Genomic DNA, 55351 nt, shown 5'->3' with positions numbered 1-55351 from the left:
CCCAGCGCGCAGGCAGCCATGAACGCGACCGGCCATTCGGGCAGATTCCGCATCGCAAGCGCAACGCGGTCGCCCTTGCCAACCCCGCGCGCCGCCAGCGCGGCCATGAGCGCTGCGACGGCCCGGTGGAACGCGTCGAAGCTCACGCGCTCCTCACCATAGACAAGGAAATCGGCACCGCTGTGCGTGCGCGCGGCCGCCAGAACGCCGCGCAGATCGGGCAGGGCGTTCTTCCACACCCGCGTCGGCACGCCGCGGATCGTCACGGTCTCCATCTCGAACGGCATGCCCGGCGCGCAGAGTTCCTCGCGGATTTCCGGCAGCGTGTGCACAGGCCAGCCGGCGGGAATCGTTGGGAGCGCGCCTGTCGGTTCTGGGGTCGTTTGGGTCATGGCATCCTCATGGGCGCCACTCGTTCCGGCGGCACCTCCCTGACGGCGAGACTAGTGCCGAGCCCGGCTTGCAGCAAGGGCCGCGAAAGGTGCGGATGCCGTAGCGGAAGGCATGGAATCCGGCGGAATTGCTGCATTTTTTCGCCAGCGCGCCCCGCGCAAAGCGCTTTCCTGATCCCTTCCGATGACCTAATCCCCCCGCATAAGTAGATTCGTGGGAAGGACGCCGATTTGCCGCAAGCCGAGCACCCGGATACCGTTGGCACCATGCCCGCCGAAGCGGAAATGGGTCTCGGCGCGCTCGCAGAGCGGCTCGAGCCGCTGGGCAATGGGCGCTTCAGGCTCGATGGTGCGGCGGGCTGGATGCAGGGCCGCACGATGTACGGCGGAACGGCAGCCTTCATCGCCCATTCCGCTGCCAGGCTCGCCTTCCCTGATCTGCCCCCGCTGCGCGCCGCGCAAGTCGGCTTTGTCGCGCCGGTGGGCGAGCATCTCGAAGTCGAAGTCGTGATGCTCCGGCAGGGCAAGAGCGTCGCACAGGTTGAAACCTCGCTAATCTGCGACGGCGCGATCGCCCAGCGCACGCTGTGGCTGTTTGGTGCGGGCCGCGAAAGCAACGGCACCGTTGCTGCCGCCGTGCTGCCCGACCTGATCCCACCCGAGGACTCACCCCGCCTCACCGCCAGCGACTTTGCCCCCGCTTTCACCGCGCGGATGGACATGCGCCGCGCCGATCCGCCGGGCGGCTCCCCCCACGGCACGATCCGCCGCTGGGTGCGGCTGAAGGACCGGTCTGGCCTCGACCCCATCGCCGAGCTTGTCGGCATTGGCGATGCGCTGCCGCCCGGTTCGGCACGCGCGATGGAGCGGATGGGGCCGATCAGCTCGATCACCTGGGCGCTGACGATCCTTGGCGATGTGCCGCCCACCCGCGAAGGGTGGTGGCTGCTCGAAACGAGATCCAACCATATGAGCCACGGCTTCAGCAGCGAGACGCTGCGGCTGTGGAACAGCGAAGGGCTCGAAGTGATGCGCGGACTGCAATCGGTCGCGGTGTTCGGCTGATGGATATCGCCGATCCCGCCGCCCATGGCTTCGACGCGGCCCGCCTCGCCCGCATCGGCGCATTCCTTGAGGAGCGCTACCTCGCGCCCGGCCTGCTCCCCAATGCCGACCTCCTGATCGCGCGCGAGGGCCAGCCGATCCACCGCTTCACGCGCGGCAAGGCCCGCGCCGATGGCACGCCGCTGGCCGAAGACGCGATCTTCCGCATCGCCTCGATGACCAAGCCGCTCACCAGCGCGGCCTTCATGATGCTGCTGGAAGAAGGCAAGGTCGCGCTCGACGATCCCGTCACCAAGGTGATCCCGGAATTCGCCGGGCTCGGCATCTACAACGGCGGCGGCGGCGACGCGCCTTTTTTCCCGACGCGCGCGGCGGCCAATCCGATGCGCATGGTGGACCTGCTCACCCACATGTCGGGCCTCACCTACGGCATCCAGAACCGCACCAATGTCGATGCCGCCTATCGCAAGGGCCGGCTCGACGGGCATGCCTCACTCCCCAGCAACGACCACTTCATCGCCGAACTGGCCAAGCTGCCGCTCGAGTTCGATCCGGGCACGAGCTGGAACTACTCGGTGAGCACCGATGTGCTGGGCGTGATCGTGGCGCGCCTGTCCGGCATGAGCCTTGGGGACTTCTTCGCGACGCGCATCTTCGCGCCGCTCGGCATGGTCGATACCGGCTTCCATTGCCCGCCCGAGAAGGCGCACCGCCTCACCGACAGCTGGGCCTGGAACCCGCTGGGCGCGCCGACACTGATCGACCACGCGGAGAAGTCGAACACGCTGCGCGCGCCGCGCTTTGAAAGCGGCGGCGGCGGGCTGCTCTCGACGACCGCGGACTACCACCGCTTCTGCGCCGCGCTGGCGAAGGGCGGCGCTCCGCTGATTTCGCCCAAGACGCTGGCGCTGATGACCTCGAACCACCTCCCCGGCGGTGCGGACCTGACGACGCTCTCCAAGGCGCTGTTCAGCGAATCCGGCAATGCCGGCGTCGGTTTCGGCCTCGGCTTCGGCGTGGTCATCGATCCTGCCAAGACGCTGATCCTGGGCACCAAGGGTGAGTTCCACTGGGGCGGCATCCATTCCACCGCCTTCTTCATCGACCCGCATGAGAAGCTGCACATGGTCTTCATGACCCAGCTCTTCCCCTCGTCCAGCTATCCCATCCGCCGCCAGCTCAAGACGCTGGTCTATTCGGCGATGACGCACAGTCACGCTTGATCCCATCCAAGGAGACACCGCAATGTCCGATCCCATTTCCGGCGCCAAGGACCACATCGAAGCCGCCCGCAAGCTCGCCGCGACGATCGACGATATCCCCGCCGATACCGCGCTGCTCCCCGTGAACAAGGTCGGCGTGATCGGCGCAGGGACCATGGGCGGCGGCATCACGATGAACTTCCTGACCGCCGGCATCCCCGTCACCATCGTCGAGATGACGCAGGAAGCGCTCGATCGCGGCGTCGCCACGATGCGCAAGAATTACGAGAACACCGTAAAGCGCGGCAAGATGGACGCCGCCCTCGCCGAAGCCGCAATGGGCCGCCTCACCCCGACGCTCGATTTCAATGCGCTCGCCGATGCCGATCTCGTGATCGAGGCGGTCTATGAGAGCATGGAGGTGAAGAAAGAGGTCTTCGGCAAGCTCGATGCCATCGTGAAGCCGGGCGCGATCCTTGCTAGCAACACCAGCTACCTCGATGTGAATGAAATCGGCGCGTCCACCAAGCGCCCCGAAGCCGTGCTTGGCATGCACTTCTTCTCGCCCGCCAACGTGATGAAGCTGCTCGAAGTGGTGCGCGGCTCCGCCACCGCGAACGATGTGCTGGCGACGGTCATGGCGCTCGCGGTCAAGATCGGGAAGGTCCCCGTCGTCTCGGGCGTGTGCCACGGCTTTATCGGCAACCGCATGCTGGCCAAGCGGCAGGAACAGGCCAACGCGCTGATCATGGAAGGCGCGGACTTCGCGGACGTTGACAACGCGCTCCTCGAATTCGGCTTCCCGATGGGCCCGTTCCAGATGGCCGACCTTGCCGGGCTCGATATCGGCTGGCACCGCGACCCGAACCGCATCGAAACCCTGCGCGAGGCGCTTTGCGCTTTGGGCCGCTGGGGCCAGAAGAAGAGCGCGGGCTTCTACGACTACGACGCGAACCGCCAGCGCACGCCTTCCGAAGTGACGCGCGGCCTGATCGCCGAATGGGCCGCGAAAGAGGGCAAGCCCCAGCGCAGCATCGATGCGCAGGAAATCCTCGAGCGCCTGCTTTACCCGATGATCAGCGAAGGCGCACTGATCCTCGAGGAAGGCATTTCCCAGCGCGCTTCGGACATCGATACCGTGTGGCTCAACGGCTATGGCTGGCCCGCATGGACCGGCGGTCCGATGTTCTGGGCAAGCCACATCGGCCTCGCCACCGTCGTCGCGGGCCTTGAGAAGCATGGCCTTCCCGTCGCGCCGCTGTTGGCCCGCAAGGCGGCAGCCGGCGAAGCGTTCGACTGAAGGCGGCCAAGGCCATGCGCATCGAGGACATCATCGAGAGCCCGTTCATCCCGCTGAGCGTGATCCTGCGCGCGCATGCAGCGCGGCGGGGCGATGCCATTGCGATTGCGGACGAGACCTCCTGGATATCGTGGATCGATCTCGACACCATGCTCGACCGCGTGGCCGCCGCACTCCAGCGCGAAGGGGTTCAGGCGAACGAGCCTGTCGCCATCGCGGCGAGCAATGCGGTGAACACCGGCCTCGCCTTTCTCGGCGCGCTGCGGGCAGGCGCAGTGGCTGCGCCGCTGACCTCGACAGCCGCACCGCCGACGGTGCTCGCCATGCTGACGGACAGCAGCAGCCGCGTGCTGCTGCTCGACAAGGCGATGGCCGAAGGGTTGGCGGGCCTGCCCTTCCCGGAGAACGTCAAGCGTATCGCGCTTGATGACAGCGATGCCGGCATTCCCTTCTCGGAATGGATCGCGACCGAAGGCACCAAGCCCGCAGAACGGTTGCCGCGCCCCGAAGACCCGTTCAACATCATCTATTCCTCAGGCACCACCGGCAGCCCCAAGGGCATCGTGCAAAGCCACCAGATGCGCCACGAGTATGTCAGGCGCGGGCTCGGTTCCGGGTTTGACGACAACAGCGCGACGATCTGTTCGACACCGCTCTATTCGAACACCACCCTGGTAAGCTTCCTTCCCACGCTCACCGCGGCGGGCAAGGTCGTGCTGATGAAGAAGTTCGATGCGCGCGGCTTTCTAGAACTCTCGCAGCGCGAGCGCGTCACCCACGCCATGCTGGTCCCGGTGCAATACCGGCGCATCATGGAACATCCTGATTTCGACAGCTTCGATCTCTCGTCCTACCGGCTCAAGACCTGCACTTCCGCGCCCTTTCCGGCATGGCTGAAAGCAGACGTGCTGAAGCGCTGGCCCGGCGGCCTGGTCGAAGGCTATGGCCTCACCGAAGGCGGCGCGACAACCAATCTCGTCGCCCACGAGTTCCCGGACAAGCTCCACACCGTCGGTCGCCCCTCGCCGGGCCATGTCATCAAGATCATCGATGAGGACGGCAACGAGCTGCCACAGGGCGAAGTCGGCGAGATCGTTGGTCGCTCTCCCATCATGATGAACGGCTACCACGGCCAGCCCGCCAAGACGCGCGAGATGGAATGGTACGACAAGGATGGTAACCGCTACCTGCGCCATGGAGACGTTGGCAAGTTCGACGAAGACGGCTTCCTCATCCTGATGGACCGCGCCAAGGACATGATCATCTCCGGCGGGTTCAACATCTTCCCGACCGACCTTGAAGCCGAACTCACCCGCCAACCCGCCGTGAAGGAGGCCGCTGTCGTCGGCATTCCGTCTGACCAGTGGGGCGAAACCCCGCTTGCTGTTGTCGTGCTGGCCGACCCTTCCGCCGATCCCGAAGCAATCCGGCTTGAAGCCAACCGCGCACTCGGCAAGACGCAGCGCATTGCCCGTATCGAAGTGGTGGACGAATTGCCGCGCAGCCCCATCGGCAAAGTGCTGAAGCGCGAGCTGCGTGATCACTTCGGCGGTAACCCGATTGCCCAGAACCCCGTACTCACACCGGATGCCTAAGGAGACCAATCATGCGTGATGCCGTTATCGTTGCTGCCGCCCGCACCCCCATCGGCCGTGCCTACAAGGGCGCGTTCAACGCCACCGCCGGCGCCACGCTCGGCGCACTTTCGCTCGAGGCCGCCGTCGCGCGCGCCGGGATCGAAGGCGGCGAAGTCGACGACGTGCTGTGGGGCTCGGCGCTCCAGCAGGGTGCGCAGGCCGGCAATATCGCCCGCCAGGTCGCGCTGCGTGCGGGCCTGCCCGTCACCGTCTCGGGCATGAGCATGGACCGCCAGTGCTCCTCGGGCCTGATGACTATCGCCACCGCGGCCAAGCAGATCATCGTCGACCGCATGGATGTGGTCGCCGCGGGCGGGCAGGAGTCCATCAGCCTCGTCCAGACCAAGGACATGCGCGTCGCCCCTGATCGCAGCCTCGTTGCCATGCACAACGCGGTCTACATGCCGATGCTGCAGACCGCCGAAACGGTCGGCAAGCGCTATGGCATCAGCCGCGAGGCCTGCGACGAATACGCACTCCAGTCGCAGCAGCGCACCGCCGCCGCGCAGGAAGCGGGCAAGTTCGATGACGAGATCGTGCCCGCCAGCGCCTCGATGGGCGTGCAGAACAAGGAAACCGGCGAGATCACGATGCACGACGTGACGCTCACCAAGGACGAAGGCAACCGCCCCTCGACCACGATCGAGAACCTGCAGGCGCTCAAGCCCGTGATCGAGGGCGGCATCGTGACCGCTGGCAATGCCAGCCAGCTTTCGGATGGTTCGGCCGCAGTCATCCTGATGGAAGCCGGGGTTGCCGCGCAGAAGGGGCTTACCCCGCTCGGCCGCTATGTCGGCATGGCAGCGGCGGGCACCGAGCCTGACGAGATGGGCATCGGCCCGGTTTTTGCGATCCCCGCGCTGCTGAAGCGCTTCGGCCTCAAGATGGACGACATCGGCCTGTGGGAGCTCAACGAAGCCTTCGCGGTGCAGGTGCTCTATTGCCGTGACAAGCTCGGCATTCCGAACGAGCTCCTCAACGTCAACGGCGGCTCGATCTCGATCGGCCACCCCTATGGCATGACCGGCGCGCGCTGCACCGCGCATGCCCTGATCGAAGGCAAGCGCCGGGGTGCGAAGTACGTCGTCGTGACGATGTGCGTCGGCGGCGGCATGGGCGCGGCGGGGCTGTTCGAAGTCCTCTGACAGATGGGCGCGGCGCTTGCCCAGTGGGAGCGCCGCGCCTACCCTTCCGCGCATGACCGAAGATACCCGCCCCTGGCCGCAGGATGGCCGCGAACGCCTGATCTACCCTTCCCCCGTCGGCTGGAAGGGCACCGATTTCATCGACAATGAGGCCGAGCTGCTGAAGCGCCTGAACCCGAAGACGGTGTTCATGATGGGCGACAACCCGGCCCTGCCGCGCATGCCCGAACGCCCGCGCCTGATGGATTTCTTCCGCTGCCGCTTCGGCGATATCACCGTGCGGCACTTGCTCGTCAGCGCCAAGCGCGCGCTTGATGATGGGCTGCCGGAAAAGGTCGTGATGGCCTGTCTGCTCCACGACATTTCCAACGGCTGCCTGATCCGCTGCGACCACGGCTACTGGAGCGCACAACTGGTCGAGCCCTATGTCGATCCCGAAGTCGCCTTCGCGGTGAAGTACCACCAGGCGCTGCGCTATGTGCCGGACGAAAGCGTCGGCTATGCCTACCCCGAAAGCTACCACGCCTTCTTCGGCCCGGACTATCAGGTGCCGGACTACCTGCTGCGCGACGCCGAGTATGCGAAGAACCACAAGTGGTACATGACCGCGCGGCAGATGACGCTCTACGACACCTACTTCTTCGACGATTTCCCGGTGGTGCAGCCAGAGGAACTGGAAGACGTGATCGGGCGCAACTTCAGGGAACCGGAGGAAGGGCTGGGCTTTGACGGCTCACCCACGGCGCATATGTGGCGCACGATGATCTGGCCGAATAATTTCTTGTGAGGGTTGGGCATGGGAGGGCTACGGCTAAAAGATACGCTTCGGGATACGACCCTGCGCTCGCTTGTTACCCCAATCTCGTCATTGCTTGCCGCATCCGCTGGCGCCTTCTTTGGCAAGTGGGCGTGGAGTACGCTTGATCCAGTTGGCGTGATTGCCGTCGAAGGGCCAGTCTATTCTTTCCCGATCAATGCTTGGATTATAGATGCTTTCGCGGTCCTTCCCTTTTATATTCCATGGATCTTTGGAGTCACGTTTGTCGACCAAAGGTTGCGCAGCGGGTGCGCCGTCACAGTGCGATTTGCTGTGACCATTGGCTTTGTGATTGCGGCAGTTGGTCAATTGCGACCATTCGACTTTATAGGACACTTGGACGGCTACCCCGCGTATTTCGCAACGATGCTACTTACGAGTTCAGGTCTCATTTCGGCATCGTGTTTGCGCCTGAACCAGCGCCAGATTTGAACCTCAATACCCGTCGTCGCCCCGTGCTTGACACGGGGCTTGGCTGCCTTTTGGCGCTACCCTCGCCGTAATGGCGGTTCGCCGTGATGCAGGCCCAGCCGCCCTTCTTCATCAGGCCTTCCTGCCAAACCGAAGGTCGCAAAGAAAGCCAAGCCCCGTGTCAAGCACGGGGCGACGAGGGAAGAGGGCTTGGGCGGTGTTAGGCCACCCCCGCCTCAACCTTCCCGGCATGCCCGGCAAAGCCCTGCATCCCCAGCCACCATTGCAGCGCGATCACGCCGCCCTTGGCGGGGCGCAGGATGGCGGCCATGAGCGCGGCGGCCATGGTCAGCGCGATCAGCATCATCGCCCATTCCGGCAGGCTTTCGATCTTGCCGAGGCCGATGATCACCGGCGCCATCAGGTGCCCGGTCAGCAGGATCGCGATATAGGGCGGGAAATCGTCCGCCGCGTGCAGCGTCCAGTTCTGCCCGCACATGCGGCAGCGCTCGACCGGCTTCAGTCCGCCAGCGAACAGATGCGTCCCCCCGCAGCGGGGGCACTTGCCCGCTGCGCCACGCAGGATGGCAGCACCTGCGCTATGCGGCAGCATCGCGGGGTCGAGCGGCAGGGCGGCATCGGGCATGGCGAAACCTCAAAGGTCGAAACGAACGTCGGCTTAAAAACTCTTGTCACCCTGAACTTGTTTCAGGGTCCATCTGTCCGCCTACACGGAGGCCGGTGCTCAAAAGCAACGACGCAGCGTGTCGCGCTTGCCGATTACTCCGCGCTTTACGGCGCGATGGACCCTGAAACAAGTTCAGGGTGACGATGGAACAGCGAAACGCGTCCTACTTCTTCGCGAACGGGTTGGTCGGGCTGCGCAAGGTCAGCCGGATCGGCACCGCGTCGAAACCCAGTTCGCGGCGGATGCCGTTCACCAGATAGCGGCGATAGCTTTCGGGAAGCTGATCAAGCCGCGTGCCGAACATCACGAAGCTGGGCGGGCGGATGCGCGCCTGCGTGATGTAGCGCAGCTTGATCCGCTTGCCGCCCGGTGCCGGTGGCGGATTGGCGGCGAGCGCATCATCGAACCAGCGGTTGAGCGCCGAGGTCGGCACGCGCTTCGACCAGGCCGCGCGAATATCGAAAGCGGCGGTCAGCATCTGGTCGAGCCCCTTGCCCGTCCGCGCCGAAACCGCGAGCAGCGGCACGCCGCGCACCTGAGCCAGGCCCTCGTCCAGCGCCGCGCGCACGCCATTGAACAGGGCGGAAGGATCCTCGGCTACGTCCCACTTGTTGATCGCGATCATCAGCGCGCGGCCTTCCTCGAGCACCATCGAGGCGATCTTGAGGTCCTGATGTTCGAGGCCCCGGGTGGCATCGAGCAGCAGCACGACGACTTCGGCAAAGTCGATCGCGCGGCGCGCATCGGCGACGGACATCTTTTCCAGCTTCTCGACGACCTGCGCCTTCTTGCGCATCCCCGCCGTGTCGATCAGCCGCACCGGGCGGTAGGCATCGCTCGCAGGATCGAACCACTGCCAGTCAATCGCGATCGAATCGCGCGTGATCCCGGCTTCGGGCCCCGTCAGCAGCCGGTTCTCGCCGAGCAGCTTGTTGATGAGCGTCGACTTGCCCGCATTGGGCCGCCCGACGATGGCGAGCTTGAGGACCGATTCGGGATCGAACTCCTCCTCGTCCTCCGCGCCTTCGGGCGGCGGAATGTCGTCATCATCGTCGCCATCCGTGCCTTCGATATGCGGGCGCAGCGCCTCGAACAGATCGGCGAGGCCCTGCCCGTGCTCGGCAGAGAACGCCACCGGCTCGCCAAAGCCGAGCGCGAAGGCATCGTAGAGCCCCGGATCGCCCGCGCGCCCTTCGGCCTTGTTGGCCATGAGCACGATGGGAATGCGGCTGGAGCGCAGATAACGCGCGATTTCCTCGTCGAGCGGGGTCACGCCGGCGCGCGCGTCGATCACGAACAATGCGACATCCGCGCCCACCAGCGAGGCTTCGGTCTGCTGGCGCATGCGGCCCGGCAAGGTCTCGGGATCGAGGTCTTCCCAGCCCGCGGTATCGACGATGGTAAACTTCAGGCCGAGCAGATCGGCATCGCCAAAGCGGCGGTCACGCGTCACGCCCGGCTGGTCGTCGACAAGCGCGAGCTTCTTGCCGACCAGCCGATTGAACAGCGTCGATTTGCCGACATTGGGCCGGCCGATGATGATAACCTGAGGCAGCATCGCCTTCCCGTGGCCTCATCGGACCCAGAACGCAAGTCGCGTCTGTTGCGGCATGTTCGTGCCGGTTCGGCAAAAGTCTGCACCCTAACCCGGCATTAACCAGCCTCAACAGACCGGCCTTAACCAACGGTCGGCAATGTCGCGACATGAGCAGTAGCCCTATAGCTTTGGCGATCCTGTCCGTCCTTGCGGCTTTTCCGGCTGTAGGCAATGCACGGCCAGTAGCACCGGATCCGACGGCGAACTTTGATGACCGCGATAATCCGGGTGTCCGCGACTTCGCCCTCCCCTACATCCAGTGCGTCCCATATGCGCGCAAGGTTTCCGGCATTCAGCTCTATGGCGATGCACATACCTGGTGGGGTCAGGCGGCTGGCCGCTATGCGCGGGGAAACCGACCCAAGGTCGGTGCTGTCATGGCCTTCCGGCCCCATGGCGCGATGCAGCTGGGCCATGTCGCCGCTGTCAGCCGGATCATCGATTCGCGCACGGTGCTGCTGCGCCACGCCAACTGGTCCCCCATCGAGGGGCGGCGCGGCCAGCTGGAAGACAATGTCCGCGCCGTCGATGTCTCGCCTGAAAACGACTGGAGCGAGGTTCGCGTGTGGTATGCGCCGCTCGGCGGACTCGGCACCACGCACTGGCCGGTCGAGGGCTTCATCTACAACGGGAAGCCGCCAAAGAACCCCGGGCCGAATGAACGGCTGACCGTGCTGGCTTCGGCTGAGGCACCGAAAGCGACCTACACTTCGCGCATCGGCCCCGATTTCCTCAAGGGCATCGTGCCCGAAACGAGTCGCAGCCCTGCGCGCCGTCCGCTGGCTGCGCGTGAGATCGTCAAGGCTTCGGTCAAGCCACGCGAAGAGGAGCGCGCTGTCGCGGTCTCCCCCAATCTCGCGCGCGATCCCATCGGCCGCATCATCGCTGCCCGCGTGCGCTGACCTCACATCGTCTTGATGATCGCCGAGAAATCGAGCCCGCCATTTCCGGCCGCATCGAACGCCGCGTAAAGTTCCGCCGCGCGCGAACCCATCGGCACGTCGGCCCCGGCGCTCTTGGCCGCTTCCATCGCGAGCTTGAGGTCCTTCAGCATCAGCGCGGTGGCAAAGCCGCCCTGATAGCCGTTGTCCGCCGGCGTCGTCGGGCCGACGCCGGGCACGGGACAATAGCTTGTCATCGACCAGCACTGGCCCGAGGCCTTTGACGAGATGTCGAAGAAGGTCTGCAAATCGAGACCCAGCTTCTCGGCCATGGCGAAAGTCTCGCAAGTCGCGATCATCGAGGCGCCGAGCAGCATGTTGTTGCAGATCTTGGCTGCCTGCCCCGCGCCGCTGTCGCCTGCGTGGATCACTGCCTTGCCCATCGCGGCAAGGATCGGCTCGCCGCGCGCGAAGGCATCGGCGCTGCCGCCGACCATGAAGGTGAGCGTGCCGCCATTGGCCGCCGCGATCCCGCCCGAAACCGGGGCATCGACCATGGCATAGCCCGCGTCTGCCGCCTGCGCGGCAACCTCGCGCGCGGTGGCAACATCGATGGTCGAGCAATCGAGCAGAAGCGCCGAAGTCGGTGCATGGCCGATCACGTCGGCGGTATAGACTGCCTTCACGATGGCACCGTTGGGCAGCATCGAAACAACCGCCTCCGCGCCCTGCACCGCTTCCTGCACAGAAGTGTAGGTGGTGCAGCCGTTTTCCTTCGCGCGCGCCAGCGCCGCTTCGGCCAGATCGAAGGCGTGCACGTCATGCCCCGCCTTGACGAGATTCGCGGCCATGCCGCCGCCCATGTTGCCGAGGCCGATGAATGCTATTTTCATTTCACTCTCCGGAAGTTGTTTCTAGCGCGATCCATCGACGAACTGCGCTGGTCACCAGAATGACAAGGGCGATGATCAGGAGAATGTGCGAGATCCAAGTGAAGAAAAACAAGGTCCCGACGCCGCCGTCATCGTACTGCAAATTTGCCCAGTAGCCGTATGCCCATATCAGCAGATGCAGCAGGACGCAGGCTGCGGCGAACCGCAGCGCACGGCGCGAAACCACATTGCGCAGGGCAGACAACTACCGCCCCTTCCACACGCCGGGGCGCTTCTCGATGAAGGCGGCCATGCCTTCGGCCTTGTCCTCGGTCGCGGTCAGCACCTGGAACAGGCGGCGCTCGAACAGCACGCCCTGATCCAGCGTGGTCTCGAAGGCGGCATTGACCATTTCCTTGTTGGCGATCACTGCGACCGGCGCCATCCCGGCGATCACTTCGGCAGCGGCCATCGCCTCGTCAATGAGCGAGGCGAGCGGAACGACGCGGCTGACGAGGCCCGAGCGCTCGGCTTCCACCGCATCCATCATCCGGCTGGTGAGGCACATGTCCATCGCCTTGGCCTTGCCCACCGCGCGGGTCAGGCGCTGCGAACCGCCCATGCCCGGCGCGACGCCGAGCTTGATTTCGGGCTGGCCGAACTTGGCGTTTTCTGAGGCGATGATGAAGTCTGCCATCATCGCCAGTTCGCAGCCGCCGCCGAGCGCAAAGCCATTGACTGCCGCGATCCACGGCTTGCGGGTGGCCTTCACGATATGGCTGGTCCAGCGCGAGAAGAAGTCGCCGGTGTAGAAATCGGTCGCGGCCTTGTCGGCCATTTCCTTGATGTCCGCGCCCGCAGCAAAGGCCTTCTCGCCCGAGCCGGTGAGCACCGCGCAGCGCTGCGAGGGATCGGCTTCATAGGCACCGAACGCCACGATCAGTTCCTCAAGCACCTGCGAATTGAGCGCGTTCAAGGACTTGGGGCGGTTGAGCGTGATCAGCGTGACGGCGCCGCGCTGTTCAACAAGGATCGTCTCGTAGGTCATAGGGGGCTCCATTCCTCGTTTGCAGGCAGGGGCGCGAAGATCGCGTCCAGCATTGCGTCGGTCACGCCTTCGGGTGTGGCCGGGTTCCACTTGGGGGCATTGTCCTTGTCCACGATCACCGCGCGCACGCCCTCGGCGAAGTCGGGGCGCAGCAGGACGCGGCTGCAGATGCGGTATTCCATCACCATGTTGGCGGCGAAATCGGGCAGGGTAAGGCTGGTCGCGAGCTGGCGCAGCGCAACCTTGCAGGTCTGCGGGCTCTTGGTGTGGAGCGTTGCGAGCGTCACGGCCGCAAATTCACTGCCATCGGCTTCGAGCGCGGCGAGGATATCCTCGTAGCGATCGGATGCGAAGAGCCGTGCGATCGCCTCGGCCTGCGCCGCCACTTTCGGCTCGGGCGCGGCGACCGCAAGGCTGCTCAGGATCGCCGGAACATCGCCGGGGTTTGCGGCGATCTTCGCCTTCGCCTCGGTCAATGCAGCAGCGGGCAGGTAGTGCGTGGCGGAACCGGCCCAGAGGCATTCGGCTCCGTCCATCCGCGCGCCGGTGAGCGCAAGGTACTGGCCCAGCCGCCCCTTCATGCGCGAGAGGAACCAGCCGCCGCCCACGTCCGGAAACAGGCCGATGCCGGTCTCGGGCATGGCGAGCCGGGTGTTCTCGGTCGCAACGCGGTAGCGCGCCGGGTCCGCGATGCCGACGCCGCCGCCCATCGTGATCCCATCCATGAAGGCCACTATTGGCTTTTCATAGGTCATGATCAGGTGGTTGAGGCGGTACTCGTCGAAGAAGAACTTGCGGCCGGAGACGCCCTCGTCGGTCAGCGCCGAATTGCGCAGGAAGGCAATATCGCCGCCCGCGCAAAAGCCGCGCCCTTCGGAATGGTCGATGATCACCGCGCCGATTGCGGGATCATCACGCCACGCCAGCAGCGCGGCGGTCATGCCATCCACCATCGCGCGGTTGAGCGCGTGGATCGCCTTGGGCCGATTGAGCGACAGCACGCCCATCCCCCCTTCGGTGCGGACCAGAATATCGTCGGTCATTGCCTTGCCCTCTCCCAAACCTGAATTACTGGCGAAGCAGATCGCGCCCGACGATCATCTTCATCACCTCGTTGGTGCCTTCGAGGATGCGGTGGACGCGCAGGTCACGCCAGAAGCGCTCGATCGGATAGTCCTTGAGATAACCGTAGCCGCCGAAGATCTGCAGAGCGCGGTCGACCACGGAGGAGCCGGTATCGGTCGCCAGCTTCTTCGCCATCGCCGAAAAGCGCGTCTTGTCCGGCGCGTTCGAAGTCACCTTGGCCGCCGCCAGATAGAGCAGCGCGCGCGCTGCTTCGAGGTCGATCGCCATGTCGGCCAGTGCAAACTGCGTGTTCTGGAAATCGGCGATGGGCTGGCCGAACTGGCTGCGCTCCTTGGCATACCTGATCGCCTCATCCAGGCAGCGCTGCGCCCCGCCGAGCGAGCAGGCGCCGATGTTGAGCCGCCCGCCATCGAGCCCGGCCATGGCAAAGCGGAACCCATCGCCTTCCGCGCCGACACGGTTCGCCACTGGCACCTTCACGTTCTCGAGGATCACCTGCGCGGTGGGCGAGGAATTCCAGCCCAGCTTGCGCTCCGGCGCGCCGAAGCTGACGCCCGGCATGTCCTTTTCGATCACGAGGCACGAAATGCCCTTGGGCCCCGCCTCACCCGTGCGCACCATCGTCACGTAGATGTCGCTCACCCCGCCGCCCGAGATGAACTGCTTGGTGCCGTTCACCACATAGTGATCGCCATCCAGCTTCGCCGTCGTGCGCAAGGCCGCCGCGTCCGAGCCCGAGCCGGGTTCGGTAAGGCAGTAGCTGGCGATCTTGTCCATCGTGATGAGATCGGGGAGGAAACGCCCCTTGATCGCGTCGCCGCCGAAGCGGTCGATCATCCACGAGGCCATGTTGTGGATCGAAATGAACGCGCTCGTGCTGGGGCAGCCATAGGCCATGGCTTCCATGATCAGCGCCGCATCGAGCCGGCCCAGCCCGATGCCGCCGCTTTCCTCGCTCACGTAGATCGAGGCGAAGCCGAGTTCCGCCGCAGCCCGAATCGTCTCGCGCGGGAACGTGTGCTCCTCGTCCCACTGCGCGGCGAACGGCGTGATCGCATCGGCGGTGAAGCGGCGGGCCATCTCCTGGATCGCGAGCTGGTCGTCGGTGAGGGCAAACTGGTCGGTCATGCTCGGGCCTTGCATTGCAGGGAGGGTGGAATTGCGTGCGGTACACCAAGCCCTAGCCGAAGCGCGGGGCGTGGCAAGTGATGGACCTTGGGGCGAGCGCAGGCCATAACCGGGCGCGCATGGAAAGCCTCGACACCGCCAGCATCGATGCCGCGCTGCGCCTGATCGGCATAGGCCAGCTCTTGCTGGTGGCGCTGGTCGTCTGGCGCAGCGGTGCCGGGCCGGCGGTGCGCCAGGTCACGGTGGCGCTGCTGATCGGCGTGATCGGCTATCTCATCAATTCGGCGCCGCAGTTTCCGCAAACGCCCTCGCCCACGCGCTTCGCTGTGGTGCTGGCCAGCAATCTTGCGCCGTGGTTCCTGTGGCTCTTCGCCCATATCGTGTTTGACCGCGCGGTGGACCGGCGCATCGCCGGGGCCAGCCTCGCGCTGATCCTCGCGAGCGTGATGATCTACGTCCTGCGCCGCTGGTACGAGCCGCTGATCCCGCTCGCCGATGCGGTTGGCCATATCGTCGCCGCGCTGCTGGTGATCCATGCCATGGTGATCGCGGTGCGCGAACGCGACGACGACCTTGTCGAACAGCGCCGCCGCTTCCGCGTGGTCTTCGTGCTGGTGATCGCAGTGCTCTCGATCGGCGTGCTGGCGAGCGAGGCGTGGTTCGGCTTCGGCCACGAACCCGCCTGGATGCTGGTCAGCCAGTCGGTGGTGATCGCGCTCGCCATTCTCGGCATCGGTGTTGCCATGCTGGAGGCCGATCCCGCGCTGCTCGCCCCGCCGCGCGCGGGCCTTGCGCCGCCCGGCGCCGATGACTGGAGCCCGGCCGAACGCGTGCTCAAGGGCAAGCTCGATGCCGCGATGGCCGCCCGCGTCTGGCTGGAACCCGGGCTTACCATCACCGCGCTCGCCGCAAGGCTCGATGTGCCCGAGCACCGCCTGCGCGCGCTGATCAACCGCCGGCTTGGCCACCGCAACTTCTCGGCCTTCCTCAACGGGCACCGCATTGCCGAAGCGAAGGCCGTGCTTGCCGATCCGGCGCGCGTCGATCTGCCGGTCCTCACCATCGCGATGGACCTCGGCTACGGCTCGCTCGCGCCGTTCAACCGCGCCTTCCGCGAAAGCGTGGGGCAGACCCCCACCGAATTTCGTCGGCAGGCGTTTGCCGCTGATGAAAAACCCTGATCGATTCCGAAAAGGATCAGCATTTTCGGACCGCGCGGAGCCACCGTGCCGCCACCATGCCAAACCTCGGGCACCCCCTTCCCGGAGAGCCCCATGCCGATCACGCTGCTGTTCCTCGCCCACCGCATGCTCGATGGTATCTGGATCGAAAGCATCCGCTACTTCGCCGGCGCATCCGGCGTTGCGCTGCTGTGCTGGCTGCTCGCCAGCCGCATTGCCCACCGCCGCATCCAGACGCGCCGCGCGAGCACGGCGGACCGTCTGCGCGAGGTGCGCCAGTCGATGTGGTCGATGACGGTCTTCGCCTTTGTCGATCTGATCACGGTGGTGCTGATTGCGATTGGCGCCATCGCCTTCAATCAGGGTCCGCCGGTGCCCGTCACGATCCTGTGGCAGACCGCCGCACTCATCGTGATGCACGATGCCTATTTCTACTGGATGCACCGCTGGATGCACGGCAAGGCGATGTTCCGCCTGCTCCATTCGGTCCACCACCTCAGCCGCACGCCAACGAGCTGGGCCGCCTACAGCTTCGCCACCGGCGAGGCCGCGTTCGAGGCGCTGATCGTGCCGCTGATGGTCGCCGCGCTGACGATCTTCGCCCCGGCCGAGCCCTGGGCGGTGTTTATCTTCCTCGGCCACCAGATCGCGCGCAATGCCTTCGGCCACGCCGGGTTCGAACTCGCCTGGCCGGGCTTCACCCGCTCGCCATGGACGGGCTGGATGTCGACCACCACCCACCACGACCTGCATCACAGCGAAGGGCGCTACAACTTCGGGCTCTACTTCACCTGGTGGGACCGCTGGATGGGCACCGAGCATCCGCGCTACCACGAGCGGTTCGAGGCGGTGGTGAACCGCCGCCGCGAAACCGCTGCGGAAGGTGTGCCGGTGCATGGGACCGTCAGCCCGTAAGCCTTCGGATCAGGCCATCGTCGGGATGACGAACGCATTCCCGCTATCCGGCAGGCCATCGGGCCAGCGCTGCGTCACGGTCTTGACCTTGGTCCAGAACTTGACGCCCTCGACGCCGTGCTGGTTGGTATCGCCAAAGGCAGAGCGCTTCCAGCCGCCGAAGGTGTGGTAGGCCACCGGCACCGGGATCGGCACGTTGATGCCCACCATGCCGACATTGACTCGGGCCGCAAATTCGCGCGCCGCGTTGCCGCTGCGGGTGAACAGCGCCACGCCGTTGCCGTACTGATGCTTCGAGGGGAGCGCGAGCGCTTCCTCGAAATCCTTGGCGCGCACGATCTGCAGCACGGGGCCGAAGATCTCGTTCTTGTAGCTCTCCATCTCCGCCGTGACGTGGTCGATCAGCGTCGGGCCGACGAAGAAGCCGTTCTCGTGGCCCTGCAGCGAGAAGCCGCGGCCATCGATCACGATCTCGCCGCCTTCTTCCTCACACGTGGTGATCCAGCGTTCGATGTTCGCCTTGTGCGCGGCGGTCACGACCGGACCATAGTGGCAATCGGTATCGGTCGAGATGCCGACGCGCAGCTTCTCGATCGCGGGGATCAGCTTGGCCTTGAGGCGCTCGGCGGTCTCATCGCCCACCGGTACGACCACCGGCAGCGCCATGCAGCGCTCGCCCGCCGAACCGAACGCGGCGCCGGCGAGATCGTTGACGACCTGATCGAGATCGGCGTCGGGCAGCACGATGCCGTGGTTCTTGGCCCCGCCCATCGCCTGCACGCGCTTGCCCGCAGCAACGCCGCGGTTGTAGACATAATGCGCGATATCCGACGAGCCGACGAAGCTCACCGCGCCGATCGCCGGGTGATCGAGGATCGCGTCGACCATTTCCTTGTCGCCATGGACGACCTGGCAGATGCCTTCGGGCAGGCCAGCCTCGAGGAACAGTTCGGCAAAGCGCACCGGCACCGAGGGATCACGCTCCGAAGGCTTGATGATGAAGGCATTGCCGGTGGCAATCGCCACGCCCGACATCCACAGCGGGATCATCGCAGGGAAATTGAACGGGGTGATGCCCGCGCCGATGCCGATCGGCTGGCGCATCGAATAGATGTCGATGCCGGGCCCGGCGCCTTGCGTGTATTCACCCTTCAGCACATGCGGGATGCCGCAGCAGAACTCGATCACTTCAAGCCCGCGCTGAATGTCGCCCTTCGAATCGGCGATGACCTTGCCGTGTTCGGATGAGAGCAGGTGTGCCAGCTCGTCGATGTTGGCCTCGACCAGACGCTTGAATTCGAACATCACGCGGGCGCGGCGCTGCGGATTGACCGCGGCCCATGCGGGCTGCGCCGCCGCTGCGGCCTGCACGGCGCGCTCCAGCGTCTCGGCCGTGCCCAGCGCCACTTCGGCCTGCACTGCGCCGGTGTTGGGATCGAACACCGGGCCCTTGCGCGCCGGCGCGCCGCCGGAGCCGCCGACAATGAAATGATCGATCTGGCGCATGGGTTTGCTTCCTTTCCTGACGAATTTGACGGGCTTCCTGCACCCCGGATGAATTGCAAGCAAGGTGAGAAAATGCGAGGGAGACCTGCAATGATGCAGCCCCCCGACTGGAGCGATTTCCAGACCTTCCTCGCCATTGCCCGCGCCGGGCAGCTTGCCCGCGCCGCACAGGCCATGGGTGTCGATGCCACCACGATGGGCCGCCGCCTGCGCCGCCTAGAAACGCGCATCGGGGCCAACTTGTTCGAACAGACGCGCGAGGGGCAGGTCCTCACTGAAGCGGGAGAGGCGATGCTGGTCGAGGTGGAAGCGATGGAACGCGCCGCCAGCCGCATCGCCGAACACGGCGGCGGCGGAGACAAGGGCTCCGTGGCGGGCCTCCTGCGGGTCAGCCTCTCCGAAGGGTTCGCCAGCTGGATCGTCGCCCCCGCGCTGGCGGGCTTCACCGCCGCGCATCCGCGCCTTGTCATCGATCTTGTCGCCAGCTCCGGCTTCCTCAGCCCCTCGAAGCGTGAGGCGGACCTCGCCGTCACCCTTTCACGCCCGCGCGCGGGGCCGGTCATTGCCGGCAAGCTCTCCGATTATCACCTGCGGCTCTATGCCGCGCCCGGCTATCTCGCCGGCCATGCGGCGCTGCGCCGCGCTGGCGATCTCGCCCGCGGCCACGCCCTAGTCGGCTATATCCCCGATCTGCTCTACGCGCCCGAACTGCGCTACCTCGCCGAGATCGAGCCCGGCCTTGCGGCCACGGTCCGCTCTTCCTCGATCAATGCGCAGTACCGCCTGATCGCCAGCGGCGCGGGCATCGGCGTGCTTCCGTGCTTCATTGGCGACGCGGATCCGAAGCTGGTGCCCGTCTTTCCCGAACGTCGAATCACGCGCTCATTCTGGCTCGTCATGCACAAGGACACGCATGCCCTTGCACGGGTGCAGGTCTTCAAGACCTGGCTTACGGCACTGGTGGAGCGGGAAAGAAGCCGCCTGCTACCCCACTAGATCCTCCCCATTGTCCCCTGACCTTGTCGAAGGGTCAAATGGGGGGATGGCAGCCCGCAGGGCTGACGGAGGGGTACGGCCTAAAGCTTCGCGACCGGCGCGTCCTCGCCAAGGTCCTCGTACCACGCCTCGACCGGGCCGGAGAGCTTGAGCGTCAGCGGGTTGCCCTTGCGGTCCATGGTCTTGCCCGCCTGCACGCGCACCCAACCTTCGGAGATGCAGTATTCCTCGACATTGCGGCGCACCGTGCCCTTGAAGCGGATGCCGATGCCCCGGCGCAGCTTCTCCGCATCGAAGAACGGGCTGCGCGGATTGATGGCGAGGTGATCGGGGGGCACGTCCGGTCCGGCAGTGGTTGCGGGAGCGGCGGATTCGGGCGCGGATGCTTCGTCGGTCATGGCCCCCGCAAATATCTTGATCGCCCCACTTGTCAATCAAGCCCCGCCATGGCAGAGGCGCGCCCCTGTCCGGCCGCCATGCCCACCGCATGAGTCCGCCGCGCGGGCGCGTAGCTCAGTGGTAGAGCACACCCTTCACACGGGTGGGGTCGCAGGTTCAATCCCTGCCGCGCCCACCACCGGCCAGGCCGGTGCCGCCTCACATCACGACTGGCAGTTCCCCCGGCCCCGGCGGGGCATCCGGCATCTCGACTTCGATCCGCCCCGCTTCCACCCGCACCGGGAATGTCCGCAGGTCCGGGTAGGCCGCGCCGAGGCATTTGCCGGTCAGTACGTCGAAGCGCGCGCCGTGGAGCGGGCACATCACCGCGCCGCGCCGGACGCGCCCCGGGGAGAGCAGCGCGGCCTGGTGCGTGCAGCGGTCGTTGACAGCGCGATAGGTGCCGTCATCCGTGCGCAGGACCAGAATGTGCCAGCCCGCCAGCCGCGCCGCGAGTTTGCCTTCGGCGGGGAATTCAGCCTCCGGAGCAAGGTCATGCCAAGTCGTGCTCATGCAGTTGCCGCCCACCATTCTTCCATCACCGGGGTGATCGCGCGCGCCACCAGTTCGATCACCGGGCTGCCAGGCTTCGCAAGATAGGCAATCGCGCCGTGGCCCTGATCGGCGGGCGCTCCGCCCAGCACCAGCTCCCAGCCATCCGCCAGCATCGCCGCTGCGCTGTTTGCCACCGAATCGACCCAGACGCCGAGGTGCGACGGCCCGAGCGCGCGCATCGCGTCATAAGCCGAACCCGGTTCGCTTTCGATCAGCTCCATCCGGAGCGGCCCCTGATGCGAGTAGACCACGCGCAGTTTCGCCTCCAGTTGCTCGCCTGCCGCGTTCCACACCGGCATCGGATCGAACGTGCGCACCGGGGTCCATGTGCAGCCCATCGTCGCGCCGAAATGGGCCATCGCCGCTTCCAGATCGTCAACGATCACGCCATGGTGAAAGATACCCGCCAAAATCTCCATTCGCATCACTCCCATGTCGTCAGCTGCAATTCAGCAAACATATGTTTTATAGATTGAAAATACGCCTCATTGACCGCCGAAAGCATCGCTTTACAAGCATACATGAATGTTTTTAAGGTGCAATCGGAACCCCGTTGTTCCGGGAGAGGTACGATGTCCGAAACCCTGACCGCGCAAGCCCATGCCGATGATCTGGCACGCATGACGTGGGAACGCGAGCGCAATGGTCCGCCCGCCGATTTTCCCGCGCTGCCCTCGATCCCCGGCGGCCGCTACGTCGATCCCGCTTTCCTCGAACTCGAGGAAAGGGGCATGTGGCAGCGCTCGTGGCTCTATGCGGGGCACGTCGACCAGCTCCCCGAGCCCGGCTCATGGTTCCTCTGCCGCAACACCGGCTCCCCCGTCATCGTCACCCGCACGCTTTCGGGCGACATCCGGGCGTACTACAACACGTGCCAGCACCGCGGCGCACCTCTCGTAAAGGAGGAGAGCGGCACCTCGCGCGGCTTCGTATGCGGCTATCACGGCTGGTCCTATACGCTCGAAGGCAAGCTCACCGCGGTGCGCGACCGGCGCGATTTTGCGGAAGGTTTCGACTTTTCCTGCCATTCGCTGAGCCAGGTGCGCTGTGAGCTCCTCGGCAGCCTCATCTTCCTCAACGCCGATCCCGATGCCGAGCCACTGATGCAGCACATCGGCCCGATGGCGGCGGAGCTCGAACAGCTCCAGCTCGAAAAGCTGCGCCTTGTCGACAGCCGCACTTACGAGACCGACTGCAACGTCAAGGTGCTGCTCGACGCGTTCCTCGAAGTCTATCACCTCAAGTCGATCCACGAGAACACGGTGGACCGCTTCCTCGATCACCGCGCGATGATCGTCACGCTCTGGCCCAACGGCCACAGCCGCATGGCGACGCCCAACCGGCGCGAAGGCTGGATCGATCCCGGCACTGTCGGCATGCCCGAAATCCCGACGATCTCGGAGTTCGTGGCGAAGAACAACGTCTCCTACTCGATCTACCCCAACTTCGTGATGCCGCCCGCGCCTACCGGCATTCCGCTGCTGCAGTTCTGGCCGATGGGGCCGAAGCGCACCCGGGTCGTCTCGACCTGGCTCGCCCCCGATCACGATGCTGCCAATCCGCACCCGCTGTGGGAAATGCGCATCAAGAACTGGGAGCGCATCCTCTACGAGGACCTGCAGTTTGCCCCGCAGATTCAGGAATCGGTCGAAGGCCCGGGCTTCAAGGGCATGTCGCTCAACTATCAGGAACGCCGCATCTACAACTGGCACGAGGAACTCGACCGCCGCATCGGCGTGGAGAACGTGCCCGAGCACTTGCGCGTGACACCCGTGCTCGCGCCGTTCATCGTCCGCGAATGACCGATACGCTCTCGCCGCTGGGCACGCCGTGGCGGACGTTCGAAGACCTTGCAGTGGGTGAGACGCGGCTCTCGCCCCTGCGCACCCTGACCGAGGCCGAGATCGTCGATTTCGCCCGCGCGCATGATCCGCAGTGGTTCCACACCGATCCCGAAGCCGCGCGCGCCTCGGTGTTCGGTCAGGTCGTCGCGAGCGGCATCCATGTGCTGGCGATCTGGCGGCAGATGGATCATGCGATCAACGGCGATATCGATTTCGTCTGCGGTGTGGGCTGGGACCGCTTGCGCCTGAAGCGTGCCGTCCGCGCCGGCGATACGCTGCGCGTCTCGAGCGAAATCCTCAGCCTGGAGCCCTCGCGCAGCGCCAAGCCGCGCGGCACGGCCGTCACGCGCTATGTGGTGATGCTGGAGGATGGCACCGAGTGCGTCACCTTCGAGAGCACCAACCTCGTCTACACGCGCGCAGGCCGCGACAGATCGGCCACCAGCGCTTCCGCCGAGGCATAAGCCGCGCCCATCGCCGCCTCGACCACGTCGGGCGGGCCATAAGTCGGTCGCAAGTGCACGACATGCACATCGGTGATCCCGATGAAGCCGAGCCAAGCCTGCATGAAGCGCACCTGATGATCTAGCTCCGCGCCGGGCTGACCGGGCCGTATATCGAGCGCGCCCGAGGCGACAAGGATCGCCCGCTTGCCCGCACCCAGCCCTTCGACGCCGGTTTCCGAAACGCGGAAGGCCATGCCCGGCTGCGTGATCGTGTCGATATACTGCTTCAATTGCCACGGAATGCCGAAGTTCCACATCGGCACGCTGAACACATGCGTGTCGAACGAGAGGAAGTGCGCCACCGCGTCGCCGATCTGCGCCCATGCGGCGCGCACCTCGTCCGCGACCTCGCGCCCCTCGATCAGCGCATAGCGCCCCTCGATCACTGGGCCGGTCAGCGCGGGGAGGTCTGCACTGCAGGTGTTCAGCGTCTCGACTGTGGTACCGGGGCTCGCCGCCGTCAGTCCCGCGATCAGCCGCTCGGCCACCTTCACCGAACGCGAGCGCTCCCCGCGCGGACTGCCGATCACATGGAGGATACGCTGCGTCACAAATCCCCCGCCTGCTTGCCGCCCGGCCCGTAGATGTAGTCGTCGAGCACCTTGTGGAAATGGCGGATGCGCAGCTCCTGCTCGCCGATCCACAGCCCGGGGAAGCTCTCGCTCTTCATCCCTGCCTGCACCGTCGGCAGGTTGTAGGCATCCTGATCGAGCACTTGCCCGATGCTGCGCTCGCCATGCTTGAAGCGCCGATGCTTCACCCGCTCGGGCCAGGGCTCGCCCTCCGGCACAAGTTCGAACACCCAGACGTCGTAGAGCATCTTGTTCGGATCGCTGGCGTGCGGGCGCTGGCGGAACATCATGATGTCATCCGCATGCACGTTGAGCGCGACGTTCGGGAAGATCATGTAGTGGTAGTCGTCGGTCAGCTGATCATCGTTCAGCGCCGAATAGTCCTTGCCCTGCGCCTTGCCGTGCTGGCGCTTGAACAGCTGCACATCGCGGCGGATATCGCTCACCCGCCCCTCGTACTCCGCCGGGTCCATGCCGGCATGGCGCATGATCTCCTCGATCGCCGGCGGGATCGCGCTCGGCATGGCGACGCGCGGGGAGATCGCGGCGAACGGGATCAGATAGCGGTTGTGCCGCTCGTAGCAATCGATCTGCACGTTCACGTCGTCGAGATACCACTGCAGCTGCGGGTGGATGCCCTGCACATGGTAGGTCTCGTTGAAGGCATCGACCGAGGCCTTCCAGTTGCAGTCCCACTCCACCGTCACGTCGCGTTTCCACGCCATGCGCTCGGGGTGATAGGGCTCGAGGTGGTCCTTGAGCGGGGCGATGTAATCGTCGAACGGTTCGACATCCGGGTTCAGCGAGAACCACACGAAGCTGTTCCACTCCGTCACCGGCAGGCTCGGCAAGGTCATGCCCGGAGGCCCCCCTTGCGGGAAGGTGCAAAGATCCGGCAGCCGCTCGATCTTGCCGTCGAGCCCGTAGGTCCAGTGGTGATACATGCAGCGGAACGCCTGCGCATTGCCGATGCCTTCCGGCCGCAGCCGGTTGCCGCGGTGGAGGCACACATTGGGGAAGCAGCGCAGCGAACCGTCGTGCTGCCGCACGATCAGCACGCTTTCCTTGCCGATCTCGGTGCAGATGTAGTCGCCGGGCTCCGGGATATCGTCGGCCCGCCCGCCGAGCAGCCAGACCTTGGTCCAGATCCGCTCCCATTCGAGCTTCATGAATGCTTCGGAGTAGTAGCGCTCCGCCGGGATCAGATCGTGCCCCAGCTCCGGATCGGGCGCCTTGTCCACCGGCGTGCGGCTGGTGTTGGTCTCCGGCGTCACGCGGATCACGTCGACGACGCGCTTCACGTCCATCTTCGACGTGTCCCAGGTCACCGGCTTTTGAGTGACTGGCTGATCCATCTCAGAAATGGGTCCGGTTGGTGAAGGCGCCATCGACCACGAGGTGCGAGCCGCTGCACCAGCTGGCCGCCTCGCTGGCGAGGAACACGATCGCGCGCGCCACTTCCTCCGGCCGCCCCAGCCGCCCCATTGGCTGCTGGCGCAGCTGCGACTGGTAGAACTTCTCCATCGTGCCCTTGATCATGTCCCAGTTGCCGCCCTCGAACTCGATCGGCCCGGGTGAGACAACGTTGACGCGAATGCCGTCCTTGCCGTGCGCGAGCGCGAGCTGCTTGCCATAGGTGATCAGCGAAGCCTTCATCGCGTTGTAGGCCTGCGGGCCGCCCATCGCTTCCAGCGCGCTGGTGGTGGCGACCAGCACGATCGAGCCATGCTTGCGCTGGGTCATCACCGGAATCACCGCCTCGACCGCGCGGACCGGGCCCATCACATCGGTCTCGAAAGCGTTGTGCCAGTATTTTTCGCTGCCCATGCCGCCTCCGGCCGAGCTCAGCGGCACCAGCACGTCGACACCTTCGAGCGCCTCGATCGCCCATTCGAGCCACGCCTTGTAATCATCTGCCTTCTTCACGTTGACGGGCCTCCCGACAACCTTGGTGCCATAGCGCGAGAGCGCCGCCACCGCGTCCTTCACGCTGTCCTCGCCGCGCGCGCTGATGGCGACGTCTGCGCCCTCGCGCGACAGGATCTCGGCCACCGCATAGCCGATGCCGCGCGCACCGCCGACGACGATCGCCTTCTTGCCCTGAAGTCCCAGATCCATGTCTTGTCCTTTCCTGCGGCGGGGCTACCTTCGCGCGCATGGCGCATGGCCCCAAATGCCCGCTCCTCTTCTCGCCGCGCACTCTATGGAGACGGGGCCCACCCGCCAAGAAAAAAACATGCTTGAATGCTTTTTTATGGTCCTTCATAGCGGACCAAATCGCCGCCGCAGCAAGGCAGGAAACGGGAGAATCATGAGGCACACGCGCCTGACTATCGCCGCCGGAGCGCGGGCATGAGCGGGCGCGGCAAGGGCCCTCTCGCGGGCGTGCGCGTGCTCGATCTCACCGCCGTGCTGATGGGCCCCTACGCCACCCAGATCTTCGCCGATCTGGGCGCAGACGTGATCAAGATCGAAGGCCCCTCGGGCGATACCACGCGCTTCATCCCCCCGGGGCCTGACTCGACGCGCGGCGCGATGTTCCTCAACGTCAACCGCGGCAAGCGCAGCCTTGCGCTCGATCTCAAGCAGCAGGCCGCCCGCGATGCCGTGCTGCGCCTTGCCAGGGATGCCGACGTCTTCATCCACTCGATGCGCGCGCAGGCCATCGCCCGGCTCGGGCTCGACTACGCCGCGCTGAAGGCCGCCAACCCGAAGATCATCTACGCCAATCTCTATGGCTATGGCCGCACCGGCCCCTACCGCGATTACCCGGCCTACGACGATATCGTGCAGGCCGCCTCGGGCATCGTCGATCTGCAGGCCAAGCTTTCGGGCGGCGAGCCGACCTACAGCGCCACCGTGATCGCCGACAAGGTCGCGGGCCTCACCGGCGCCTATGCCGTGATCGCCGCGCTCTATGCGCGCGAGAAGACGGGCGAGGGGCAGGAAATCGAAGTCCCGATGTTCGAGACGCTGGTCTCCTTCGCCGCGACCGAGCACATCTGCGGCTCGCTCTTCGATCCGCCGCTCGGGCCGCCGGTCTACCCCCGCGCCACCTCCCCCTCGCGCCGCCCCTACAAGACGGCGGACGGCCATGTCGGCGTGATGATCTACAACGACAAGCAGTGGCAGGCCTTCTTCCGCGAACTCGGCAATCCCGCATGGTCGGATGATCCCATGTTCGCCACGATGCGCAGCCGCAGCGAGAATATCTCGGCAGTGCTCGCCCATGTCGAGAAGGTCATGATCACGCGCACCACGGAAAGCTGGATGGACCTGTTCCGCCGCGCCGAAATCCCCGCAACCCCCATCGCCTCGCTGCAGGACCTGCTCCACGATCCGCACCTCGAGGAGACGGGCTTCTGGCACAGCGCCGAAACGGAGCTTGGCACCTTGCGCTATCCCGGCATCCCCACGAACTTCTCCGGCACCCCCGGTGCCATCGGCGATCCCGGCCCGGCGCTGGGCGCTGACAGCGCGGCGGTGCTGGCCGAAGCCGGCTACGGCGAGGACGAGATTGCAGGCCTCGTCGCCAGCGGCGCGGTGCTCAAGTGAGCGGCCCCGGCGCCGAATGGGATGCCGCCCTTGCCGAGGGCCGCTTCCTGATCCAGCAGCCCCTGGGCGGCGGAGCAGCCGTCTTCCCCCCGCGCGCTTTCGCGCCCGGCACCGGTGCGGAGCTTGAATGGGTTGAAGCCTCGGGCCTCGGCACGGTCTATTCCGCCACCTGGATCCAGCGCAAACCGCCCGAGCCGCCCTACAATGTCGTGCTCGTCGATCTTGCCGAAGGCGCGCGGATGATGGGCTGCGTCGAAGGCGTGACGCCCGAGACGCTGCACATCGGCATGGCCGTCAAGGCGCGGATCATCGCAGGGGAAACCCCCATCATTGTCTTCGATCCGGTGGAGCAGGCCGATGGGTGACACCTTCCCGCGCGGCCGCGTTGCGGTTGCTGGTGCTGCCACGTTCGGCGTCGGCGAAATGCCCGGCCATTCGACCATCGAGATGGCAGGCAAGGCGGTGCAGCTTGCGCTCGCCGATGCCGCGATCAATCTGGCGGAAGTCGATGGCCTGTTCATCGCCTTGCCCGACGATCTCTTCGCCGGCCTCAGCCTCGCGCAATATCTCGGCCTGCACCCGCGCTTCACCGACAACAACCGCGCCGGCGGGGCCTCGTTCATGAGCCACCTCGTCACCGCCTGCATGATGCTCGATGCCGGGTATCTCGATTGCGCCGTGATTGCATATGGCGCCAACCAGCGCTCCAGCGGCGGCAAGCTCTCCACCCCCGCGCGGCCCGACCGTTGGGACGCGCCCTACCATCCGATGTACCCGCTCTCGTTCTACGCGCTCGCCGCCGCGCGCCACATGCACCAGTACGGCACCACGCGCGAGGAACTGGCGAGCGTCGCGGTTGCCGCGCGGCTCTGGGCAAACACCAACCCTGAAGCCTTTGCCAAGGGCCCGCTGACCATCGAGGACGTGATCGCCTCGCGCCTGATCAGCAGCCCGATCCGCGCGCGCGATTGCTGCCTCGTGACGGACGGCGCCGCCGCCATGGTGCTCACCCGCACGCCCCGCGCGAAAGATGGCCCGCAGCCTCTCGTCCCGATCCTCGGTGCCGCCGCTGCCACGTGGTACAACTCGGTCACGCAGGCGGACGACATCACCGTCACCGCCGCTGCCGAATCCGGCCCGCGCGCGATGGCGATGGCCGGCCTCACGCCCGGCCAGATCGACACCGTGCAGCTCTACGACGCCTTCACCATCAACACGATCCTGTTCCTCGAAGACCTCGGCTTCTGCGCCAAGGGCGAAGGCGGTCAGTTCGTCGCGAGCGGGGCGATTTCGCCGTGCGGCTCGCTGCCGGTCAACACCAACGGCGGCGGCCTCTCGTGCTGCCACCCGGGCATGTACGGCATGTTCGCGATGGTCGAAGCCGTGCGCCAGATGCGCGGGACGGCGGCGAACCAGATCGCGGGCGCTCAGACCGCGCTGGCACACGGCAACGGCGGCACGCTATCGGCGCAGGCGACGGTGATCTTCGGGAATGCCGAGACGGTTTGAGGCCCGCTTCATTGCGGGCGTACCAAGGAAGTCCGGAGCGTCGCGCTAAACGCTCTGGATTCCCGCCTTCGCGGGAATGACGAAGTTTAGGCGTCGAGTGTGGAGTACCCCACCCTCGTCATCCCCGCGAAGGCGGGGATCCAGAGCGGCAGTACACAACGCTCACCCCAGCCCCAGTTCCTCGATCAGCTCACCGCGCAGCTTGAACTTCTGGATCTTCGAAGTCGACATCGGCCACTCGCTCACCACCCGCACATGGCGCGGAATCTTGAAGCCCGCGAGCTTGCCCTTGCAATGCGCGATCAGCTCCGCCTCGTCGGCTGAAGAGCCTTCCGCCAGTTCCACAAACGCCGCCGCCACTTCGACATAGCGGTCATCGGGAATGCCGACGACTTGCGCCAGCTTCACCGCCGGATGCGTCTGCAGCATGGCCTCGATTTCCGCCGCCGCGACATTCTCGCCGCCGACCTTGAGCATGTCCTTGGTGCGGCCGTGGAACATCACGTTGCCGTTCGCATCCACCGTCCCGATATCGCCGGTGTAGAACCAGCCATCGCGGATCGCCTCGGCGGTCTTTTCGGGCGCGTTGTAATAGCCCTTGAGCATATGCGGCCCGCGCAGCACGATCTCGCCGCGCTCATCCGCGCCGCACTCACGCCCGGTCTCGGGATCGACGATTCGCATTTCCCAGTCTTCGAGCGGGAAGCCGCAGCGCCCGGTGCGCACCTCGAAGCTGTCATCCAGCCGGCTCGTCGAAACCGTCCCCGCCGCCTCGGTCAGGCCATAGGTGCCCACCTGGATCGTGTGCGGCATCGCGGCGACCACCGCGTCCTTGATCCACGCCGGCTGCACTGCGAAGTTCGAATTCATCACGCGCAGCTTCGAAAGATCGGTGGTCTTGAACGTGGGGTGATTGATCAGGTCCTGCATGATCGTGACGAAGCTGGGGTACGCAATCGTCGCGCCTTCTGCGCCCAGCATGGCGAGCGCCTGCCCTGCCTCGAAATGCGGCACGGTCATATAGACCCCACCCAGATCGAGGATCATCGTCATCGGCAGGATGCCCGCGATGTGGAAGATTGGCAGCGGCGACCACACCTTGTCGTCCGCCGTGCAGAGGTAGCGCTTGCCCAGATTGCGGCTGTTGCCGACCTGCGCGCGGTGCGAAATGAGCGCACCCTTGGGGTTCGCGGTCGTCCCGCTGGTGTAGAGGATCATGGCGATGTCTTCGGGATCGACGTCGTCGATCCGCCGGTCGATCAGACCGCCGTCCGTCCCCTCGCCCATCGCCAGCGCTTCGTCCACCGCCAGCATCCCGTCCGCGCCCTCGGCATCGAGCGAGATGATCGTGCGGAGCATCGGCGCCTCGTCGAGGCTGAGGCCCCACACACCGCCAGCATCCGCCAGCGCCGGCAGCGCAGCGCGCACGCGGTCGCGGTAATCGAGGCCCTCGGCAACCTCGCCAGCCGTCACCAGCACGACCAGATCGGCGTCGCGCACGAGATAGGCAAGCTCATGCGACTGGTATCGCGCATTGATCGGCACCGCGACCGCGCCCGCCATGGCAATGCCGTAGAACGCCTCGATGAACTGCGGACATGTCGGCATGAACAGGCCGACATGCTGGCCGGGCTGCACGCCGAGTGCGATGAGCGCCGCAGCCCAGCGTCTCGCCGCAGCATCAAGCTCGGCGTAGCTGATCCGCCGGTCGGGGAAAACCACCGCCTCGCGCGCGGCAAAGGATTGCGCCGAAGCGCGGATCATGCCGCCCATCGTGAGCACAGGTGCAGTGGCGAATGGCTGCGCGTCGGTCATGCATCCCCCGGCCCCGCGGGCCTCTTATTGGTCTTGGCCCGGAGATACACCGGATGCTGAAAAAGACAATCATATCTGTCTTTTTCCGCGCGATGCGCTACCTCTTTGATGTGTGCGGCAGGCAAGGGCCGCGCGATTGATTCGATGTGCGTCGTGCCATCCGAAAGGAGCCGCCAAGATCCGCGTCGGGACACTTGTCCCCGATGCGGTCAAAGCGGCGGTTTTACGCGGCATGAAAACACATTAAGGCTGTTTTTCAAGGCGTGCCGGAAGGGGTGCGCATCGGTTCAGGCAAGTAGCAACGCATGGCTCTATCACGTACGCGGGCGGCACGGCCCGCCCCTCGGCCCGCTCGCCCGGTAGCCGATCGCACGCGCACTTTGCAGGCCGCCAAGGCCGCACAGACCCGTGCCCGCCTGATCGATGCAACGGTGCGCTGCCTCGTCAAGTACGGCTATGCCAACACGACCACGCCCAAGGTCGCCGAAGAAGCTGGCCTTTCGCGCGGGGCGATGGTCCACCATTTCGAGAACGGTTCGGCGCTGATCAAGGCGGCGATCACCGAACTCCACGAAAAGCGCCTGCGCGCCTTCCGCCGCGCTGCGGACCGCCCCGAGCACGAAGTCACCGATCTCGTTGAAACCTACTGGCGCCAGCTGCAGAAGCCCGCGTTCATCGCCTTTCACGAGCTCGCCGTCGCCGCTCGCACCGATGCCGATCTCGCCTCGATCCTCTCGCCCTTGCAGGACGAGTTCCGAGAGAAGTTCAACGCGCAGGCCGAAGCGCTGTTCCCCGAATGGCTCGGCTCGCCCAACTTTGCGCTGGCGATGACGCTCTCGCAGACGATCCTCGAAGGCATGGCGATCTCGCTGCAGACGGGCGGCATGGAACCGGCGCAGGTCGAGCCGATGCTCCGCCATCTCGAAGAGCAGATCCGCGCGCTCGCACCGGCTGCAAAGGGCTGATCGCGCACCGTTTAGGACAGCCCCCGGAAACCGCTCCAAGTCCCCGCGTGCCTTGCGCGAATCGAGCCCCGGAGGCACAAATCAAAATCAAACCTGTTTGTTTTTTCCTTGCGGGTGTTCTAGCTATGCGGGAACGAACGAATGGGGGATGAACCGTTGAACGCGCCCGATATCCATACCCCGCGCATCTTCCGTCCCGAACCCGGCGATCCCGGCCGGCCCAAGCGCGGCCTTGATGACGAGGCACTGCGCACGCAAGCGACGATCTTCCGCGAAGACCTGCTTGCCGGGCACACCATCCTCATTTCAGGCGCGGGCAGCGGCATGGGCAAGGCCGCGGCGTTCCTCGCCGCCAAGCTAGGTGCCAACGTCGCGATCTGCGGCCGCACGCGCGAGAAGCTCGATGGCACGGCAGACCTGATCCGCGAGGAAACCGGGCGCGAGATCCTCTTCATCGAGGCGAACATCCGCGATCCCGAAGCGGTCGAGGCGATGATCGGCGCAGTTCATGATCACTTCGGCGGGCTCGATACGCTCGTCAACAATGCCGGCGGCCAGTTCCCGCAGGATGCGATCGATTTCAGCCGCAAGGGCTGGCTCGCGGTGATCGACACTAACTTGAACGGCACCTGGTGGATGATGCAGGAAGCCGCGAAGCGCTGGCGCGCGGATGGCAAGCCGGGCCATGTCATCAACATCGTCGCCAATGTCGAGCGCGGCATGCCGCAAGCCGCGCACACCTGCGCCGCGCGGGCCGGGGTGATCTACCTTTCGAAGACGGTCGCCACCGAATGGGCGCCGCACAATATCCGCGTCAACTGCATCGGCCCCGGCGTGATCGAGACCGAGGGCTTCCGCATGTATCCCGAAGAAGCGCTCGCCCGCTTCCACAAGGCCAACCCGCTGAAGATGCGCGGCAATGCCTGGGATGTGGCGGAGGCCATCGCCTATCTCGCCAGCCCGGCCGGCCGCTTCATCAACGGCGATCTCATGATCATCGACGGCGGGCAGGCGCAGTGGGGCGTGATCTGGCCCGCGGGGATGCCGGACTATTTCTCGGAAGACGGCGCGGCCTGAGACCGCCCGCACCAAAACAGGAGAGCGAATATGGGCCGGCTTGAAGGCAAGGTGGCGCTGGTTACCGGCGGCGGATCGGGACTGGGCGCCGCAGACTGCGAGGCGCTCGCCGCCGAAGGCGCCAAGGTCGTCGTTACCGACGTGAACATCGCCGCTGCGCAGGCGGTTGCGGACAGGATCGGCGCCAATGCCATCGCGCTCGCTCTCGATGTGGCAGACGAAGCCCAGTGGATCGCCGCCTATGCCGCGATTGAGGAAAAGTTCGGCGGCCTCCACGTGCTGGTGAACAACGCCGGCGTTGTGCTCAATGCCGATGTGGAAGACACCAGCCTCGACAAGTTCCGCTGGGTCAATTCGATCATGATCGACGGCGTCTACCTCGGCATGAAGCACGCGATTCCGCTGATGAACAAGAGCGGCGGCGGCTCGATCATCAACATGTCCTCGGTCGGCGCGCTCTTGGGCTATCCGATCTTCTTCGCCTATTCCGCCGCCAAGGGCGCGGTCCGCTCGATGACAAAGTCGGTCGCGGTCATGGCGCAGGTCAAGGGCTACAAGATCCGCTGCAACTCGGTGCATCCCGGCGCGATCGAAACGCCGATGGTCCAGCAGGCCGAGGGCCGCCCGGGCGAGGCCAAGGAGATTCCGGATGGCGTCCTGCCGCACGGATCGCCGGGCCATCCCAAGGATGTCGCCGCGCTGATCGTGTTCCTCGCCAGCGACGAAAGCCGCTATATCACCGGCGCGGAGCTGGTGATCGACAACGGGCTGACGATCCGCCCGTTCTGAGGCTGCGTATTGCGCTCTGGATTCCCGCCTTCGCGGGAATGACGAGTGGTTGAGCGGGAATGAGGATTACCAAAACCTCGTCATCCCCGCGCAGGCGGGGATCCAGAGCCGCACACACCGGCGGCGCGGATCAAGCCCCCATCATCCGGTCCAGCTCGGCATGGAAGTGCCTGAGGCGCCCTTCCTGCTCGCTCCACAGCGGCCCCCGGAAACCGCGCGAACGCGCGCCCTTCTGCACCACGGGCAGCAAGTCGCTGTCCTGATCGAGCACTTCGCCAAGGCATGGCGGCTCGCCCAATCCGGTGTGGATCACGTCCGGACGGGTGCGGCCCGAAAGATCGACGTCCGCGCCCATTCCCATCCACGCCGGGGCCGAATAGCCCGGCGCATCGACATGGCGATAGAGGATGATCGTATCGTAGGTAAACTGGTTCGGATCGGTGGCATGCGGGATGAAGCGGTGAAGGAAGACCGCTTCCGGGTGACAGCCGATCTGCACGTTCGGAAACACCGAATAGACCACCGAATCCGAAAGCTGGCTGTCGGAGAACCGCTCGTAGCGCAGGCCCAGCTCGTCAGACCGCTTGCGCTTGGCCGCCTGCACCGCTGAACGGGTCTCGCGCGCGGAGCCCTCGTAGGTTTCGGGATCGATGCCGGCATCGCGCAGCATCATCTGGATGCCGGGATTGACGCTTTCCTGATCGGGGAAGCGCGGGCTGGGCTGTGCAAACGGCACGAACTGGCGGCTGAGCCCGCCGGGCCACAGATCGATCTGGGTGCGGTCGTCCATCAGGCACTGCGTCTGCGGGTGGACAGCGTGGAGGTGGTAGATCTCGGCAAAGGCATCCACCCCGCCCTTCCAGTTCGCGCCCCAATCGGAGCGGCGGTGCTGGACGACGTACATCTGGTCGATCTCGTAAAGCGCAAGCTGCCCGAGGATCGGGCCGAGGAAATCCTCCAGCGGCTTGATGTCCGGGTCCATCGCGATGAACACGAAGCCCGCCGCCACTTCGCAGCGCACCGAAGAAAGATCGGTGCCATGGCACAGCACTTCGGGGCGGAACGTCTCCTTGTCGGTCACCGACGTGCAAGTGCCATCAAGCGCGAACTGCCAGGAATGGAACGGGCAGGTGAACTGGCCGACAGAGCCCAGATCGGCCGTCACCAGCTGGCTGCCGCGATGCGGGCACACGTTGTAGTGCGCCTTCACCGTGCCATCCTCATCGCGCACCACCAGGAAGCTTTCCGGGCCGATGTCGAACTTCATGAAATCGCCGGGCTCTGGAATGTCCGAAAGCGGGCCCGCCAGCAGCCATGACTTCGCGAAGACCTTGTCCCATTCCTCTGCGGCGTAGGCAGGGCTGACATAGCGGTCCGGCGAGGGGCGCCCCGTGCCATTGTCGATCCGCGGCGCGCGGGCATCGAAGGGAAAGCGCTTGCCGGTGTGAATGTCCCAGAGATCCAAGGCGTTCATTGTCCAACCCCAAGATGATTGCGGGCCGCCGTCAGGTCTTCCCCGCACGACGGCCCGCAGGCTTTCAGTTATCGGTCCGGCCGCTGCGCCGTCCCCGGTCAGGGACCGCGGAAGCGGACGCCGAGTTCGACGCCGAAGTAGCGCGGCGCACCGAAGTTCGAATTGAGCCACAGGCCCGCCACGTTCTGCGAAGCGATCCGGTAGCGTGCGTCGGTCAGGTTACGGCCGATCGCCTTGACGTAGTACTTGTCGTCGATCTGCGAGATCGTCAGCGAGGCGTTCACCAGCGTGCGGGCGTTGAGGAACGTGTTGCCATCGATATCGGTGATCGACTGGGTATTGAGGTTCCGCGCGGTATAGGCCGCCGAGGCATTGGCGATGATCTTGTAGTTCGAGCCGACCGGCACTTCATAAGCGCCGTCGATCGTCCACTGCCACCGGGGCGCACGGTCCAGCGGTGCGTCCGCGAGATTGTACCCCGCACCCGGCGCGGTGTACTCGTTGTACTTGCCGTCCTGGAAGCCGAGCACGCCGCGCAGCGTGAAGCCCTTGAACAGGCGCGCGGTGGCTTCCGCCTCGATACCCTTCACCGTGGCGCTCGCTGCGTTGACGAACAGGGTAACCTGGTTGGGATTGCCGTTGACCACGATCGGCACGTTGAGCTGCTTCTGCAGGTCCCGGTACTTCACATAGAAGCCCGTGAGGTTGAAGCGCAGGCGGTGATCCCACAGCTCGGTCTTGATGCCGGCCTCGAACGAGTCCGCCGTTTCCGGACGGGTCGCACGCGCCGCGGTGCGGAATGCGTCAAAGTCCGTCACGCCGGCAAGGTTCGTGAACGGCGCGAAGCCGCCGATCTGGTCGTTGAAGCCACCCGCCTTGAAGCCGCGCGAATAGTTCACATAGGCATAGATGTCGGGGGTCGCCTGATAGCCCAGAGTGACGCGCCAGGTCGGCTTGTTGGCCCTGTCATTGACGGTGATGACGTTGGCGGGAAACTTGAACACGCTCGCGTCCAGCGCCTCGTCAATCTGGATCGATGGATCGAATCCGCCACCGAGTTGTGCGATGAACGCCTGCTGACGGCCATACCAGGTCTTGTTTTCCCAGGTATAGCGAATGCCGCCGGTCAGCGAGAGTTCGGGCGTAAGCTTGTAGGTACCTTCGGCGAAGAGCGCCTTCGAATTGGAACGCTGCGCATTGCACAGGATATAGGGCGTATCATTCCAGTTGCCGAAGGGCAGCGGCCCGGAGGTCAAGTCAAGGAACCCGAGGATCTGCGCCACGCAGAAATCAACCGTCTCGCGCTGGTAGAACCCGCCGATCACTGCATCGAAAGCCGTGCCGGTGTCGGTGGCGAGGCGCAGTTCCTGCTGGAAGGTCCTGCGGTTGTCGTCACGCGTCGCATCGAAGAACGATAGCGGCGTGCCGTCCTTGCCGATCGGCGCGGCGCCAGCATAGGAGTTCGGAATGCGCGAGATCTGACGGCGCCAGCCGGTGACCGATGTCAGCTTGCCGAAGCCCAGATCGTAGTCGGCATTGAGATAGAAGCCATCTACCGAGATGCGCTGACCATCGCGCATCTTGATCAACCCGTCCTGACGATACGAGATCGCCGCGTTGTCGAGCGGGTCGCTGCTGGCCGGATTCTGGCGAACCGTGTTGAGGATATCGGTCAGGAACGGTGTGGTACCGGTGTAGGTATAGTTCTCATTGACCGAGGGCACTGTTTCCGAACGGTCGCGCAGCCATTCATACTGCGCCAGTATGCGAAGGCGGCTGGTCGGTTCCCACAGCAGCTTGCCGCGCAGGTTGACCACATCCTTGCCGCCAGCCCGCTTGCCATCTAGGCAGCCCGTCTGGCCGAAGAAGTTGCTCGTCGGCAGGCCGCCGACCGGGCCATAGCAGGCGCCGTTGCGATAGAAGCCGTCCGACTTTTCGGCACCCGCCACTACGCGCAGCGCCATATTGTCAAAGATCGGGATATTGGCCGCCAGCTGCCCCCGGTAGGTGCCGAACGAACCAAACTCCGCGCGGCCGTCCACGCCGATCACGCCGAGTTCGGGGCGCTTGGTCTTCACCGTCACCGCGCCACCGGTGGTGTTCTTGCCGAACAGCGTGCCCTGCGGGCCGCGCAGGACTTCGACCTGGGCGATGTCAAACGTGTCAAGCAGCTGGGTCTGCACCGAAGGCACCACGAAGTCGTCCACGAGCACCGCGACCGGCGGCTCGAAGTAGACGATGATCGACGTCTGGCCCACGCCGCGCATCGCGAACGAGGCGGCGTTGAAGTTGGTGATCGTGCTGGCCGAGAAGTTCGGTACGAAGGCGGCAAGATCGCCGATATCGCGCGGGCTCGACTGGCGGATCAGGTTGGCGTCGACCGCGGAAACCGCCACCGGTGTGCGCTGCAGGTTGGAATCGCGACGGGTTGCCGTCACGACGATTTCACCAAGGCGATCGCTTGCCATGTCCTCGGCGCTGGACTGCGCCTGGCTTGCCTGCGGCTGCGCCGCCTGTGCCTCGTCATTTGCCAGAGCCGGCGTTGCCAGCATCGCTGCAGTCATTGCGCCAAACGCCGCTGACCAGCGAAGGTCCCTCAGTGCCATCCCCATCTCCTCATGCCCCGCATCGTCGTGCGGTGTGGGTGAAAGGATAAACTCCGGGGCGCATTTTGCAAGCAGACATGTATGTTTTTTTAGAGAGGTGGAACGCCCTGCAAAAGCAGCATCGCGGTTTGCCCCGCCTGTCGCCGTTGCCCCGGCGTCTGGCGGGGCAAGCCGCCGATCTGCGGCGCTCCGCACCATCTCTGCCGAAGCCACCGGCGGATAAGAGGCCGCACAACCCGCCTTCAAACATTCATGATTGTTTTCAGGCCAAGCCCGGGTATCATGGCCCCAAAGCAGAGCCGCGCGAAGCGGCTCGCGGGAGAGAAAGCACAGCCGCATGCCTGATCTTGGGGCGAGCCCGGGGGCTGATCTGGAAGCGCGCATCGCGCGGCTGGAAGCCGAATCGCAGATCCGCCAGCTCGTCGCGCACTACAGCTTCGACATCGACGATCGCCGGATTGATGCGGTGCGTGCGCTGTTCGCAGACGATGCCGTGCTGCGCTCCCACGACGGAGTGATGCACGCGGTGGGCCCCGATGCGATCATGGCCCAGTTCGATGGTCGCTTTTCGGTGCTCGGCCCCGGCCATCATGTCATGCACGATATCCAGATCGATTTCGTAGACGAGGAAAACGCCACCGGCCGCGTTGCCGGCCATGCCGAGCTCATGCGCCACGGCCGGATGATGGTCGCCGCGATCCGCTATGATGATCGCTACCGCAAAACACCTGCCGGCTGGAAGTTCGCCGAGCGGGTGATCGGCTTCCTCTACTACGTCCCGGTCGAGGCCTATCCCGGCATACTGGCCCGGCCCGATCGCAACCACGCCTATCCCGAGCCGAAGCTGGCCGACTACCCCGAGCGCCTGCCCAGCTGGACCGCCTACGAACAGTCCCGGCAAGCCTGAACCCAGAAAGACCCCTACATGGCCTTTTCCTTCCTCTCCCGCTTCCGCATCCGCGCCGACAAGGAAGCCGAATTCATTGCGCTCGCCAAGGAGATGGAAGCGCTCGCCCCGTCAGAGCCGGGCACGCTGGCCTATCAGTTCTACCGGCTTGCCGAACCCGGCATGTTCGCGGTCTACGAACGTTTCACCGACGAGGAAGCGGACAAGGCGCACGTGGCATACCCGCACAACCAGCCGCTGATCGAGCGGATGATCGCCTGCATGGACGGCTCCTACACGCGCGAGCTGCTCTACGATCTCGAAGCCGGAGCCTGAGAGCATGAGCGGAAAGAGCTTCATCGCCCAGTTGCGCACCAGACCGGAGAAGCGCGAAGAGCTGATCGCGCTCCAGACCGAGCTGAAGAAGCTGGTGTTCGAACATGAACCCGGCGCGCTCGTCTACGAGCTGTTCCAGTCGGAGGAAGACCCCGACCTGTTCCAGTGCGTCGCCACGTTCAAGGACGACGCCGCATTCGAAACCCATATGCACATTGATTTTCATGATCGGCTGGTGCCGCCCGTGCTCGCCTGCCTCGCCGAGGACATGAAGCTCGCATTCTACCGCTCGCTCGATTGAAACGGCCCCACGCCATGCTGCTCAAGACAGGCCGCCTTGCCGTCCTATCCGGCTTCGCCGCGCTGGCGCTTGCCGCGGGGCTCCATGCCGCGACCCCCACGCGGATCAAATCGACCGAGGACCTGCAATCGCGCGCCGGTCCCACCATCGATCCAGCCACAGCGCCCGGCCGCCCGCTGTTCGAACAGCACTGCGCGATGTGCCACCTCGGCGGCGTGCCCAAGGCGCCCTCGCCCAGCTTCCTGGCGATGCTCGCGCCCGATGCCATCATCAATGCGATGACCACCGGGGTAATGCGCCAGCAGTCCGCCACACTTACGCCGGCGCAGAAGATCGAGGTCGCCGAATACCTCACCCGCACGCCCTATGCCTCCTATCAGCGTCCGGCCCCGCCGCCGCGCTGCAAGGGTGCGTCTGCGAAGTTCGACATGACCGACGTACCCGCCGGTATCGGCTGGGGGCATGACAACCGCCGCTTCGTGCCTGCCGGGATCGCCGGGCTGGCCAAGGCGGACGTGCCCAAGCTGAAACTGAAGTGGGCCTTCGCCTATCCGGCCGCCACGCATATCCGCTCGCAGCCCACGGTGGCATGGGGCACGCTGTTCGTCGGCAGCCAGGACGGCACCGTCTACGCCTTCGATCCCGATAGCGGCTGCACGAAGTGGACCACGCGCCTCAGCGCCGAAGTGCGCACCGCCATTGTCGCAGAAGCCTCGACCAGGCGGCTCTACTTCGGTGATCTCCTCGGCAAGGTGCACGTGCTCGACGCTCTCACCGGCAAGGAAATCTGGGCGCAGCGCATGAGCGACCATGCCGATGCCACGATCACCGGCACGCCCACGCTGGGCGGCGGTTTGCTCTATGTGCCGGTCTCCTCGCTCGAGGTCGTGCAGGCGGGCAATCCCGCCTATCCCTGCTGCACCTTCCGCGGCTCGGTCGTCGCGGTCGATCCTGCCACCGGCGAGGAGAAGTGGCGCGCCTACACGGCGGGCAAGCCCGTGCCGCAGGGCAAGACGGCGGACGGCACACCGATCCTCGGCCCCTCCGGCGCGCCCGTCTGGAACAGCCCGACCTATGATGCGGCCACCAACCGCGTCTACTTCGGCTCGGGCGAGAACTACTCCACCCCCGCCGACGACGGTTCCGACGCGGTCTTCGCCGTCGATGCCACCACCGGCAAGCGCCTCTGGAGCACGCAGCTCACGCTCGGCGACGCGTGGAATGTCGGCTGCATGATGGGCCTCGGCTCGTGCCCCAAGGAAGGCGGGCCGGACTACGACGTCGCCGCCTCCCCGCTCCTCGTCGATACGGGAACCGGCGGGAAGATGATCGTCGTCGGCCAGAAGTCCGGGCAGGCCTGGGGCCTCGATCCCGAGACCGGCAAGGTCAGGTGGATGACCCGGCTCGGCCATGGCGGCACGCAGGGCGGCGTCCATTTCGGCATGAGCGCGGAAGGAAGCCGCGTCTTCGTGCCCATCAACGACATGGCCGATACAGGCGACGCGCGCCTTTATGATCCGGCCATCCGCGGCGCCGGGCTCCATGCGCTCGATGCCAAGACCGGCAACGTGATCTGGCAAGCCAAGGCCGAGGACAAGTGCGAAGGCCGCAAGTTCTGCGATCCGGGCATTTCCGCTGCCGTCACCAGCATCCCCGGCGTCGTCTTCGGCGGTCATCTCGATGGCATGCTGCGCGCCTACGATGCCGATACGGGCGCAATCCTGTGGCAGTACGACACCACCCAGCCCATGCCCGCCATCGGCGGCCAGACGGCCAAGGGCGGCTCGATGAGCGGCCCCGGCGCAGCGGTGTGGAAAGGCAAGGTCTTCGTGAACTCGGGCTACGGCATGTACAGCCACTCGCCTGGCAACGCGCTGATGGTGTTCGAGGTGGCGAAGTAGGGGGCACCGCCCTTTCGCCACCCGCCCCCAGCAACCCGCCCCTCGTCATCCCCGCGAAGGCGGGGATCCAGAGCGGACGCAGCGCGATGTCTCCTTGGATCCCCGCCTTCGCGGGGATGACGAGTGTCATGGTGATGGAACCGGCCTACCCCCGCTTCACCTCGAACTCGATATGCAGCGCCTTCAGGCTGCGCAGCAGAAAATGCGGGTGCACCGAAAAGTCGTTCGCGCCATCCGCAAAGTGCATGTCCTCGAACCGGTCGACCACTGCCTGAAAGCCCCATGAAAGCTCCCGCCGCGCCAGCGGCGCGCCAAGGCAATGGTGCGTGCCCGAACCAAAGCCCATGTGCGCCCCCGCCTTGGGCCGGTCGAGGTCCAGCTTCTCCGGGCATTCGAACGCCCGCTCATCCCGGTTCGCGGCGGCAAAGCGCACGTTCACCAGCGCGCCCTTGGGGATCACCGTGCCCTCCAGCTCGGTATCGTGCGCACAGAAGCGCATGAGGCTCTGCACCGGCGATTCCAGCCGCACCACTTCTTCGACGAAGGTCTTCATGTAGCGCTCGGGATCGGACTTGAGCTTCAGCCAGACGTCCTTGTTCTCGATCAGCAGCTTCATCCCCGCCGCCAGTGCATTGGTCGTCGTCTCGCTGCCACCGACGAAGGTATCCGCCATCATCTCGGCATGGAGCTCGTTGTCGTTCAAGGGCCGCCCCCACCCCTCGATCACGGTGTTGACCAGCACGCTGATCAGCGAGTCATCGGGGTTCGCGCGCAGCCGCTCGAAGATCGGCTGGAAATAATGCTGCGCCTCGATCTCGCGGTCGACCATCTCGATCTCGTCTTCCTCGGGCAGCATCATCGAGATTCGCTTGAAGAAGGCGTCGGTCCAGCGCTTGATCTTCCACATGTCCTCGCGCTTCGCGCCCATCTGCTCGCCGATGATGTAGAGCGGCAGCGGCACGCAGAACTGGCTGACCCATTCGCAGCGCCCATCCGCCACAAAGCCATCGATCAGTTCGTAGGCGAGCGTTTCCACCAGCGGATCGATTTCCTTGATCCGGCTCGGCTTGAACGCCTCGTTGAACATGGCGCGCATCTGCTTGTGGTTGGGATCATCGCGCCCGCTCAAGGTCGGCTCAGGCAGCCAGCCGCGCTCCTTGAACCGCGCGACCACCTTCTTCTGCCGCTCGACATTAGCGGAGAGCGTCTGCAGTCCGGCGGTCTTGGGGCTGCTCGGGAAATTCTCGGTATCGAGCAAGACCCGCCGCACATCCTCGTAGCGCGTCACCACATAGATGTTCGTCCCCGGCTGGCGATAGGCCGGGGCCTGATCCCTGAGCACGCGGTACGCCTCATAAGGGCACTGCTGCACCGCCGGGTCGAACAGATTGACGCCGAGCTCCTCGCTCATCGCACCACCACCCGTTCCTCGCCCCAGGGCGCGACCACGCCTTCGCGCCGGAACGCATCGGGCAGTTCCTCGACCATGTGCAAGGTCGCCGCCAGGCGCCCGAAGCCAACGAAAAACGCGCAGGTCATGCCCAGTTCGACAATCTCGGACTCGCTGAAATGTTCGCGCAGCGAAGCGTACATCGCCTCGTCGATGCGCAGATGGTCGGTCGCGAACGCCTCGCCGAACTTGATCGCGGCCTTCTCCGCCGGTGTCAGGTTCTCGGCCTCCTGAGGCCGCTCCAGCGAGCAGACGAGGTCCTCGGTCACGCCGTCCTCCAGCGCGTCGGTATAGCGGATCGCCATGCAGCTGCGGCACTGGTTGAAGAACGCGACGCGCAGCCGCACCAGCTCGACCAGCTTCTCGGGCAACTGGCGATGCACCTTCAGCGCGCCCGCAAACTGCATCATCCCCAGCACCTGATCGGGGCAGTGGGCAAGGAAGCGGATCATCCCCTGTTCGATCTCGGTGCGGTCTTCCGGCTTCAGCGCTGCACGCAGGCGCGGGTCCCAGTCCTCGGGCGCAATCTTGGCGACGCGGGTCATGCTGTGATCTCCCATAGCCGCTGCCCTTTATGGTCTTGGCAAAAGTGAGCATGGCAGCCTGCGCATTGGTCATGCACCATCCCCCCCACAACAACTGGCTATTTGGATAAAGCCGGGGGAGAGGGCCATGCGCCACGTCAATCACGAGCTGAGCCCGATGGCGTGTCCGCGTGCGCTGGCGGACGTCGATCTCTTCGCCCCCGGCGCGGCCGAGCACTGGTATGAGGCCTATGCCATCCTCCACGCCGAAGCGCCCGTGCTGCGCCTCCCCGGCGAAGGGCTGACCCCGGACCGCGACGCCTTCATCCTCTCCAAGTACGAGGACATCGCCCGCGTTGTGCGCGATTGGGAGAGGTATCCACCGACGCTCTCGCTTCTGCTCGAAGCCCGCAAGGCCGATCCCGCCTCGGTCCGCGCGATGCCCGATATCGATGCCATGGTGAAATCGATCGCCTCGCTGCGCCCCAATCCAGAACTGTGGCGCGCGCACCGCCAGCAGCTCACCGATCCGTGGGTCGGCCCCGGCGCCAAGCGGCACGAGGCCATGATCACCGGCCACGTTGATGCGCTGATTGACCAGTGGATCGCCGGCGAACAGTTCGATTTCGTCGCCGATTTCGCCCGGCCCCTGCCCCAGCGCACGATGGCCAGCGTGCTCGGCTTCCCGCTGGAGGACGTGAAGGACCTCGAGATCTGGGGCAATGCGCAGGTCATGTCCTATGTCCACGGCTGCGGGCACAACAATATTCTGACGCCCGAACAGTCCGCCGAGAAGTTCCGCCTCCTCGCCGGTTTCTCGGACTATGTGCGGGATCACGTCCGCTGCCGCCGCGCCAATCCGGGCGAGGACATGATCAGCTTCCTCACGCAGGTCCATTACGAGGCGCTGGACCGCAAGCTCACCGACGACGAGATCGACGGGATCGTCTACGCCATGGTTATCGGCGGGCTGGAAACCACGCAGTACGCCCTCGTCGAACAAGCGCAGTTGCTGATCGAACGCCCCGGCCTCTTCGCCAAGATCAAGGCTGACCGCGCCCTCATCCGCCCGTTCACCGAGGAAGGCATGCGCTTGCGCTCGCCGACCCAGGGCCTCTCCACCCGCATCACCTCGCAGGACGAGGTGTTTCAGGGCGTCCATGTCCCCGCAGGCTCCTCCCTCCACTTGCGCTGGGGCGCCGCCAATATCGACCCCGACGAATTCGAGGACCCGCTGGAGTTGAAGCTCGACCGCGCCGCCGTCACCCGCCACCTCGCCTTCTCCGCCGGCCCGCGCGTCTGCCCCGGCACCGGCCTCTCGCGGCTCGAACAGACCATCGCGTGGAACCGCCTGTGCGACCGGCTCGCCAGCCTCGATTACGCCCCCGGCAACACCTTCCTCCACCAGCCGGGCATCATGCTCGGCACGCTCGCGCTTCACTGCACCTTCGAAACGGAGACCACGGCATGACCACCCTTCTCGCGCACATCAGGATCAAGCCCGGCACCGAGGAGAAGTGGGAGGCGATCATGGCCGATATGGCCCACCAGACCTGGACCACCGAAACCGGCGTGAAGCGCTACGAATACTGGAAGGGCGAGGAACCGAACCTCTACTATTGCCTGCTCTCCTTCGACGACAAGGCCACCTTCTACCGCCACCAGATGTCGCCGCACCATGAAGGCCATGACTTTGCCGCCGTGCTCGATGGCATCCGCCTCGAATACCTCGACCCGGTCAAGGGCGCGGGCGGCGGCCTCCCGCCGACGGTCGATGCGCCGCTTCCTGCCGATGCGGATGCGGACCTGAAGACCGCGCAGGAACGCTTCCCGCTCACCATTCCCGCATGGTGGACCGGCCGCGCATGACCGCTGCCACCTCGCTAGATGATCTGCTCGCCAAGGACGCGATCATCGATGTGCTGGCGCGCTACTCGCACACGCTCGATTGGCTCGACGAGGAAGGACAGGCCAGCTGCTTCTGGCCCGATGCCGCGGTCGACTACGGCTTCTTCAAGGGCAGCGCCGCCGAGTTCGTCCCCGTCGTCATGGCCATCGAACGCCGCAGCGCACGGCGCTGGCACCTGAGCGGCCCGCCGGCCATCCGCCTTGTCGATGGATCGCATGCCGAAGTCGAAACCTATGGCCTCACCGCCGGCGCGCGGCAGGGCGAAGACGGCACTTACGCCGGCACGCTATACGGCGGCCGCTATCTCGACACCTTCGCAAAGCGCGGGACCGAATGGCGCATCGCGCGGCGCAACTATGTGCTCGATTGGTCGCACCCGATCCCGGACCAGCCGGTGTTCAATCCCAACGCGGCCTTCCCGCTGCCGATCCTGGAGATACTTGGGGGTGGGCACGAAAGGTACCGCCAACTTTAACCCCGTCCCTCACCGTTCGTGTCGAGCGAAGTCGAGACACCAAGCGCGACACGCCCCCTCGTCATCCCCCTACCGCCTCGTCATCCCCCTACCGCCTCGTCATCCCCGCGAAGGCGGGGATCCAGAGCGGCCACAGCGCACCTTCGCCCTGGACCCCCGCCTCCGCGGGGATGACGAAGATCGGGACAGAACGCCGACGTCCCCACTTGATCCGCATCAATGTCCGCCCACCAAGGCACGCGCATAAGGCCTCCACACCAAGCCCCAATGGAGGAGCAATCCCATGTTCAAGAGCAATGTCGGCGACGCAGACTGCGTGATCCGCCTCGCCCTCGCCGCGATGATCATTGTGTTCAGCCTGATCACCGGCCATCCCGCGCTGGCGCTGGTCGCGACCGTGCCGCTGGTGACGGCGCTGTCCGGCGTCTGCCCGCTCTACAGCGTGCTTGGCCTGCACACCTGATCGCGCTGCTCTTGCCCCGGGCGCTGGCAGACGGCATAGCGCCCGGACCATGCACGATATCCGCCTGATCCGCGAGAACCCGGAAGGGTTCGACACCGCCCTCGCCCGCCGCGGCGTCGCCCCGCAATCGGCGGCGATCCTTGGCCTTGATACCGCGCGGCGCGATGTCGCCACCCGCATGCAGGAAGCGCAGGCCCGCCGCAACGAGGCATCGAAGGCCATCGGCATGGCCATGGGCAAGGGCGACAAGGAGACGGCCGAAGCCCTCAAGGCCGAAGTCGCCGAACTGAAAAACACGCTCCCCGCGCTGGAGGAGGACGAGCGCCGCCTCACCGCCGAGCTCAACGCCGCGCTTGCCGCCTGGCCCAATCTCCCCGCCGCCGATGTCCCCGAAGGCGAGGACGAGGGCGGAAACGTCGAAGTCAGCCGCTGGGGCACACCGCGCGCCTTCGATTTCCAGCCCCTCGAACACGCCGATATCGGCCCCCCGCTCGGCCTCGATTTCGAGACCGGCGCGCTCATCGCCGGCGCCCGCTTCACCTTCCTGCGCGGCCCCATGGCCCGCCTCCACCGCGCACTCGCCCAGTTCATGCTCGACAAGCAGACCGGCGAGAACGGCTACACCGAATGCATGCCGCCGCTGATGGTGAAGGACGAAGCCGCTTTCGGCACAGGCCAGCTGCCCAAGTTTGCCGAAGACCTGTTCAAGACGACCGACGGCCGCTGGCTCATCCCCACCGCCGAAGTCAGCCTCACCAACTCGGTCCTCGGCCAGATCCTGCCCGATGCCGCGCTGCCGCTGCGCATGACCGCGCTCACCCCCTGCTTCCGCTCCGAAGCGGGCGCGGCGGGGCGCGATACGCGCGGGTTCATCCGCCAGCATCAGTTCGAAAAGGTCGAGCTTGTCTCGATCACGCGGCCCGAGGATTCGGACGCCGAGCACGAGCGCATGACCGCAGCGGCAGAGTCGATCCTGCAGGCGCTCGATCTGCCCTATCGCAAGATGCTGCTCTGCTCCGGCGACATGGGCTTCACCGCGCGCAAGACGTATGATCTCGAAGTCTGGCTCCCCGGGCAGGGCGCGTTCCGCGAAATCAGCTCCTGCTCCAACTGCGGCGACTTTCAGGCCCGCCGGATGAACGCGCGCTATCGCCCCGAAGGCGCCAAGGGGACCGAGTTCGTCCACACGCTCAACGGCTCCGGCCTCGCGGTCGGCCGCACGCTGGTCGCGGTGCTGGAAAACTACCAGCAGGGCGACGGCACGGTTGAGGTGCCCGAAGTGCTCAAGCCCTGGATGGGCGGCCTGACCCGCCTGACCCCGCTCGGCTGATGCGGGCGTTCCGGCTGGCCGCGGCGGCGCTGGTCCTGCCCGCAGGGCTGGCCGCGCATGCCCAGCCGGAGAACCTGCTCCCGCCCAAGCACCGGGCTGCGCCGACGGCCACCAAGCCTCCAGCCAAGCCTCCGGAAAAGCGCGATGCCACCGCCCCCCGCCTGACCTGGCCCACCTCCGGCGCCGTCACCGCGAAATTCGGTGCGCCGGTCAAGGGCCTGCCCAACAACGGCATCGATCTCGCCGCCTTCGCCGGGATGACCGTCCACGCCGCCGCCGCCGGCAAGGTCGTCTTCGCCGGCAAGGAGCCCGAACGCTTCGGCCAGCTGATCGTGATCGAACACACCGGCGGCTGGGTCACGGCCTATGCCTATCTCGGCAAGGTGATGGTGAAGGAAGGCCAGCAGGTGAAGGCCCGCCAGGTCATCGCCCGCATTGGCAAGAGCGGCGAGGCCAGGCGCCCCGGCCTCCATTTCGAACTGCGCAAGGGCACCAGCCCCCGCAACCCGGCGCTCTATCTGCCGATCAGGCTTTGAAGAGCCAGAACACCGTGCCCATCACCAGATAGCTGGCGATCCAGAACAAGGCCCCGCGCAGAACCGCGCCCGCTGAAGCCCCGCCCCGCGCCTCGCCAATCGCCAGCGCCGGGGCGACAAAGGCCAGCGCCAGCCCGCCCGACATCATGAAATAGAGCCACGGCTTCACCGCCAAGGTCGCCGCGCCGACCCGCGCGAACATGTGCCCCATCATCGCGGAAGTGAGCAGCAACAGCGCGCCCGCCAGCACCACCTGCCCCGCCCGCCGCGCCGCCGGGCCGTGCCAGACGAGCCCGAACACCAGCGCCGCCAGCCCCGCCGCAACCACAGCCACCCAGTTCACCGGACCCATCGCGCCACCCCGTTTGCAAGTGCCCAGTGCCTAGGCCCGCCCCGCCCGATTGGCAAACCGCCACAAGGTGCCGTGACGCGCCGCCAATTATCGCGTAAGCGCCCCCGCCATGGCCACCACACCCATCATCCTGCCCGAAGCCCCCAAGGTCGGCATGGTCAGCCTCGGCTGCCCCAAGGCGCTCGTCGATAGCGAACGCATCCTCACCCGCCTGCGCGCCGATGGCTATGCCATGAGCGCGGACTACGCCGGGGCCGACGTCGTCCTCGTCAACACCTGCGGCTTCCTTGATAGCGCCAAGGAGGAAAGCCTCGCCGCCATCGGCGAAGCCATCGCCGAAAACGGCCGTGTGATCGTGACCGGGTGCATGGGCAACGAAGCGGACGTGATCCGCGCGAAGTTCCCCAGCGTCCTTGCCGTGACGGGCGCGCACCAGTACGAAGCCGTCGTCGAAGCCGTCCACGAAGCCGCGCCGCCCTCGATCAGCCCCTATGTCGACCTCATCCCACAGGCCGATCCGGGCGACGTCAAGCTTACCCCGCGCCACTACAGCTACCTCAAGATTTCCGAAGGCTGCAACCACGCCTGCGCCTTCTGCATCATCCCGAGCCTGCGCGGCAAATTGGCCAGCCGCCGCATTGATGCGGTGCTGCGGGAGGCGGAAAAGCTCGTCGCCGCCGGCACGCGCGAACTCCTCGTCATCAGCCAGGACACCTCGGCCTACGGCGTCGACGTCCGCCACGAAACGCGCACCTGGAAGGGTCGCGAAGTCCGCACCCACATGACCGACCTCGCCCGCGAACTCGGCCAGCTGAAGACGCCGGACGGCCACACGCCGTGGGTGCGCCTCCACTACGTCTACCCCTACCCCCACGTCGATGCCGTCATCCCGCTGATGGCCGAAGGGCTGCTCACGCCCTACCTCGATATCCCCTTCCAGCACGCCAGCCCCAATGTGCTGCGCGCCATGAAGCGCCCCGCCAACGAGGCCAAGGTGCTCGAACGCCTCAAAGCCTGGCGCGCGATCTGCCCGGACATCGCCGTCCGCTCCAGCTTCGTCGTCGGCTTCCCCGGCGAGACCGAGGCAGACTTCAAGTACCTGCTCGACTGGCTCGACGAAGCGCAGCTCGACCGAGTCGGCGCCTTCCGTTTCGAACCCGTCGCCGGCGCCGCCGCCAACGACCTGCCCGATCCGGTGCCGGAAGAGGTCAAGGAAGAACGCTACGCCCGGATCATGGCCAAGACCGAAGCGATCAGCGCCGCCAAACTCGCCGCCAAGGTGGGCCGCACGATCCCCGTCATCATCGACGAAGTCGGCGAACCCGACGAAGACGGCGACATCGGCGCCACCGCCCGCAGCCAGGCCGACGCCCCGGAAATCGACGGGGCGGTCTACCTGCGCAACGTGCCTGCCGATCTGAAGGCCGGCGACTTCGCCGAGGTGCTGGTGGAAGACGCCGACGCGCATGACCTCTACGGGGTGATTCGTCCGGCAAGTTGACACAGTTGACACAGTCCTGAGCGGAAATGTCAGGGCCCCGACTGGTGCCTTTTTGCCACGCCGATGGGCATGGGAAGCGGCAGAAATGCGGGGCTGGCTGAGGACCATCACCGGACCATGCCGCAGGTGACGGCCTGTAGGACAGCGGTTTATAAATAACAGACGCGTCTGTTATTTATTGTGCCCTTCGCCCTCTCCATTTTTGCGCAGCACACATGGGGAGGTGGCATCGGCGCAGCCGATGACGGAGGGGTTTGGGCGGTTGCTGAGGAAGAAGGCCTCCGGCGGGCAAGGGCCATTGCCCTTGCATCCCCAAACTTCAGCCGTCGCTAGCCGCCGCCGCCGCTCCCGATCCCTTCGGCAATGGTGTGCAGCATCGCGAAGAATGCGGTGTGGTCTTCGGGCGTGAACGGCCCCATGCGCAGCGCATTGCAGAGCCAGTAGCCATCGAGCGCGGTGCGGACTGCGAGGGCCAGCGCATAGTCCGGGTGGGCGCGGTGCTGCGCGAGGCGCTGCTGCATCATCACGCCGAAGGGGGACAGCAGTTCCGGCTCGTTGGCGGCGGCGGAGAGCAGCGCGGCGGCGATGCCTTCGACCTTCGGATCGGGGGTTTCGGCAAGGCGGATCCAGGCGTGGATCTGCGCCCTGAGATCGGGGCCGGCAAGGCGCTCCACCACGACCGAATCCGCTTCGAACACGACCAGCAACCGATCGAGCATGGCCTGAATCAGATGCGACTTGGTGGGAAAGTGGTGAAGCACGCCGCCCTTGCTCACCCCGGCGCGCGCCGCAACCGCGTCCATGGTGAGGTGCGCCGCGCCGGTATCGAGCACCAGCGCCTCCGCCGCATCGAGCACGCCTTCGCGCCGCGCGCCGGGGCCTTTCCGCTTGATGCTGTCTGCCATCGCTGTTCCTTGTCTGGGCGCGCACCATAGCCGCGAACCCGGCCGGATCAACGATGGTGGGAAAAAGGCTGGCTGATTTCCATAACCGTCTATATGGACGGTTTTAGAGATTATTTGGACTGATTCGCCCCCTACCCTGTCCGCTCCAGCCTGAAAGGTCCGCCATGCGCCTTCGGATCGAACCGTTTCTCTATGCCCTGGCGGCGAGCACGACTGCGTTGCTGCTCGCCCAGGTGCTGGGACAGGATGCGCTTCAGCGCGCGCTCTACATGGCGCGCTTCACCGCGCGGGCCGGCGTGCCGCTGGTGCTGGTGATCTACACGGCCTCCTCGCTCCATCGACTCTGGCCGGGCCAGTGGACGGCATGGCTCAGCCGGAACCGGCGTTCGCTGGGCCTCGCCTTTGCGCTGACCCATACCGTGCATCTGGCCGCCATCCTGAACTACATCGCCCAGCCGGGAAGCCCGCCGCAGCCCGCCGCCGGGATCGTCGGCTATGCCGTCATCTATCTGATGGCCTTCTCATCCAACCCGGGTTCGATGAAGCAGTTGGGCCGATGGTGGCACCGCCTGCATGCGGCGGGCGTGCAGATCGTGTTTCTCTACTATCTTGTGGGCTATGCCTCGATGGTCTTCGAGCCCGAGCTGCGCTCGTTAGGGCTGACTGTGGTGCCGCTGCTATTGGCGGCGCTGGCGCTGCGGATTGCTGCGTGGCGGACCCGGCGCGTGGCCGGTGGGGCGGCCTGAGGAAGGGATGCGGGGGGTGATGGCCCTTGCCCCAAACCTTCGTCATTTCCGCGAAGGCGGGAATCCAGGGCGGCTGGCGCGGGGTGGGCGGCTCTGGATTCCCGCCTTCGCGGGAATGACGAAGGGCGGTGGGAGGGACGGAGGTGTAAAGTTGGCGCGGGGAAGATGACGGGATGCAAGGGCGATGGCCCTTGCCCGCCGTAGGCTCTTTCCTGTGCGGCGCCCCTCCACCACCTGCGGTGGTCCCCCTCCCCGTTCCGGGGAGGGATTAGTGCGGGAGTTCTGTCACGCCCATCAGGGCTTCGTCCACGGCGCGGGCGCATTGGCGGCCTTCGCGGATGGCCCAGACGACGAGGCTCTGGCCGCGGCGCATGTCGCCGCAGGTGAAGATGCGTTCGTGGCTGGTGTGGTAGTCGCTGGTGTTCGCCTTGACGTTGCCGCGCGCGTCGAGTTCGACGCCGGACTGTTCGAGCAGGCCCTGCTTGCGCGGGCCTACGAAGCCCATGGCGAGGAGGATGAGATCGGCGGGGATGACGAAGGTGCTGCCTTCGACTTCCTCCATCTTGCCGTTCTTCCATTCGACGCGGACGCATTCGAGGCCGGAGACGTCGTTCTCGCCGAGGACGCGCTTGGTGAGGACGGCGAATTCGCGTTCGACGCCTTCCTCGTGGCTGGACGACGTGCGCAGCTTGAGCGGCCAGTTGGGCCAGGTCAGCGCCTTGTCTTCCTTTTCGGGCGGGCGCGGCATGATTTCGAGCTGGGTGACCGAGAGGGCGCCCTGGCGGTTGGAAGTGCCGACGCAGTCCGACCCGGTATCGCCGCCGCCGATGACAACGACGTGCTTGCCGGTGGCGAGGAGCGAGCCGCGCGGGGCGGCGCGGATTTCATCGTCGCCGGCGACGCGCTTGTTCTGCTGGGTGAGGAATTCCATGGCGTAGCGCACGCCGGGGAGTTCGAAGCCGGGGATGCCGATGGGGCGCGGGTCTTCGGCGCCGCCGGCGAGGACGACCTTGTCGAAGTTTTCGAGGAGATTGGCGACCGAGACGGTGACGCCGACTTCGACCGAGGTGCGGAACTCGACGCCTTCGGCCATCATCTGGACGAGGCGGCGGTTGATGAGGTGCTTCTCGAGCTTGAAATCGGGGATGCCGTAGCGGAGCAGGCCGCCGACGCGGTCCGACTTTTCGAACACCGTCACCGAGTGGCCGGCGCGGGCGAGTTGCTGCGCGCAGGCGAGCCCGGCCGGGCCGGAGCCGACGACCGCGACGGTCTTGCCCGTCTTGTGCGCGGGCACCTGCGGTTCGATCCAGCCTTCCTTCCAGCCCTTGTCGACGATCGAGCATTCGATCGACTTGATGGTGACGGGCTGGTCGACGAGGTTGAGCGTGCAGGCGGCCTCGCACGGGGCGGGGCAGATGCGGCCGGTGAATTCCGGGAAGTTGTTCGTCGAGTGGAGATTGTCGAGCGCGGTGCGCCAGTCGTTCTCGTAGACGAGGTGGTTCCAGTCCGGGATCTGGTTGTTCACCGGGCAGCCGTTGTGACAATAGGGAATGCCGCAGTTCATGCAGCGCGCCGCCTGGCCCTTGAGCGTGGTGTCGTCATGCGGGATGACGAACTCGCGGTAGTGCTTCAGACGCTCCTGCGGCGCGTCGTAGCTGCGATCCTTGCGATCGATTTCGAGGAAGCCGGTTGCCTTGCCCATTGCTCTGATACCCTAGATTATTCTGCTGCGACGCTGGCGGCTGCGGCGCGCTCGGCTTCGAGCTGGCGCAGGGCGCGGGCGTAATCGCGCGGCATGACCTTGACGAAGTGCGGCAGCGCCTCCGCCCAGTTATCAAGCAGCGCGCGGGCGTGCTTGCTGCCGGTGTGGAGGTGGTGGCGCTCGACGAGAATGCGCAGGCGCTCCGCATCGTGGCGCAGCATGTCGCCCATGCCGAAGTCGGTTACGTCCATGCCGCGCTGCTGCGGGCGGCCGGTGCCGTCTTCCTCGTCGCGCTCGGCCGAGACGGGGAGGATATCGACCATCGCGGCGTTGCAGAGGGCGGGGAAACGGCCTTCCGGATCATAGACATAGGCGACGCCGCCCGACATGCCCGCGGCGAAGTTGCGCCCCGTCTTGCCGAGAACGACGACCACGCCGCCGGTCATGTATTCGCAGCCATGATCGCCGGTGCCTTCGACCACCGCGACGGCGCCCGAATTGCGCACCGCGAAGCGTTCGCCGGCGACGCCGTTGAAATAGGCCTCACCCGCGATGGCGCCGTAGAGTACGGTGTTGCCGACGATGATGTTCTCGTTCGCAGCGCGATCGACATGCGACGGCGGGCGGACGATGACGCGGCCGCCGGAGAGGCCCTTGCCGACATAATCGTTGGCATCGCCGGTGAGATCGAGCGTGACGCCGTGCGCGAGGAACGCACCGAACGACTGGCCCGCAACGCCCGAAAGCGTCACGTGGATCGTACCGGCGGGAAGGCCGCGGTGGCCATAGCGCTTGGCGACTTCGCCCGAAAGCATCGCGCCGACGGTGCGGTTGACGTTGCGCACCTTGCTTTCGATGCGGACGACTTCGCCGCGTTCGAGCGCAGGCTCGGCAGCGGCGATCAGCGTGTTGTCGAGCGCGGCATCGAGGCCGTGGTCCTGCGTGCCGCTCCAGCCGAGCGTTGTGCCCGGCGCGGGTTCGACGCGGTGGAGGAGGCGCGACAAGTCGATGCCGCGCGCCTTCCAGTGCGTGATCGCGCTGCGCGTATCGAGGCAATCCACGCGGCCGACCATTTCGCCGACGGTGCGGAAGCCAAGCTCGGCCATGATCGCGCGCAGTTCTTCGGCGACGAAGAAGAAGTAGTTGATCACATGCTCGGGCTGGCCGGTGAAGCGCGCGCGCAGGACGGGGTCCTGCGTGGCGACGCCGACCGGGCAAGTGTTGAGGTGGCACTTGCGCATCATGATGCAGCCCGCCGCGATGAGCGGGGCGGTGGCAAAGCCGAACTCGTCCGCACCGAGGAGCGCGGCGACCGCGACATCGCGACCGGTGCGCAGGCCGCCATCGGCCTGCACCGCGATGCGGCTGCGCAGGTTGTTGAGCAGCAAGGTCTGCTGGGTTTCGGCGAGGCCGATTTCCCATGGGCTGCCCGCGTGCGTCAGCGAGGTGAGCGGCGAGGCGCCGGTGCCGCCTTCGTAGCCCGAGATCGTGACGTGGTCCGCCTTGCACTTCGAAACGCCTGCCGCGACCGTGCCGACGCCGACCTCGGAGACGAGCTTGACCGAGACGCGCGCCTTGCCGTTCACGTTCTTCAGGTCGTGGATCAGCTGGGCGAGATCCTCGATCGAATAGATGTCATGGTGCGGCGGCGGCGAGATGAGGCCGACACCCGGCGTCGAGTGGCGGGTCTTGCCGATCACCTTGTCGACCTTATCACCCGGCAGCTGACCGCCTTCGCCGGGCTTGGCGCCCTGGGCCATCTTGATCTGGATGTCGTCGGCGTTGACGAGGTATTCGGTGGTGACGCCGAAGCGGCCCGAGGCGACCTGCTTGATCGCCGAACGCATCGAATCGCCATTGGGCAGCGGGACGAAGCGATCGGGCTCCTCGCCGCCCTCGCCAGTGTTCGACTTGCCGCCGATGCGGTTCATCGCGACGGCGAGCGTGGTGTGCGCCTCGCGGCTGATCGAGCCGAAGCTCATCGCGCCGGTGGCGAAGCGCTTGACGATGTCGCTCGCGGGCTCGACTTCATCGAGCGGCACGGGATCGTTCGCCGGCTTGAATTCGAGCAGGCCGCGGATCGTCAGCATGCGCGCCGACTGGTCGTTGATGGTCTGCGCGAACTCGCGGTACTTGTCCGGGATATTGCCGCGCACCGCGTGCTGGAGGGCGGCGACGTTCTCCGCCGTCCACGCATGCTCCTCGCCGCGCAGGCGCAGCTGGTACATGCCGCCGACGTCGAGCATCTTGCGGTAGAGCGGGCTGTCGCCATAGGCGGCGGCGTGGCGGCGCACCGTCTCCTCCGCGATTTCGGTGAGGCCGACGCCTTCGATCATGGTCGCGGTGCCGGTGAAGTACTTCTCGATAAAGGCCGACGAGAGGCCCACCGCATCGAAGATCTGCGCGCCGCAATAGGACTGGTAGGTCGAGATGCCCATCTTGGACATGACCTTGAGCACACC

General features: G+C 65.8%; 55 protein-coding genes and 1 tRNA gene (1 of these 56 cut by a window edge). 31 read left to right on the top strand and 25 right to left on the bottom strand.

From position 1 onward, the window contains the following. A protein-coding gene (locus K5Q19_RS04320) for a class I adenylate-forming enzyme family protein (protein ID WP_292941560.1) crosses the window boundary here: on the bottom strand, window positions 1-392 show its 5' end (the start). 1351 nt of this gene lie to the left of the window's left edge; 392 of the gene's 1743 nt are visible here — the first part of the coding sequence; its start codon is at window positions 390-392; its stop codon lies beyond the left edge, outside the window. A gap of 231 nt (window positions 393-623) precedes the next feature. Between K5Q19_RS04320 and K5Q19_RS04315 the strand changes: the two genes are divergently transcribed. Genes K5Q19_RS04315 through K5Q19_RS04290 form a run of 6 tightly spaced genes read left to right on the top strand, consistent with a single transcriptional unit; the run spans window position 624 to window position 7528 of the window. Continuing rightward, window positions 624-1457 carry a thioesterase family protein gene (locus K5Q19_RS04315; RefSeq protein ID WP_292941558.1) on the top strand — a complete coding sequence of 278 codons (834 nt, stop codon included), beginning with the start codon at window positions 624-626 and terminating at the stop codon, window positions 1455-1457. Further along, window positions 1457-2680: a serine hydrolase domain-containing protein gene (locus K5Q19_RS04310; RefSeq protein ID WP_292941556.1), complete on the top strand. Its 1224-nt coding sequence runs from the start codon at window positions 1457-1459 to the stop codon at window positions 2678-2680. The genes K5Q19_RS04315 and K5Q19_RS04310 overlap by 1 nt, the downstream gene beginning before the upstream one ends. Before the next feature lie 22 nt (window positions 2681-2702). Continuing rightward, window positions 2703-3959 carry a 3-hydroxyacyl-CoA dehydrogenase NAD-binding domain-containing protein gene (locus tag K5Q19_RS04305; protein ID WP_365758385.1) on the top strand — a complete coding sequence of 419 codons (1257 nt, stop codon included), beginning with the start codon at window positions 2703-2705 and terminating at the stop codon, window positions 3957-3959. Between the two features lie 14 nt (window positions 3960-3973). Continuing rightward, the gene (locus K5Q19_RS04300; protein WP_292941554.1) at window positions 3974-5554 is read left to right on the top strand and encodes a class I adenylate-forming enzyme family protein; all 1581 of its coding nucleotides are present in this window, start codon (window positions 3974-3976) and stop codon (window positions 5552-5554) included. A gap of 11 nt (window positions 5555-5565) precedes the next feature. Further along, a complete protein-coding gene (locus K5Q19_RS04295) occupies window positions 5566-6741 on the top strand; it encodes an acetyl-CoA C-acyltransferase (RefSeq protein WP_292941552.1) in 1176 nt (391 codons plus the stop codon). 52 nt (window positions 6742-6793) lie between these two features. After that, a complete protein-coding gene (locus K5Q19_RS04290; protein ID WP_292941550.1) occupies window positions 6794-7528 on the top strand; it encodes a hypothetical protein in 735 nt (244 codons plus the stop codon). 78 nt (window positions 7529-7606) lie between these two features. On the opposite strand, the gene K5Q19_RS04285 is transcribed toward K5Q19_RS04290, so the two are convergent. The 3 genes from K5Q19_RS04285 to der all read right to left on the bottom strand — a co-directional run bounded on the left by K5Q19_RS04285 (window position 7607) and on the right by der (window position 10215). Then, complete coding sequence (locus tag K5Q19_RS04285) at window positions 7607-7894, bottom strand: hypothetical protein (protein WP_292941548.1); 288 nt, start codon at window positions 7892-7894, stop codon at window positions 7607-7609. A gap of 295 nt (window positions 7895-8189) precedes the next feature. Continuing rightward, window positions 8190-8615, bottom strand: coding sequence for a DUF983 domain-containing protein (locus K5Q19_RS04280; RefSeq protein ID WP_292941546.1), 426 nt, complete (start codon window positions 8613-8615; stop codon window positions 8190-8192). Window positions 8616-8820: 205 nt separating this feature from the next. After that, window positions 8821-10215 (bottom strand): ribosome biogenesis GTPase Der, encoded by a 1395-nt coding sequence (gene der / locus K5Q19_RS04275; protein ID WP_292941544.1) that lies wholly within the window; start codon window positions 10213-10215, stop codon window positions 8821-8823. A gap of 146 nt (window positions 10216-10361) precedes the next feature. Between der and K5Q19_RS04270 the strand changes: the two genes are divergently transcribed. Beyond that, on the top strand, window positions 10362-11156 hold the full coding sequence (locus K5Q19_RS04270) for a CHAP domain-containing protein (protein WP_292941542.1): 795 nt from the start codon (window positions 10362-10364) through the stop codon (window positions 11154-11156). Between the two features lie 2 nt (window positions 11157-11158). On the opposite strand, the gene mmsB is transcribed toward K5Q19_RS04270, so the two are convergent. From mmsB to K5Q19_RS04245, 5 genes are read right to left on the bottom strand one after another with little or no spacing between them, the layout of a single operon-like run. Beyond that, window positions 11159-12028 (bottom strand): 3-hydroxyisobutyrate dehydrogenase, encoded by an 870-nt coding sequence (gene mmsB / locus K5Q19_RS04265; protein WP_292941540.1) that lies wholly within the window; start codon window positions 12026-12028, stop codon window positions 11159-11161. A 1-nt stretch (window position 12029) separates the two neighbouring features. Continuing rightward, window positions 12030-12272 (bottom strand): hypothetical protein, encoded by a 243-nt coding sequence (locus tag K5Q19_RS04260; RefSeq protein ID WP_292941538.1) that lies wholly within the window; start codon window positions 12270-12272, stop codon window positions 12030-12032. Beyond that, window positions 12273-13055 carry an enoyl-CoA hydratase-related protein gene (locus K5Q19_RS04255; RefSeq protein WP_292941536.1) on the bottom strand — a complete coding sequence of 261 codons (783 nt, stop codon included), beginning with the start codon at window positions 13053-13055 and terminating at the stop codon, window positions 12273-12275. Beyond that, a complete protein-coding gene (locus tag K5Q19_RS04250; RefSeq protein ID WP_292941534.1) occupies window positions 13052-14098 on the bottom strand; it encodes an enoyl-CoA hydratase/isomerase family protein in 1047 nt (348 codons plus the stop codon). The genes K5Q19_RS04255 and K5Q19_RS04250 overlap by 4 nt, the downstream gene beginning before the upstream one ends. 25 nt (window positions 14099-14123) lie before the next feature. Beyond that, window positions 14124-15269 (bottom strand): acyl-CoA dehydrogenase family protein, encoded by a 1146-nt coding sequence (locus K5Q19_RS04245; RefSeq protein WP_292941532.1) that lies wholly within the window; start codon window positions 15267-15269, stop codon window positions 14124-14126. 119 nt (window positions 15270-15388) lie between these two features. On the opposite strand from K5Q19_RS04245, the gene K5Q19_RS04240 reads away from it, so the two are divergent. After that, the gene (locus K5Q19_RS04240; RefSeq protein WP_292941530.1) at window positions 15389-16450 is read left to right on the top strand and encodes a helix-turn-helix domain-containing protein; all 1062 of its coding nucleotides are present in this window, start codon (window positions 15389-15391) and stop codon (window positions 16448-16450) included. A 93-nt stretch (window positions 16451-16543) separates the two neighbouring features. Next, complete coding sequence (locus tag K5Q19_RS04235) at window positions 16544-17365, top strand: sterol desaturase family protein (protein ID WP_292941528.1); 822 nt, start codon at window positions 16544-16546, stop codon at window positions 17363-17365. Window positions 17366-17374: 9 nt separating this feature from the next. Here the strand turns inward: K5Q19_RS04235 and K5Q19_RS04230 are convergent, their stop codons facing one another. After that, complete coding sequence (locus K5Q19_RS04230; protein ID WP_292941526.1) at window positions 17375-18871, bottom strand: CoA-acylating methylmalonate-semialdehyde dehydrogenase; 1497 nt, start codon at window positions 18869-18871, stop codon at window positions 17375-17377. A 93-nt stretch (window positions 18872-18964) separates the two neighbouring features. Here K5Q19_RS04230 and K5Q19_RS04225 point away from each other — a divergent pair, with 93 nt between their 5' ends. After that, window positions 18965-19867, top strand: coding sequence for a LysR family transcriptional regulator (locus K5Q19_RS04225; protein ID WP_292941576.1), 903 nt, complete (start codon window positions 18965-18967; stop codon window positions 19865-19867). 80 nt (window positions 19868-19947) lie between these two features. Here the strand turns inward: K5Q19_RS04225 and K5Q19_RS04220 are convergent, their stop codons facing one another. Next, on the bottom strand, window positions 19948-20265 hold the full coding sequence (locus K5Q19_RS04220; protein WP_292941524.1) for a DUF3297 family protein: 318 nt from the start codon (window positions 20263-20265) through the stop codon (window positions 19948-19950). A 104-nt stretch (window positions 20266-20369) separates the two neighbouring features. On the opposite strand from K5Q19_RS04220, the gene K5Q19_RS04215 reads away from it, so the two are divergent. After that, window positions 20370-20444, top strand: a tRNA-Val gene (locus K5Q19_RS04215). A gap of 20 nt (window positions 20445-20464) precedes the next feature. On the opposite strand, the gene K5Q19_RS04210 is transcribed toward K5Q19_RS04215, so the two are convergent. Further along, a complete protein-coding gene (locus K5Q19_RS04210) occupies window positions 20465-20818 on the bottom strand; it encodes a Rieske (2Fe-2S) protein (protein WP_292941523.1) in 354 nt (117 codons plus the stop codon). Beyond that, on the bottom strand, window positions 20815-21279 hold the full coding sequence (locus K5Q19_RS04205; RefSeq protein ID WP_292941521.1) for a VOC family protein: 465 nt from the start codon (window positions 21277-21279) through the stop codon (window positions 20815-20817). Before K5Q19_RS04205 ends, K5Q19_RS04210 begins: the two co-directional genes overlap by 4 nt. A gap of 153 nt (window positions 21280-21432) precedes the next feature. Between K5Q19_RS04205 and K5Q19_RS04200 the strand changes: the two genes are divergently transcribed. Continuing rightward, complete coding sequence (locus K5Q19_RS04200) at window positions 21433-22662, top strand: aromatic ring-hydroxylating dioxygenase subunit alpha (RefSeq protein WP_292941519.1); 1230 nt, start codon at window positions 21433-21435, stop codon at window positions 22660-22662. After that, window positions 22659-23168 (top strand): MaoC/PaaZ C-terminal domain-containing protein, encoded by a 510-nt coding sequence (locus K5Q19_RS04195; RefSeq protein ID WP_292941517.1) that lies wholly within the window; start codon window positions 22659-22661, stop codon window positions 23166-23168. The genes K5Q19_RS04200 and K5Q19_RS04195 overlap by 4 nt, the downstream gene beginning before the upstream one ends. Here the strand turns inward: K5Q19_RS04195 and K5Q19_RS04190 are convergent. From K5Q19_RS04190 to K5Q19_RS04180, 3 genes are read right to left on the bottom strand one after another with little or no spacing between them, the layout of a single operon-like run. Then, complete coding sequence (locus K5Q19_RS04190) at window positions 23114-23761, bottom strand: NAD(P)H-dependent oxidoreductase (protein WP_292941515.1); 648 nt, start codon at window positions 23759-23761, stop codon at window positions 23114-23116. The two genes, K5Q19_RS04195 and K5Q19_RS04190, sit on opposite strands and share 55 nt — an antisense overlap. After that, on the bottom strand, window positions 23758-25110 hold the full coding sequence (locus tag K5Q19_RS04185; RefSeq protein WP_292941513.1) for an aromatic ring-hydroxylating dioxygenase subunit alpha: 1353 nt from the start codon (window positions 25108-25110) through the stop codon (window positions 23758-23760). Before K5Q19_RS04185 ends, K5Q19_RS04190 begins: the two co-directional genes overlap by 4 nt. A 28-nt stretch (window positions 25111-25138) precedes the next feature. Beyond that, window positions 25139-25900, bottom strand: coding sequence for an SDR family oxidoreductase (locus K5Q19_RS04180; RefSeq protein ID WP_292941511.1), 762 nt, complete (start codon window positions 25898-25900; stop codon window positions 25139-25141). Window positions 25901-26134: 234 nt separating this feature from the next. On the opposite strand from K5Q19_RS04180, the gene K5Q19_RS04175 reads away from it, so the two are divergent. The 3 genes from K5Q19_RS04175 to K5Q19_RS04165 are packed head-to-tail and all read left to right on the top strand — an operon-like array spanning window position 26135 to window position 28846. After that, entirely contained in the window at window positions 26135-27337 is a 1203-nt protein-coding gene (locus K5Q19_RS04175; protein WP_292941509.1) for a CoA transferase, read from the top strand. After that, on the top strand, window positions 27334-27702 hold the full coding sequence (locus K5Q19_RS04170) for an OB-fold domain-containing protein (protein ID WP_292941507.1): 369 nt from the start codon (window positions 27334-27336) through the stop codon (window positions 27700-27702). The genes K5Q19_RS04175 and K5Q19_RS04170 overlap by 4 nt, the downstream gene beginning before the upstream one ends. Further along, on the top strand, window positions 27695-28846 hold the full coding sequence (locus tag K5Q19_RS04165; protein ID WP_292941505.1) for an acetyl-CoA acetyltransferase: 1152 nt from the start codon (window positions 27695-27697) through the stop codon (window positions 28844-28846). The genes K5Q19_RS04170 and K5Q19_RS04165 overlap by 8 nt, the downstream gene beginning before the upstream one ends. 162 nt (window positions 28847-29008) lie before the next feature. On the opposite strand, the gene K5Q19_RS04160 is transcribed toward K5Q19_RS04165, so the two are convergent. Continuing rightward, the gene (locus tag K5Q19_RS04160; protein ID WP_292941503.1) at window positions 29009-30661 is read right to left on the bottom strand and encodes an AMP-binding protein; all 1653 of its coding nucleotides are present in this window, start codon (window positions 30659-30661) and stop codon (window positions 29009-29011) included. Window positions 30662-30966: 305 nt separating this feature from the next. Here K5Q19_RS04160 and K5Q19_RS04155 point away from each other — a divergent pair, with 305 nt between their 5' ends. The 3 genes from K5Q19_RS04155 (at window position 30967) to K5Q19_RS04145 (ending at window position 33492) form a co-directional block, all read left to right on the top strand. Then, window positions 30967-31626 carry a TetR/AcrR family transcriptional regulator gene (locus tag K5Q19_RS04155; RefSeq protein ID WP_292941501.1) on the top strand — a complete coding sequence of 220 codons (660 nt, stop codon included), beginning with the start codon at window positions 30967-30969 and terminating at the stop codon, window positions 31624-31626. A 156-nt stretch (window positions 31627-31782) separates the two neighbouring features. Continuing rightward, the gene (locus K5Q19_RS04150; protein WP_292941499.1) at window positions 31783-32703 is read left to right on the top strand and encodes an SDR family oxidoreductase; all 921 of its coding nucleotides are present in this window, start codon (window positions 31783-31785) and stop codon (window positions 32701-32703) included. A gap of 30 nt (window positions 32704-32733) precedes the next feature. After that, window positions 32734-33492 (top strand): glucose 1-dehydrogenase, encoded by a 759-nt coding sequence (locus tag K5Q19_RS04145; RefSeq protein ID WP_292941497.1) that lies wholly within the window; start codon window positions 32734-32736, stop codon window positions 33490-33492. A 130-nt stretch (window positions 33493-33622) separates the two neighbouring features. On the opposite strand, the gene K5Q19_RS04140 is transcribed toward K5Q19_RS04145, so the two are convergent. Together K5Q19_RS04140 and K5Q19_RS04135 are read right to left on the bottom strand one after the other, a co-directional pair. Further along, window positions 33623-34966 (bottom strand): aromatic ring-hydroxylating dioxygenase subunit alpha, encoded by a 1344-nt coding sequence (locus K5Q19_RS04140; protein WP_292941495.1) that lies wholly within the window; start codon window positions 34964-34966, stop codon window positions 33623-33625. Window positions 34967-35064: 98 nt separating this feature from the next. Next, window positions 35065-37572 (bottom strand): TonB-dependent receptor, encoded by a 2508-nt coding sequence (locus K5Q19_RS04135; protein WP_292941493.1) that lies wholly within the window; start codon window positions 37570-37572, stop codon window positions 35065-35067. Between the two features lie 337 nt (window positions 37573-37909). Between K5Q19_RS04135 and K5Q19_RS04130 the strand changes: the two genes are divergently transcribed. The 4 genes from K5Q19_RS04130 to K5Q19_RS04115 are packed head-to-tail and all read left to right on the top strand — an operon-like array spanning window position 37910 to window position 40996. Continuing rightward, on the top strand, window positions 37910-38479 hold the full coding sequence (locus tag K5Q19_RS04130; RefSeq protein WP_292941491.1) for a nuclear transport factor 2 family protein: 570 nt from the start codon (window positions 37910-37912) through the stop codon (window positions 38477-38479). Window positions 38480-38497: 18 nt separating this feature from the next. Further along, window positions 38498-38794, top strand: a complete 297-nt coding sequence (locus K5Q19_RS04125; RefSeq protein ID WP_292941489.1) for an antibiotic biosynthesis monooxygenase — start codon at window positions 38498-38500, stop codon at window positions 38792-38794. Between the two features lie 4 nt (window positions 38795-38798). Beyond that, a complete protein-coding gene (locus K5Q19_RS04120) occupies window positions 38799-39095 on the top strand; it encodes an antibiotic biosynthesis monooxygenase (RefSeq protein ID WP_292941487.1) in 297 nt (98 codons plus the stop codon). A gap of 14 nt (window positions 39096-39109) precedes the next feature. Continuing rightward, a complete protein-coding gene (locus K5Q19_RS04115) occupies window positions 39110-40996 on the top strand; it encodes a PQQ-binding-like beta-propeller repeat protein (RefSeq protein ID WP_292941485.1) in 1887 nt (628 codons plus the stop codon). 145 nt (window positions 40997-41141) lie between these two features. Here the strand turns inward: K5Q19_RS04115 and K5Q19_RS04110 are convergent, their stop codons facing one another. Both K5Q19_RS04110 and K5Q19_RS04105 read right to left on the bottom strand, forming a co-directional pair. After that, window positions 41142-42407, bottom strand: a complete 1266-nt coding sequence (locus K5Q19_RS04110) for a cytochrome P450 (protein WP_292941483.1) — start codon at window positions 42405-42407, stop codon at window positions 41142-41144. After that, window positions 42404-42991, bottom strand: coding sequence for a carboxymuconolactone decarboxylase family protein (locus tag K5Q19_RS04105; protein WP_292941481.1), 588 nt, complete (start codon window positions 42989-42991; stop codon window positions 42404-42406). Before K5Q19_RS04105 ends, K5Q19_RS04110 begins: the two co-directional genes overlap by 4 nt. Window positions 42992-43118: 127 nt before the next feature. Between K5Q19_RS04105 and K5Q19_RS04100 the strand changes: the two genes are divergently transcribed. The 6 genes from K5Q19_RS04100 (at window position 43119) to K5Q19_RS04075 (ending at window position 47683) form a co-directional block, all read left to right on the top strand. Then, window positions 43119-44441 (top strand): cytochrome P450, encoded by a 1323-nt coding sequence (locus K5Q19_RS04100; RefSeq protein WP_292941479.1) that lies wholly within the window; start codon window positions 43119-43121, stop codon window positions 44439-44441. Next, window positions 44438-44839 carry an antibiotic biosynthesis monooxygenase family protein gene (locus K5Q19_RS04095; RefSeq protein ID WP_292941477.1) on the top strand — a complete coding sequence of 134 codons (402 nt, stop codon included), beginning with the start codon at window positions 44438-44440 and terminating at the stop codon, window positions 44837-44839. The genes K5Q19_RS04100 and K5Q19_RS04095 overlap by 4 nt, the downstream gene beginning before the upstream one ends. After that, window positions 44836-45354 (top strand): nuclear transport factor 2 family protein, encoded by a 519-nt coding sequence (locus tag K5Q19_RS04090; RefSeq protein WP_292941475.1) that lies wholly within the window; start codon window positions 44836-44838, stop codon window positions 45352-45354. The genes K5Q19_RS04095 and K5Q19_RS04090 overlap by 4 nt, the downstream gene beginning before the upstream one ends. 283 nt (window positions 45355-45637) lie before the next feature. Next, complete coding sequence (locus tag K5Q19_RS04085) at window positions 45638-45817, top strand: DUF2892 domain-containing protein (protein ID WP_292941473.1); 180 nt, start codon at window positions 45638-45640, stop codon at window positions 45815-45817. A gap of 49 nt (window positions 45818-45866) precedes the next feature. Beyond that, window positions 45867-47147 carry a serine--tRNA ligase gene (gene serS, locus K5Q19_RS04080; protein ID WP_292941471.1) on the top strand — a complete coding sequence of 427 codons (1281 nt, stop codon included), beginning with the start codon at window positions 45867-45869 and terminating at the stop codon, window positions 47145-47147. Further along, window positions 47147-47683 (top strand): M23 family metallopeptidase, encoded by a 537-nt coding sequence (locus tag K5Q19_RS04075; RefSeq protein ID WP_292941469.1) that lies wholly within the window; start codon window positions 47147-47149, stop codon window positions 47681-47683. Before serS ends, K5Q19_RS04075 begins: the two co-directional genes overlap by 1 nt. Here the strand turns inward: K5Q19_RS04075 and K5Q19_RS04070 are convergent. After that, entirely contained in the window at window positions 47673-48035 is a 363-nt protein-coding gene (locus K5Q19_RS04070) for a DUF1761 domain-containing protein (protein ID WP_292941467.1), read from the bottom strand. The two genes, K5Q19_RS04075 and K5Q19_RS04070, sit on opposite strands and share 11 nt — an antisense overlap. A gap of 109 nt (window positions 48036-48144) precedes the next feature. Here K5Q19_RS04070 and rimO point away from each other — a divergent pair, with 109 nt between their 5' ends. Beyond that, the gene (rimO, locus tag K5Q19_RS04065; protein ID WP_292941465.1) at window positions 48145-49536 is read left to right on the top strand and encodes a 30S ribosomal protein S12 methylthiotransferase RimO; all 1392 of its coding nucleotides are present in this window, start codon (window positions 48145-48147) and stop codon (window positions 49534-49536) included. A 329-nt stretch (window positions 49537-49865) separates the two neighbouring features. Here rimO and K5Q19_RS04060 read toward each other — a convergent pair whose 3' ends face one another. After that, window positions 49866-50441 carry a TetR/AcrR family transcriptional regulator gene (locus tag K5Q19_RS04060; RefSeq protein ID WP_292941463.1) on the bottom strand — a complete coding sequence of 192 codons (576 nt, stop codon included), beginning with the start codon at window positions 50439-50441 and terminating at the stop codon, window positions 49866-49868. A gap of 164 nt (window positions 50442-50605) precedes the next feature. Here K5Q19_RS04060 and K5Q19_RS04055 point away from each other — a divergent pair, with 164 nt between their 5' ends. Continuing rightward, the gene (locus tag K5Q19_RS04055; protein WP_292941461.1) at window positions 50606-51187 is read left to right on the top strand and encodes a hypothetical protein; all 582 of its coding nucleotides are present in this window, start codon (window positions 50606-50608) and stop codon (window positions 51185-51187) included. Window positions 51188-51455: 268 nt separating this feature from the next. Here the strand turns inward: K5Q19_RS04055 and K5Q19_RS04050 are convergent, their stop codons facing one another. Together K5Q19_RS04050 and K5Q19_RS04045 are read right to left on the bottom strand one after the other, a co-directional pair. Then, window positions 51456-52889, bottom strand: a complete 1434-nt coding sequence (locus tag K5Q19_RS04050) for a glutamate synthase subunit beta (protein ID WP_292941459.1) — start codon at window positions 52887-52889, stop codon at window positions 51456-51458. A 17-nt stretch (window positions 52890-52906) separates the two neighbouring features. Then, the coding region (locus tag K5Q19_RS04045; RefSeq protein ID WP_292941457.1) for a glutamate synthase-related protein at window positions 52907-55351 on the bottom strand (2445 nt) is incomplete at its 5' end.

Origin of the sequence: Novosphingobium sp., from assembly GCF_019748365.1 — a bacterium.
Classification (GTDB): Bacteria; Pseudomonadota; Alphaproteobacteria; order Sphingomonadales; family Sphingomonadaceae; genus Novosphingobium.
The sequence above is the reverse complement of the archived record's forward strand: the minus strand, read 5'-3'. Positions and strand labels throughout refer to the sequence as shown.

Coding starts and splice junctions, on each gene's coding strand:
- K5Q19_RS04310 (WP_292941556.1), top strand. CDS start 1,457: ATGGATATCGCCGATCCCGCCGCCCATGGCTTCGACGCGGCCCGCCTC.
- K5Q19_RS04305 (WP_365758385.1), top strand. CDS start 2,703: ATGTCCGATCCCATTTCCGGCGCCAAGGACCACATCGAAGCCGCCCGC.
- K5Q19_RS04300 (WP_292941554.1), top strand. CDS start 3,974: ATGCGCATCGAGGACATCATCGAGAGCCCGTTCATCCCGCTGAGCGTG.
- K5Q19_RS04295 (WP_292941552.1), top strand. CDS start 5,566: ATGCGTGATGCCGTTATCGTTGCTGCCGCCCGCACCCCCATCGGCCGT.
- K5Q19_RS04290 (WP_292941550.1), top strand. CDS start 6,794: ATGACCGAAGATACCCGCCCCTGGCCGCAGGATGGCCGCGAACGCCTG.
- K5Q19_RS04280 (WP_292941546.1), bottom strand. CDS start 8,615: ATGCCCGATGCCGCCCTGCCGCTCGACCCCGCGATGCTGCCGCATAGC.
- der (WP_292941544.1), bottom strand. CDS start 10,215: ATGCTGCCTCAGGTTATCATCATCGGCCGGCCCAATGTCGGCAAATCG.
- K5Q19_RS04270 (WP_292941542.1), top strand. CDS start 10,362: ATGAGCAGTAGCCCTATAGCTTTGGCGATCCTGTCCGTCCTTGCGGCT.
- mmsB (WP_292941540.1), bottom strand. CDS start 12,028: ATGAAAATAGCATTCATCGGCCTCGGCAACATGGGCGGCGGCATGGCC.
- K5Q19_RS04255 (WP_292941536.1), bottom strand. CDS start 13,055: ATGACCTACGAGACGATCCTTGTTGAACAGCGCGGCGCCGTCACGCTG.
- K5Q19_RS04250 (WP_292941534.1), bottom strand. CDS start 14,098: ATGACCGACGATATTCTGGTCCGCACCGAAGGGGGGATGGGCGTGCTG.
- K5Q19_RS04245 (WP_292941532.1), bottom strand. CDS start 15,269: ATGACCGACCAGTTTGCCCTCACCGACGACCAGCTCGCGATCCAGGAG.
- K5Q19_RS04240 (WP_292941530.1), top strand. CDS start 15,389: ATGGAAAGCCTCGACACCGCCAGCATCGATGCCGCGCTGCGCCTGATC.
- K5Q19_RS04235 (WP_292941528.1), top strand. CDS start 16,544: ATGCCGATCACGCTGCTGTTCCTCGCCCACCGCATGCTCGATGGTATC.
- K5Q19_RS04230 (WP_292941526.1), bottom strand. CDS start 18,871: ATGCGCCAGATCGATCATTTCATTGTCGGCGGCTCCGGCGGCGCGCCG.
- K5Q19_RS04225 (WP_292941576.1), top strand. CDS start 18,965: ATGCAGCCCCCCGACTGGAGCGATTTCCAGACCTTCCTCGCCATTGCC.
- K5Q19_RS04220 (WP_292941524.1), bottom strand. CDS start 20,265: ATGACCGACGAAGCATCCGCGCCCGAATCCGCCGCTCCCGCAACCACT.
- K5Q19_RS04210 (WP_292941523.1), bottom strand. CDS start 20,818: ATGAGCACGACTTGGCATGACCTTGCTCCGGAGGCTGAATTCCCCGCC.
- K5Q19_RS04205 (WP_292941521.1), bottom strand. CDS start 21,279: ATGGAGATTTTGGCGGGTATCTTTCACCATGGCGTGATCGTTGACGAT.
- K5Q19_RS04200 (WP_292941519.1), top strand. CDS start 21,433: ATGTCCGAAACCCTGACCGCGCAAGCCCATGCCGATGATCTGGCACGC.
- K5Q19_RS04195 (WP_292941517.1), top strand. CDS start 22,659: ATGACCGATACGCTCTCGCCGCTGGGCACGCCGTGGCGGACGTTCGAA.
- K5Q19_RS04180 (WP_292941511.1), bottom strand. CDS start 25,900: ATGGATCTGGGACTTCAGGGCAAGAAGGCGATCGTCGTCGGCGGTGCG.
- K5Q19_RS04175 (WP_292941509.1), top strand. CDS start 26,135: ATGAGCGGGCGCGGCAAGGGCCCTCTCGCGGGCGTGCGCGTGCTCGAT.
- K5Q19_RS04165 (WP_292941505.1), top strand. CDS start 27,695: ATGGGTGACACCTTCCCGCGCGGCCGCGTTGCGGTTGCTGGTGCTGCC.
- K5Q19_RS04160 (WP_292941503.1), bottom strand. CDS start 30,661: ATGACCGACGCGCAGCCATTCGCCACTGCACCTGTGCTCACGATGGGC.
- K5Q19_RS04155 (WP_292941501.1), top strand. CDS start 30,967: ATGGCTCTATCACGTACGCGGGCGGCACGGCCCGCCCCTCGGCCCGCT.
- K5Q19_RS04145 (WP_292941497.1), top strand. CDS start 32,734: ATGGGCCGGCTTGAAGGCAAGGTGGCGCTGGTTACCGGCGGCGGATCG.
- K5Q19_RS04140 (WP_292941495.1), bottom strand. CDS start 34,966: ATGAACGCCTTGGATCTCTGGGACATTCACACCGGCAAGCGCTTTCCC.
- K5Q19_RS04135 (WP_292941493.1), bottom strand. CDS start 37,572: ATGGCACTGAGGGACCTTCGCTGGTCAGCGGCGTTTGGCGCAATGACT.
- K5Q19_RS04130 (WP_292941491.1), top strand. CDS start 37,910: ATGCCTGATCTTGGGGCGAGCCCGGGGGCTGATCTGGAAGCGCGCATC.
- K5Q19_RS04125 (WP_292941489.1), top strand. CDS start 38,498: ATGGCCTTTTCCTTCCTCTCCCGCTTCCGCATCCGCGCCGACAAGGAA.
- K5Q19_RS04120 (WP_292941487.1), top strand. CDS start 38,799: ATGAGCGGAAAGAGCTTCATCGCCCAGTTGCGCACCAGACCGGAGAAG.
- K5Q19_RS04115 (WP_292941485.1), top strand. CDS start 39,110: ATGCTGCTCAAGACAGGCCGCCTTGCCGTCCTATCCGGCTTCGCCGCG.
- K5Q19_RS04110 (WP_292941483.1), bottom strand. CDS start 42,407: ATGAGCGAGGAGCTCGGCGTCAATCTGTTCGACCCGGCGGTGCAGCAG.
- K5Q19_RS04105 (WP_292941481.1), bottom strand. CDS start 42,991: ATGACCCGCGTCGCCAAGATTGCGCCCGAGGACTGGGACCCGCGCCTG.
- K5Q19_RS04100 (WP_292941479.1), top strand. CDS start 43,119: ATGCGCCACGTCAATCACGAGCTGAGCCCGATGGCGTGTCCGCGTGCG.
- K5Q19_RS04095 (WP_292941477.1), top strand. CDS start 44,438: ATGACCACCCTTCTCGCGCACATCAGGATCAAGCCCGGCACCGAGGAG.
- K5Q19_RS04090 (WP_292941475.1), top strand. CDS start 44,836: ATGACCGCTGCCACCTCGCTAGATGATCTGCTCGCCAAGGACGCGATC.
- K5Q19_RS04085 (WP_292941473.1), top strand. CDS start 45,638: ATGTTCAAGAGCAATGTCGGCGACGCAGACTGCGTGATCCGCCTCGCC.
- serS (WP_292941471.1), top strand. CDS start 45,867: ATGCACGATATCCGCCTGATCCGCGAGAACCCGGAAGGGTTCGACACC.
- K5Q19_RS04075 (WP_292941469.1), top strand. CDS start 47,147: ATGCGGGCGTTCCGGCTGGCCGCGGCGGCGCTGGTCCTGCCCGCAGGG.
- K5Q19_RS04070 (WP_292941467.1), bottom strand. CDS start 48,035: ATGGGTCCGGTGAACTGGGTGGCTGTGGTTGCGGCGGGGCTGGCGGCG.
- rimO (WP_292941465.1), top strand. CDS start 48,145: ATGGCCACCACACCCATCATCCTGCCCGAAGCCCCCAAGGTCGGCATG.
- K5Q19_RS04060 (WP_292941463.1), bottom strand. CDS start 50,441: ATGGCAGACAGCATCAAGCGGAAAGGCCCCGGCGCGCGGCGCGAAGGC.
- K5Q19_RS04055 (WP_292941461.1), top strand. CDS start 50,606: ATGCGCCTTCGGATCGAACCGTTTCTCTATGCCCTGGCGGCGAGCACG.
- K5Q19_RS04050 (WP_292941459.1), bottom strand. CDS start 52,889: ATGGGCAAGGCAACCGGCTTCCTCGAAATCGATCGCAAGGATCGCAGC.